The sequence below is a fragment of the Haloactinopolyspora alba genome, from assembly GCF_003014555.1.
GTDB lineage: Bacteria > Actinomycetota > Actinomycetes > Jiangellales > Jiangellaceae > Haloactinopolyspora > Haloactinopolyspora alba.
This window is the reverse complement of sequence record NZ_PYGE01000019.1, coordinates 56,354-98,689: the sequence shown is the minus strand read 5'-3', so window position 1 is coordinate 98,689 and position 42,336 is coordinate 56,354. Positions and strand designations below refer to the sequence as shown.

The window sequence follows — 42,336 nt, the reverse complement described above, 5'->3', positions numbered from 1 at the left end:
TACGTACCTCCGGCGCCCTCGGTGACGTCGGCGGGCATCGACGTCCGCTCGAGCGGATCGTCTCCAGGTCCACGACCGCTGTGCCTGTGCGCTGCACCTACGAACAACGCAAGGGGTGCCTTTGCGGCCGCTGGTGCGGTGACAGCGTTCTCGCCGTCACCGCACCAGCGAGCTGACACATGGTCCGTCTGCAGCCTCGCCAAGCCGCGGAGAGCGCGCTGGGGCTGACTGTCCACAAGTGCCGCCATCTGGTTGGTCCGTCGACCTCTGCCAGGTAGTCGGCCCAGCCTTCCGGGTCGGCCTCCATCGGCTCGCGGATGGTCCTGCGGCAACCACTCCGCACCTGCGTGCGCGCCGGCCGGCACCGTCAGGTCGCGTTCCACACCCCTGTCGCCAGCATCAGCAGCGTGAACGAGCCGATCGCGATGCGCCAGCCGACGAACGGCGCGTACGAGTGGCGCTCCAGCCAGCGGAACAGCCACGAGATGACCCCCAGAGCCACCGCGAACGAGATCACCGTTGCCAGGATGGTGGGCCCGGTGCCGTACACCGAACCCTCCTCCATCGCGCTCGGCCACTCGTAGATCCCCGCGCCGAGCACGGCCGGGATGGCCAGCAGGAACGCGAACCGTGCGGCCGTGGGCCGGTCGAGGCCGAGGAGCAGGCCCATGCTGATGGACGCACCGGACCGGGACACGCCCGGAATCAGTGCCAGCGCCTGCGCCGCGCCGATGGCGATCGCGTCGCGATAACGCAGATCGGCGCCGGTCCGTTCCCGGCGCCCCACCCGGTCGGCGATGCCGAGCACGATCCCCAGCGTCACCAGCGTGGTCCCGATGATCCACAGCGAGCGGAAGTCGTTCTCGATGACGTCCTCGAACGACAGCCCGGCGACCACGATCGGCACCGTGCCGATGATCACGAACCAGCCCATCCGCGCGTCCTGCGGATCGTAGCCGCGCCGCCGGCGCCCGCGACGCAGCTCGGCGCCGTCGCGGGAACGGCGCACGAACAGCGACCGGAACCAGGCGTCGATGATCCGCCCGATGTCGCGGGCGAAGTACAGGATGACGGCCGTCTCGGTACCGATCTGGCTGACCGCGGTGAACGCGGCGCCGGGGTCCTCCCACCCGAACATCTCCGGGACGATGCGCAGGTGCGCGCTGGACGAGATCGGCAGGAACTCGGTCAGTCCTTGCAGCACACCGAGGACGGCCGCTTCGAGCCATTCCATGCTCAGGACGCCAGCCCGGCGCCGTCCAGCGCCTCACTCAGCGCCCGCAGCCCGGCCACCCGCTCGTCCAGCTCGCCGCTGAACAGCCCGACGGCGAGGGTGCCGACTCCGGCGTCGGCGTAGGCGTGCAGCCGCTCGCGCACCCGCCCGATCGGGCCGATCAGCGCGGTCCGGTCGATGAACTCGGTGGGCACGGCCGCGGCCGCGGCGCGGTAGCGGCGCTCGAGGAACTCGTCCTGCACGCGCGCGGCCGCGTCGCCGTAGCCCATCCGGACGGCGAGGCGGTTGTAGAAGTTCTGTTCCCTGCTGCCCATCCCGCCGAGGTACAGCGCCGTGTAGCCGCGAACCGCGTCGGCACACGCCTCCACGTCGTCACCGATGACCACCGGCACCGTCGGGACGACGTCGAAGCCGTCCATGTCGAGTCCGGCACGTTCCCGGCCGGCACGCACCCGGTCGAGCGTGTCGGAGGAGTGCTCGGGCGCGAAGAAGACACTCAGCAGCCCGTCGGCGATCTCGCCGGTCAGTTCGAGGTTCTTCGGCCCGATGGCGGCCAGGTAGACCGGGATCCGCTCGCGTGCCGGCTGGACGGTCAGCTGCAGCGCCTTGCCCGGCCCGTCCGGTAGCGGCAGCGTCCAGTGGGCGCCGTCGTAGCGCAGCTTCTGCCGGCTCAGGGCGGTCCGGACGACGTCGACGTACTCGCGGGTGCGCGCCAGCGGCCGGTCGAACCGGACGCCGTGCCACCCTTCGGAGACCTGCGGGCCGGACACGCCGAGGCCGAGCCGGAACCGGCCGCCCGACAGGCCGTCCAGGGTGGCGGCGGTCATGGCCGTGGTCGCCGGCGTGCGGGCCGGGATCTGCATCACCGCGCTGCCGACGTCGATGCGCTCGGTCCGCGCGGCCACCCACGACAGCACGGTGGGTGCGTCGGAACCGTACGCCTCGGCGGCCCACACCGACGAGTAGCCGAGCCGGTCCGCCTCCTGCGCCAGCGCGACGTTGTCCCCGTCGCTCGTCCCGCCCCAGTAGCCGAGGTTGAGCCCCAGCCGCATCCGTCGCACCTCATCTCGCCTCGCACGCACACCAGCCCTGGCGGACTCTACCGGCTGCGCGTCGCGGCGCTGCACGCCGTCCGCACCAGGTACTGTCGCGCCCGTGGAACAGCGACGACTCGGCGACAGCGGCCTGTGGGTGTCGTGCCTGGCACTGGGCACGATGACGTGGGGCCGCGACACCGACCAGCACGAGGCCCGCGACCAGTTGCTCGCGTACGCCGAGGCCGGTGGCACACTGATCGACACCGCGGCGTCGTACGGCGACGGCGACAGCGAACGCCTGGTCGGCGCGCTGCTCGACAACTCCGTGGCCCGTGCCGATGTCGCGATCGCCACCAAGGCCGGTATCGCCGTCCGCCGCGGCGAACGGCGCGTCGACGTGTCCCGGAAGGCGCTGCTCGACCAGCTGGACGACTCGCTCGACCGGATGGACCTCGACTACGTCGATCTGTGGCAGGTCCAGGCATGGAGCGACGACGCCCCGATGGACGAGACGTTCAGTGCACTGGACCACGCGGTCACCTCCGGGCGCGCCCGCTACGTCGGGGTGTCCAACTACTCCGGCTGGCAGACGGCCGCGGCGGCGGTGCACCAGCGCTCCGGCGCCGCCCGTGTCCCGCTGACCGCCACCCAGGTGGAGTACTCGCTGCTGCAGCGGGGAGCCGAACGCGAGGCCCTGCCGGCCGCGGGGCGGCTCGGGCTGGGTGTGCTGGCGTGGTCGCCACTCGGCCGCGGTGTGCTCACCGGGAAGTACCGCGGTGGCACCCCCGCCGACTCGCGCGGCGCCACGAGTCACCTCGCGCCGTTCGTCGACCCGTACCTCGACGACAGGTCGCGCCACGTCGTCGACGCGGTGTGCACCGCCGCCGAGGGCCTGGGGGCGCTGCCGCTGGAGGTCGCGCTGGCGTGGACCCGTGACCGACCCGCGGTGGGCGCCGCCGTCGTCGGCGCCCGCACGGCGGCGCAGCTGCGCGACGTGCTGGGCTCCGACGATCTCGTGCTGCCGGACGAGATCCGCGCCGCGCTGGACGAGGTCTCCGCGGTCCCGCTCGGCTATCCCGAACGGATGCCGTAGACCGGCGTCGCGGCTGGTGTCAGCCGGGCTCCTCGGTGTGGATGATCTCGTCCACCCGGTAAACGAGCAGGTTCTCGTCCGCGACACCGAAGGGGTCGTCGGTCAGGCTCTCGCTGTCGCTCTCGGGCAGCGCCTGCACCCACACCGTTCCGCCGCGCGGGCTCAGCCCCGCGTCCTCGGCGCGCTCGTCGAAGCCGTCGACGCCGTAGGCGTGCAGCATCTGGTAGAGCGCCCGGCCGGGGTGTGACACGTCGGCGACGGCGGACTCCATCGGGTCGTCCGGATAGAGCTCGCCGTAGGCCTCGCGGCCGGCGCCGAGCAGCGCGTCGCCGTCGCCGATGGTGTAGTCGCGCCGGACCAGCACACCGACCGTTCCCGGCACCGCGCCGTCATCCTCGTACTCGAGGCCGGTCGGCGGGCCTTCCGGGAACTCCCACGGCGTCACCTCGTCGCGCAGGTCGAACAGCAGGTCGTCGTATCGCTCGGCGGCCTGGCGCAGCGCGGTGTAGGCGGATTGGACGGCGGTGTCGGCTTCACCGCTCCGTCCGAGGACCGCCTGCAGATGCGCTTCGAGTGCGTCGGTCAGATCGTCGAGTGCCGCTTGGAGTCGTTCGTTGTCGTTCGCAGACGTCGTCACATCCGAAGACCGTACCGTTTCCGGCCGTGGCACGATATGCAGATGACGTGGTCGGTGCCGAAGAGTCCAGCATCCAGGGCCGCCCAAGCCGCCGAGTACGAGTTCTGCCAGATCAACCTGCCGCGCACCACCTCACGCGGTGCCGCGCGGCGGCTGCTCACCGATCAGGCCGAGTACGGCCACTGGGAGCTCGACCGGGTCCGGCTCGATCCCGACGGCTCGCGCCGGGTGGTCCTGCGCCGCAAGATCCTGCGGGTCCGCCCGACGCTGTAGGGCCTGTCCTGCGAACCCGGTCCAAACTTCCTCCTCACATGCTCAAGTGAGCCCGCGAGTCTGAGTCTGTGCACCAGTCGCGCGGCTTTCCTCCCGACGATCCCGTCGAGACGTCAGGCGAGCCGTCCTGCTGTCCGATCAGGCGGATCGCCTCCACCGGGTAGGGCGTTGCCCGGCTCTCCCGTTGGAATCGGCGATAGAAGTCCCCCACCACTGCGGCGACCGGCGCGTCACGGACCAGAACTGCCGCGACCGCCGCTGGAACTCCCTCCGGGGACACCCCCTGGGCGCAGGAGCGCACAAACGCCTTGCGTTCGTCCGGTCCGTACCCGTACAGAGCGACGGCCAGCCAGTTCACCAGGTGCGTGGCGGCGTAGCACCGGTCGTAGCTGCGGTGTTCGTCGAAAAAGTCGGCCTTGCCCTGTGTGAGCTCGAAGCGGGAGGAGATCGCGAGGCCGTAGTCGGCGAAGAAGAGCCGCCTGCCGTCAGTCAGGATGTTCTCGAAGTGGGCGTCGAAGTGCAGCAGCCCGCAGGCGTTCATGAACGAGATGCCAGCTTTCAGCTCGCTGTCCACCATGGCGCAGGCCCGCTCTGCGACCTCGTCACCGGCGCCGATCTGGACACCCAGCCAGTCGTGCAGGTTCTGCGGGATGTACTCCAGGAACAGCATGAGGCTCGCCGAGGACTGCTGCAGAGCCTCGATCCGGCGGCGTACTCCCGATCCGCCTCCCCAGTAGGCGACAGCTCGTTCCACATCGGCCAGTTCCTCGGGAAGTGGCTGGCCACGGTCTGGTAGCACCCGCCAGTGGTACATCAAGGGGAAACCCTCGTGCTCTCCCGCGATCACCCAGTTCGTCGTCATGATGTGCACGTCCAACTCCCGCCAGGCTCCGAACCCTGGGCCGCCGATGCTGCCGACGCCGAAGTGGCAGAAGGCCGGCAGTCCGAACAGATTCGCCGTGGAGCGAACGTTCTCCGGCCGTCGCTCAAGATCGGTAAGACGCACCTGCTTGACGAAGACCGAGGTTCCTTCGATCTCCAGCAGGACGGTCTTCCCACCGATGCCGGAACCGATCGGCGGGGCAGCGTCCACGAGCTCGCCCAGTCTGCGATCGCTGCATAGCGACAGCGATGTGGAAACGGCTCCGTGGGCGGCCAGACGAGGACCGCGGGACATGTCAGGGCTCTTCAACTCTGCCTCCAGCCGGGCACCCGCCCCTCGCGCCACCGCATCAGCAGACACCGCGGCAGGAACTGTCACCAGCCTCTCACGTGGGGTGATGGTGATGATCCCGTCCTACATCACACGGAACTGCTACCCGATCGACCTGGTGGACGGGCCTGCTGCGAGCCGACGTCGCTATGTGCCGACGACCTGCCGGTTTCGGTTCGTAGGCGATCGGTCGCTGCGCGGCACACAGGGGCGAAAGGGGCCTGTCTGCCGCACTGAGCGCCACCGGAGCGGACGCGGGATGTCTTGCGGGCTCAGCTGGAGTGCTGGACGACGCACAGCGGCCCCGCCCCGGTGAACTCACCAGGACGGGGCCGCTGTGTCTGCTCGATGTGTCTATTCGCCGTGCTCAGCCGATCAGGACCGGCGTGCGCGCAGCGCCACCGCGGCGCCGCCGACCAGCAGCAGTCCCGCAGCCGCCAGCAACGCCGACGTGCTGGACGAACCGGTGTCGGGCAGGTCGTCCTCACCGGACTCGGTGCCGGCAGCGCCGGTGTCGTCGGTCGGCTCGGACGTCGGCTCCGCCGTGGGCTCGGCCGTCGGCTCCTCGGTCGGCTCGGACGTCGGCTCCGCCGTGGGCTCGGCCGTGGGCTCCGTGGTCGGCTCGGACGTCGGCTCCTGGGTCGGCTCCTCGGTGCCGGCGACGGTGAGGACGGTCTCGGCGCTGTCGGAGCCGCCGTTGTCGCCCTCGGCCAGCGTCGTCGCCACGCCCAGCTCACCAGCGGTGGCGTCGTCGGCGATCTTCACCTCGAACGTCGCCTTGCTGCTGTCGCCGGCCGCGAGCGTCGCCTCGGTGTGGCACTCGACCCGCTGCGGGGTCACCAGCGCGCAGCCCTCGGCCGGACGCTCGGTGCCCTCGACGAACTCCTGCCCCACGATGCCCACGACCTCGGCACCGGCCGGCACCTCGAAGTCGACGATGCCGCCGACGAGGTCCTCGGTGCCGACGTGCTCGGCCACGGTGTTCACCTCGACGACGTCGCCCGGGGCACCCTCGACCTGCTCGTCGGCGGTGACGTCCAGCGCGACACCCTCCTCGGCCACCGTGATGACCGTCTCGGCGCTGTCGGAGCCACCGTTGTTCCCCTCGGCCAGCGTCGTCGCGACACCCAGCTCACCGGTCGCCGCGTCGTCGGCGATCTTCACCTCGTACGTCGCCTCGTTCACCTGGCCCGGCGACACCGTGCCCTGGGTACCGCACACGAGCTTCCTCGGAGTCTCGAGCGCGCAGCCCTCGGCCGGACGCTCGGTGCCCTCCTGGATCTCCTGACCCACCACACCGACGATCTCGGCACCCTCGGGCACCTCGAAGTCGACGATGCCACCTTCGATTGCCTCAGTGCCGGTGTTCGCGGCCGCGTTCGAGATCTCGACCACGTCGCCCGCGGCGGCGCGCACCTGCTCGTCGGCGGTGACGTCCAGCGCGACGCCCTCCTGGGCGACGGTGATGACCGTCTCGGCGGTGCCGGAGCCGCCGTTGTTCCCCTCGGCCAGCGTCGTCGCGACACCCAGCTCACCGGCAGCGGCGTCGTCGGCGATCTTCACCTCGAAGGTCGCCTCGGTGCTGTCGCCGGCAGCCAGCGTCGCCTCGGTTCCGCAGACCAGACGCTGCGGAGTCTCGAGCGCGCAGCCCTCGGCCGGACGCTCGGTGCCCTCCTGGATCTCCTGACCCACGACACCGACGATCTCGGCACCGGCCGGCACCTCGAAGTCGACGATGCCGCCGACCATGTCCTCGGTCCCGGAGTTCACGGCGGAACCGGAGACCTCGACCACGTCGCCCGGCGCGCCGACGACCTGTTCGTCAGCGGTCACGTCCAGCACGACACCGGTCTCTTGTGCGACCGCCGGCGCGGCCGCGAGTCCGGCGAGCAGCACGCCGGCTCCGACCGCACCGAGCCCGGGCAGCATGCGCCGCCCCCGTCCATTCGATTTCATTGAAGATGCTCCATGAGGAATTCATGTCAGCGTGCCCGCGCGCACACCGTACACGACGGGTCGGCGCGCGGAAGCGAGACTCACGCGAGATCGATGAACCGATCGAGAACCCGCGCTCCGAAGCGCAGGCTGTCGACCGGGACGCGCTCGTCGACCCCGTGGAACATGCCCGCGAAGTCCAGGTCCGGCGGCAGCCGCAGCGGCACGAACCCGAAGTTGCGGATGCCGAGCGTGCTGAACGACTTGGCGTCGGTCCCGCCGGACAGGCAGTACGGCACGGTCCGCGCACCGGGGTCCTCCGCCAGCAGCGCCGTGCTCATCGCGTCGACGAGCGACCCTCCGAACTCCGTCTGCACGGCGATGTCGTGGACCAGCGACTCGCGTTTCACGTTCGGTCCGAGGATCTCGTCGAGCGTCGCCGCGAACTCGTGCTCGTGGCCCGGCAGGTAGCGCCCGTCGACGTAGGCCTCGGCGCGCCCCGGGATGACGTTGTGCTTGTAGCCGGCCTTGAGCATGGTCGGATTGGTGGTGTTGCGCATGGTGGCCCCGACGATGCGCCCGACGTTGCCGAGCGTCTTGAGCATCTGCTCCGGGTCCTCCGGGTCGAGCGTGACCCCGAACTCCTCACCCACCGCGTCCAGGAACGCCTGCACGGTCGGGGTCAGCCGCACCGGCCATTCGTGCCGGCCCAGACGCGCCACCGCCTCGGCGAGCTCGGTGACCGCGTTCTCGGAGCTGACCATGGAGCCGTGCCCGGCCCGGCCGTCGACGGTCAGGCGCATCCAGTCGATGCCCTTCTGGGCGGTCTCGATCAGGTACAGGCGCCGGTCGTCACGGACGGTCAGGCTGAACCCGCCCACCTCGCTGACGGCCTCGGTGGCACCGGCGAACAGGTCCGGATGGTGGTCGACGCCCCAGTGCGCGCCGAGCAGGCCGCCGGCCTCCTCGTCGGCCAGGAACGCCAGGATCAGCGGCCGCGCGGGCAGCCGCCCGGTACGGATCCGGTCGCGCACAACCGAGAGGATCATCGCGTCCATGTCCTTCATGTCCACCGCGCCGCGACCCCACAGGCAGCCGTCGGCCAGCTCGCCGGAGAACGGATCGTGTGTCCAGTCGGCGGCATCGGCCGGCACGACGTCCAGGTGCCCGTGCATCAGCAGCGCGTCCGTGCGGGTGGGGTCGGTGCCCTCGATCCGGGTGACGACGCTGGTCCGGCCCGGCTCGGACTCGAAGACGGTGGTCTCGAGACCGACCTCGGCGAGCTGCTCGGCCACGTACTCCGCCGCCTGCCGCTCGCCGGGACCGCTGCCGTCGCCGAAGTTCGACGTGTCGATGCGCAGCAGGTCCCGGCAGAGATCGACGACCTCGGCGTCGGGCGCGGGAGACGAGGACGGCGTGGAGGTCGGCTCACTCATGGGGCCATCCTGACACGCCGCCGCGGCCGCCCCGGTCTCCTACGTCAGCTCGGTCCGCACCACCCGGGCCACGCCGACGAGCAGCGGCAGGAGGCACCACACGCCCATCGACGCCGCCAGCTGCGCCCACGCCTCGCCGTCCAGGCTGCCGTCGATGATCGGCGTCGTGGTGGCCTCCAGATCCAGCCACGCCGCGACGTCCTGCAGGGACGACACGACACCGCCCACGATCGACCACACCGTCGGCAGCGCGAAGAACGCCACGATCGCCAGCGGCGTGTTCAACAGCGCCAGCCCGAACGCCGCTCCGACGAGATATCCGGTGAGCTGGTACAGCACGGCCCGGGCGGGTTCGTCGGCGCCGAGTGTCCACTCCCCCGCCGCGTCGGTGACGGCCGGCGCCGCCAGGTTCGCCACGGCGGCAAGCGCCAGGGTCGCCGCGACCGTCACGACGACGAGCGCCACCCCCGCCGCCAGTTTCGCCGCGACGACGTGCCCGCGCCGGGGTTCGAGCGTGAACGTCGCCAGCGCGGTGCGCTGCGACCACTCTCCGGTGATCGCCAGGATGCCCACGATCGGCAACAGCAGTCCGGCGCCCATCTGCGCGATGCCGAAGAACTCCGACAGGTTCCGGTCGGCGGCGTCGCCGGAGAACATCTGGACGAGAATCATGCCGACGCCGGCGAGCAGCACGATGCCGAGCAGCCAGCGGCTGGCTCGCGTGTCGGTCATCTTGCGCAGCTCGACCCCGGTGAGCCGGGCGAGCGACGGCGACGGGACCGCGGTGCCGGTGCCGCCGGTGGCCGTGATGGTCGCGGCGCTCATGCCGCCACCTCCTGTTCGGTCGGCGCGGACGTGAGCCGCAGGAACATCTCCTCGAGTCCGCCGGAGTCGGCCGGACGGAGTTCCAGCAGCACGATCCCCGCACCGGCCGCGACCCGGCCGACCGTCTCGGCCTCCGCGTCGGCGGTGCACGTGCCGTCGGGCGCGAACCGCGCGTCGATTCCCGCGCCGACCAGCGCCTTCTCCAGCAGGTCCGGCTCGAGCGCGCGCACCACGAGCCCGGCGCTGCGCAGCAGCTCGTCCTTCGGGCCGTCGGCGACGATGCGCCCGCTGCCGATAACCACCAGGTGGTCGGCCACCGCCTCGACCTCACGCAGCAGGTGCGACGAGAGCATGACGGTGCCGCCGCGGTCGGCGAAGTCGCGCAGCACGCCGCGCATCCAGTGGATGCCCTCGGGATCGAGTCCGTTCGCGGGCTCGTCGAGGATCAGCACGGTCGGATCTCCGAGCAGGGCGTGGGCGATGCCGAGGCGCTGGCGCATCCCGAGCGAGTAGTTCTTGACGCGCCGCTTCGCAGGTGCGCCGGCGAGGCCGACCCGCTCCAGGGTCTCGTCGACGCGTCGCGAGCCGATCCCCATGAGCTGGGCGGCCACGGACAGGACCTCCCGCCCGGTCCGGCCGGCGTGCTGCGCCGACGCGTCCAGCAGCACACCGACCTGACGGCCCGGGTTCGGCAGGTCGCCGTACGCGACGCCGTGGACGGTGGCCGATCCGGACGACACGGGCGACAACCCGCAGATCATCCGCATCGTCGTCGACTTGCCCGCGCCGTTGGGGCCGAGGAAGCCGGTGACAGTGCCGGGCTCACAGCGGAAGGACACGTCGTCCACCGCCGTGACCGCACCGTATCGCTTGGTGAGGTGCTCGACTGTGATCATGCCGACCACGGTGCCCGCCGCCGCGCCCGCCGCGCGTCGGCCGGACGGTCAGACAGCTGCGACGGAAGTCGCATCCGCCGTCGACTTCGGTTCGATGCCGCCGCGACCTCCGGACTCGTAACGTATGGACCGTGACACCTTCCGCAGCGCCTTCGACCGGCGGCTCGAGCGGCGGCTCGGCCGACCCCGAGTTCCCGGCGTTGCTTCCCGGGCTGCTGCGCAGCGATCCGGGCGACGTGGATCTCGGCCGTCCGGCCCGCCGCTCACCACGGGACTGGGCCGTCGACACGGTGGCCTTCCTGCTGGCCGTCGGCATCGGTCTGATCGGCTACGACACCGCACTGGTGAACAACGACCCCCCGGAGGTCGTGCAGCTGCTCGACCTCGTCGGTGGTGGACTCGCCTGCATCGCGCTGTGGTGGCGGCGCAGCCGTCCGATCGAGCTGTCCGTGGTGTGCGCGCTGCTGTCGGCCGGGCTCACCTCGGTGGCCGGTGCCGCGGCCGTCGCGTTGTTCACCGTCGCCGTGCACCGGCGCTTCGTCGTCGCCGCGGGGGTGGCCACGCTCAACGCGGTGTCCGGCGCCTCCTTCTACGCCCTCTACCCGGAGGAGACCACCTCCTGGCCCGAGTCGGTGGCTCTGACCGTGCTGTTCGTGGCGGTCGTCACCGTCTGGGGGATGTTCGTCCGCGCCCGACGGCAGCTGGTCCTGTCGCTGCGTGCCCGCGCGCACCAGGCCGAGGCCGAGTCGGCGCTGCGGGTCGAGCGGGCCCGCCATCTCGAACGTGAGCGCATCGCCCGCGAGATGCACGACGTCCTCGCGCACCGCATCTCGCTGCTCAGCGTGCACGCCGGCGCGCTGGAGTACCGGCCGGACGCGCCCCGCGAGGACGTCGCCCGCGCCGCCGGGGTGATCCGCGCCAGCGCGCACCAGGCGCTGCAGGATCTCCGCGAGGTCATCGGCGTGCTGCGCACCCAACCGGGCGACGACGCCCACGGAAGTGATCCCGAGCGTCCGCAGCCGACGCTCGCCGACGTCCGGACCCTCGTCGACGAGTCGCGGCAGGCGGGCATGCGGGTGACCCTGGCCGACGGCCGCGCCGACGACACCGAACCGCCGCAAGCCGTCGGTCGCTGTGCCTACCGCGTCGTGCAGGAAGGACTGACCAACGCGCGCAAGCACGCGGACGGCGCGTCGGTGCGGGTCCGCCTCGACGGCGCCGAAGGGTCGGGCCTCGACATCGAGATCAGCAACAAGCCACCGGTGGGCTCGGCCGCACCCGACCGGATCCCCGGGGCGGGCAGCGGACTGGTCGGTCTGGCCGAACGGGTGGAGCTCACCGGAGGGCGGCTGCAGCACGGCCACACGCCCGGTGGCGACTTCCGGCTGCACGCCTGGCTACCGTGGCCGGCATGAGCACCGGGGACCGCGCCGACACCCGCACCAGCACACCGGTCAGTGTGCTGATCGTCGACGACGACGCGCTGGTCCGCGCCGGCCTGTCGATGATGCTGGGCGGTGCGCCGGACGTTCACGTCGCCGGCGAGGCGACCGACGGCGCCGACGTGCCGGCCCTGGTCGAGTCCACCGGCCCGGACGTCGTCCTGATGGACATCCGGATGCCCCGGGTGGACGGGCTCGCCGCGACCGAGACGCTGCGCCGTCGCGGCGACCCGCCGGAGATCGTCATCCTGACCACGTTCGACACCGACGAGCACGTCCTGCGCGCGCTGCGGGCCGGCGCCACGGGCTTCCTGCTCAAGGACACGCCGCCGGCGGAGATCGTGACGGCGGTACGGCGGGCGGCCACCGGAGAGCCGATCCTCTCCCCGTCGGTGACGCGCCAGCTCATCGCGCACGTGTCCGACGGAGACGACGGCCGTCGCGCGCGGGCGGACGCCGTCGAGCGGCTCGCGGCGCTGTCGGATCGCGAGCACGCCGTCGCGGTCGCGATCGGGCACGGCAAGTCCAACGCCGAGATCGGTGCCGAGCTGTACATGAGCGTGGCCACCGTCAAGGCGCACGTGTCGCGCATGCTCACGAAGCTGGACCTGAACAACCGCGTGCAGCTCGCACTGCTCGCGCACGACGCCGGCCTGGTCTGAGCCGGCCTGGTCTGATCAGCCGGCTTTCCACTCCTCGGCGAGCATGGCGAAGTCGGCTTCGCCGGTCCAGACACCCTTGACGAACTCGTTCTCGACGAAGTTGCTTTCGCGGCGCATCCCGAGCCGCTCCATCAGCCGCGCCGACGCCGTGTTGGCGTCGTCACAACGGCCGATGATGCGCCGCAGGCCGAAGGTCTCGAAGCCGAGCCGGAGCATCTCGGTCGCGGCTTCGGCGGCATATCCGCGGCCCTGCGCGTCCGGGTGGAACGAGAAGCCGATCTCGCCGCGGCTGTGCTCGGCGCTGACCCACTGCAGGTGGACGTCGCCGATCAGGACGCCGGTGTCGCGGCGGACGACGGCAGCGCGGACGCTGTCGCCCTCGCGAGCGAGCGTCGTGCTCTGCATCCGCCGCCCCAGCGCCTCGACAGCGCGCCCTCGGCCCCACGGCTCCCAGTACATGTAGCGCGCGACCTCCGGACGGGCGTGCAGGTCGTGCAGCGCGTCCAGGTCGTTCTCGTCGAAAGCGCGCAGCGTCAGCCGCTCGGTCTCGACCGGTAGCGACGACGAAGGCGCCCCGTCCGCGTCCGGCGCCGATTCCAGCGCCCGCACGTCGACCCGGTGTGACCGGGCCTCGGGCAGTCGCGCCGCGGCAACCACCGCGTCCTGCCTGGTGTCCCGGTCGACGACGTAATAGCCGGTCACGTGTCCGTCCTCGGCGTCGGTCCGCTCGGCGCCGGAGGTCGTGACGACCTCGCCGTCGCGCACCCGCACCGTGACCGCCTCGCCCGGCTCGGTGACCGGGGCGCTGTCGCTGTATGGCTGGATCAGGAACTTCACGGCCGGTCAGGCTCCTCACGGTCGCGCGGTCGGTTCCGAGAACCCTATCGACTCCTGTCATCGACCGTCGTGGCGGTTTTCCGCCGGAACACGACGGTGATGCCGCCAAGACTGGACGGCATGACGCACTACCGATTCCGTCCCGTTCCCTCCGCCACACTGGCCGAACTGCGTGCTCGCGACGACGCGGGCGAGGCCCGCACGGGATACGTCGACGACGAGGGTGGCGCACCATTGCGGTGCTGCTTGCGCCGCAGCCGGCCCGGCGAGTCGATCATGCTGGTGTCGTACGCGCCGCTGCGCCGGTGGGCGCGTGCCACCGGCGCCGACCCGGGTCCGTACGAGGAGGTGGGCCCGGTGTTCATCCACGCCGAGCCGTGCGCCGGTGCCGTCGGCGACTTCCCGGTCGAGCTGCTCTCGGCCCGCCGCGTGTTGCGGGCCTACGACGCGCGGGGGCACATCCTCGGCGGCTCGACCGTCGCCCCGGCTCCCGGTCACGCAGACACGGCCGTCGGTGCTGCGCTCGACGCTTCGTTCGCGGACCCGGCCGTCGCGCTCGTACACGTGCGTGCGGTGGAGTTCGGCTGTTTCTTCACCGAGGTCCGGCGCCCTGGTTAGCCCGCCCCGGAGGCGGGTACGCGTTCGGCATGACCGAGAACATCAGCGACGGGCCCGGGCCGCTGCGGCACGTCCACGAGGGGATGCCGGTGCTCGACGCGGACGGTGACGACCTCGGCACCGTCACCGAGCTGAAGATGGGCGACGCCGAGGCCGCCACCACCGCCGGGCAGGAGCTTCCGGAGTCCGAGGGCCTGGTCCGGCCGTTCGGCCACGCGGCGCGGCTCGAGCCGGAGCTGCCGGAGCAGGCCGCCGCGCGGCTGCTGCGCGTCGGATACTTCCGGGTGGACCGGCCGATGGCCCGCGACGTCTACGTCGCCGCCGACCAGGTCGACCGGGTCGAGGACGGGACGGTGCACCTGGCGGTCCCGCTGGACATGCTGCTGCAGCGGCAGTGATCCGTCAGCGTCGCCGGAAGACGCCGTACTCGGCGACGACACCCAACGCGACGCCCGCCAGCAACGCGACCAGCTCGTCGAGGCCGAGGCCGCTGTCGCGTTCGGTCGCAGTCGCGAGCACCACGTTGGCGACGACGACGCCGGCGATGATCAGCAGCCCGAGCCGCAGCGGGCCGGCGGTGCGGTTCTCGTCGCTCATCGCGTGGCTCCGGCGCGGGCGTCCTCGGCCGCCACGTCGGCGCGTTCCAGCGGGATCGCCGGGAGGATCCGCGCCAGCGGTGACGGCAGCCACCAGGCACGCTCGCCGAGCAGGCCCATCACCGCGGGCACGACCAGGCACCGGATGACGACCGCGTCCAGGAACACCGCGACCGCGAGCCCCAGGCCGAACTGCTGCAGCATCCGGTCCGGGCTGAGCACGAACGCGCCGAAGACCACGACCATGATGGCCGCCGCGGCGGTGATCACGCCGCCGGTGGCCGCCAGCCCTTCGCGCACGGCGCGGGCGGCGTCGCCGGTCCGGCGCCATTCCTCGTGCATCCGCGAGACGAGGAAGACCTCGTAGTCCATGGACAGCCCGAACACGATCGCGAAGATCATCACCGGGACGAACGCCTCGACCGGGCCCGCCTGCGCGCCGAGCAGACCCTCGCCGAACACCAGCGTGACCACGCCGAGCGAGGCGCCGATGCTGAGCAGGTTCAGCACGGCGGCCTTCAGCGGAATCCACAGCGACCGGAAGACGGCCATGAGCAGCAGCGCCGACAGCCCGACGACGACCGCGACGAACAGCGGCAACCGGTCACTGACCGCGTCGGCGAAGTCCTCGGCGGCGGCGGTGGACCCGCCGACCAGGTACGTCGCTCCCGTCCGCTCGGACAGCGACGGCAGCACGTCGTCGCGCAGGTTGTTGACGAGGTCGCTGGTCCGTTCGGCCTGCGGCGCCGTCTCGGGATGGGCCATCACGATCGCCAGCTCGGCGTCCGGGATCGGCTGCGGCGGCGACGTGCCCGCCACCCCCGGCGTGTCCGACAGGGTCTCCCGCAGTGCGCCGCCGTCACTGCCCTGTGCCAGGACGATCAACGGCCCGTTGATGCCCGGGCCGAACCCTTCGGCGAGCAGATCGTAGGCCTGCCGGCTGGTGGACGACTCCGGGTCGTTGCCCGCGTCGGCGAACCCCAGCCGCATGTCGAGCACCGGCGCGCTCAGGGCAACCAACAGGGCAACCGCGGCCGCCAACGGCGCCAGCGGGCGGCGCCCCACCACCTCGGCCAGACGGCGCCAGCGCCCGCCGGCCTCACGCCGCGAACGCTCGGCGTGCCGGAGCACGCGCCGCTCGATCCGCCGGCCGAACACGGTGAGCAGCGAGGGCAGCAGGGTGAGCGAGGCGAGCATGGTCATCAGCACCGTCAGCGCCACCGCCAGCGCGACGCCCTGCAACGACCCCAGGCCGAGGGCGAACAGGCCGAGCAGGGCGACGATCACGGTGATCCCCGCGAAGATCACCGACCGCCCCGCGGTGTCGAGCGCCTTGCGCGCCGCGTCCTGCCGATCGGCTCCGGCCAGCAGCTCGCCGCGGTACCGCGCGAAGATCAACAGCGCGTAGTCGATTCCGACCCCGATGCCGACCAGCATCATCAGCGGCGGCGTGTACGTCGCGATGGTCACGGCGTGCGACACCAGCACGATCATGCCGAGCGTGCTGCCCACCGCGAACACCGCGGTGATCAGCGGCAGGCTCGCCGCGAGCAGTGAGCCGAACATCAGCACCAGGATCACCAGCGCCGCGAGCATGCCGGCGCCCTCCGCCGCGCCGCCGCCGGATTCCGAGACGGCGCGGACCGGGTCGCCGCCCAGCTCGACCCGCAGGCCGTCGCCGGCGGCGTCCTGCGCGGTCTCGATGATGGCGCGGACGTCGGCGGACGGAACGTCGGTGCTGGCGACGTCGAGCGCGACCGTCGCGTAACCGATCGTGCCGTCCGGCGAGACCGCCGCATCGGATTCGAACGGCCCGGTCACGGAACTGACGTGCGAGAGCGTGGCGACCTCGGCCAGCATCGTCTCGATCCGTTGCCGGGAGTCCGTGCCGCCGAGCCCGGAACCGTCCTGGAACACGATCCGGACGGTGGCGCCGGACCGATCGGGCGCGTGCCGCTCGAGCGTCTCGGTCAGCTCCTGGGACTGGGTGCCCGGCAGCGAGTGGTCGTCGTGGTACTCGTCCCCGACGGTCTGCGACACCGCGGTGATGGCCACCAGCAGAACCACCCACAGGCCCAGCGCCGTCCAGTGGTGCCGCTGCGACCAGCCGGCCAGCCGTTCCAGCCGGGTGGTGCGCGAACGGGTCGACGGGGCAGTGGCCACGGTGCTGTCCTCCTGGAGTGACGACGGTCGTTTGTCGGACTCAGCATCCGCCCGCGACGTGTCCGGCCGCGTCCCCCGAGGGTGGGCACCTGGGCTACACCCGCAGTTGCGACCCCGACGCGGCCCCTGACATCCCGGGTTGGTGCGCCGGTTGTTTCGGCACCCTGCCGGCGCGGGAAGTCTCACCAGGTGGGGAAGGCTGGTAGGTGTGATGCTGATGCCGCACGCCGAAGCTACGGCGACCATTGCAACCGACGCGGACACGCTGTGGAGGGTGGCCGGCGACTTCGGTAGCGTCGGCGCTTGGCACCCGTGGCTCACCTCGACCAGCACCGACGGCGCCGAGCCTGGAGCGCGGCGGACTGCGATAGCCGCAGATGGGAGCCAGCAGATCGAGCAACTGGTTCACATCGATCCGGCAAACCGGTACTACCGCTACACGATGGAGTCGACGCCGCTGCCCGTCGCCGACTACGTCGCGGAGTTCCGCATCGACCCCATCGACGGAAGCTCGTGTGTCATTCGGTGGACCGCTGACTTTCGGGCCACGTCCGGGCAGGAGGCCGATGCGGTCGACACGGTGCAGAGCTTCCTCGCCGCTGGAGTGGAGGAGCTGCGGCAACGCCATGCGTAGCCGGCGCCCACACAGGCACGTCCACCGGCGCAGTCAAGCGTTGATGCCCGCCACGGTCACGCCAGCCAGCCTGGAGTGACCAGGCCGGCCTCGTAGGCCAGCACCACGAGCTGGGCGCGATCACGCACGTCCAGCTTGGTCATGATCCGGCTGACGTGGGTCTTGGAGGTGGCGGGGCTCAGCACCAGGCGTTCGGCGATGTCGTCGTTCGACAGGCCGCCGGCGACCATCGTCAGCACCTCGCGCTCGCGTTCGGTCAGCGTGTCCAGCCGCGGACTCCGGACCGGCTCCTTCAACCGGCCGGCCAGCTCGGAGATCAGCCGCCGGGTGGTCGACGGCGAGATCAGCGCGTCGCCGCGGGCCACCACCCGGACCGCGTGGATCAGCTCCATCGGCTCGGTGTCCTTCACCAGGAAGCCGCTGGCGCCCGCGCGCAGCGCGCCGTAGACGTACTCGTCCAGGTCGAACGTCGTCAGGATCACCACGCGGACGTGCTCGAGCCGCCGGTCGTCGACCAGCCGGCGGGTCGCCTCCAGCCCGTCGAGCCGGGGCATCCGCACGTCCATCAGCACCACGTCCGGGAGCAGCTCGCGCACCTGCTCGACCGTCTCGACGCCGTCCGCGGCCTCGGCCACCACGTCGATGTCGTCCTCGCCGTCCAGGATGGACCGGAAGCCGGCACGGACGAGCCGCTGGTCGTCGGCGAGCACGACGCGGATCACGACGACGCTCCGACCGGCAGCCGGGCGCTCACCCGGAAACCGCCACTCGGTGCGGCGCCGGCGTCCAGCGAACCGCCGACCGCCCGCGCCCGTTCGGCCATCCCCCGGATGCCGTGGCCGGTCCCGTCCACCGGCCCGCCGCGACCGTCGTCGGCCACCTGCACCGTCATGTCCTCTCCCCCGTATCCGATCCGGATCGTCACCGACCCGGCCTGCGCGTGCCTGGTCACGTTCGTCAGCGCCTCCTGCACGATCCGGAACGCCGCGGCGTCGACCGCCGGCGAGAGCTCGGCCGGCTGCCCGGACGTTTCGACCCGGACCGTGAGCCCGGCCGCCTCGATCGGCTCGGTCAGCTCGCGAAGCCGGTCCAGACTGGGCGGTGGCGCCGTCGGCGCGGACTCGTCGACCTGCCGGAGCATCCCGAGCGTGCCACGCATCTCCCCCAGCGCCGTCCGGCTGGACTCCTTGATCGCCGTCAGCGCCTCGGCGGCCTGCGCCGGGTCGCGCTCCATCCGGTGCAGCGCCGCGCCCGCCTGCACGTTGATCAGCGAGATGGTGTGGCCGAGCACGTCGTGCAGCTCGCGCGCGATGCGCAGCCGCTCCGACTCCCGCGCCCGCTTCTGCGCCTCGTCCAGGTACGCACGCCGGTTACGGGCGACGGCTCCGAGCGCCACGGCCGCCACGAGCCAGCTGACCACCAGGAAGACTCCGACCTCGCCCAGCGGCGACGCGCCGAACCCGAACTCGCCGTATCCCGTCCCGATGATGGCCAGCAGGCTGACCGCGCCGGCGGCCACCGGGTACCCCTCGGAGGCCACCGTGTACAGCGCGATGATCACGGTCACGAGCAGCGCGCCGTCGGTCTCGATCAGCGGGTAGTAGAGGCTGGACACCGCCACCGTGACCACCGCGACCGGCACCGGGTGCCGCCTGCGGAACGCGAGCGCACCTGATCCGGCGACGATCAGCGCCCAGCCCGCCGGCGGTACGCCGTGCAGCTGCACCGACCCGCTCCACGAGACCACGGTCGTCAGCACGACCGCCACGCCGACCAGGACGGCGAGCGCCACGTCGCCTCTGCGGACGGGCGCGCGCCGAGCACCGGATCCGGTGACGTCGACCATGTGCGCAGCATAGGCGTCGCGGTCCGGCACTGTCCCACGGGTGACGACCGGCACCTGCCGGCAGCGTCCGGACGGATCCGAAATCCCGTTACCCCTTGAGGAATTCGCGGCGGCGTGGCAACAATGTGCGTCGAAACGCTTCGACGAAGCGCTTCGACGAATGCCGCAGCAATGCCGGCAACATGCCGGCAACAATGCCCAGCGACGATGCCGGCGCACGAGAACAGGAGGGGCGCGGTGGCCACCATGAACGACGTCGCCCGCCTCGCCGGCGTCTCCGCCAGCACCGTCTCGTACGCCCTGACCGGGGTACGACCGGTGTCGGAGGCCACGCGTGAGCGGGTCCGGGTGGCCATGGACCAGCTCGGGTACCGGCCGAACGCCCTCGCCCGAGGGCTCGCCAGCAACCGGACCCGCATCCTGGCGCTGCTGTTCCCCGCCATCGAACGCGGGCTCGGCGGAACCGCCCTGGAGTTCGTCACAGCGGCGGCCGAGACCGCACGGGAACATGGCTGCCACCTCGTCCTGTGGCCCACCGGCGACGACGAGGTCGGCGAGACCCACGAACTGGTGCACCAGGGGCTCGTCGACGGCCTCGTGGTCATGGAGGTCAAGCTCGACGACCCGAGGGTCGACCTGCTGCGCTCCACGGCGACGCCGTTCACGCTGATCGGGCGAACCGCCCGGCCGGACGGCCTGCCGTACTGCGACATCGACTTCGAGCTGACGGTCCGCGGTGCGCTCGACCACCTCAGCGGACTCGGGCACGAGCACATCGCACTGCTGAGCCACTCCGAGGCCAGCCTGGCCGCCGGCTACGGACCGACGGTCCGGGTGCAGAAGGCCTTCGAGCAGCAGACGAGCGAACGTGGCCTGCCCGCCCTGGTCCGGCACTGCGACGAGTCCGCGGACGCGGGCCGTGCCGTCGCCGCCGACCTGTTCAGGACCCACCCGGAGGTCACCGCACTGGTGACGATGAACGACGACGCCACCTTCGGCGCGGTCGCCGAGATCGTCGAGGGCGGACGCGACGTGCCCGGCGAGGTGTCGGTGCTGTCCGTGGTCTCGTCGCCGCGGGTCGGCGCACTCAGCCATCCGCGGCTCACCACCATGGCCGCGCCGGGCGCCGAACTCGGGCGTCTCGGCGTCGAGTCTGTGATCACACGCGTCGAGCAGGGGGACTCCCCCGTCGTCCGCGAACTCATCCCGTGCCGGCTCGACGCCCAGGCCACCACCGGCCCGGCCCCCGGCACACACGCCCACACGCCCCCGGGCACACCGTGAAGGAGCGCAGATCCATGCCGATCACGAGAACGTTCACCAGGCCCAGGAAGACGGTCGCCGGCGCCGCGATGCTCGCCTGCACCGCACTCGCCCTCGCCTCCTGCGGCGGCGACGACGGCGACTCCGCGGGCGGCTCGTCCGACACGCTGCGGCTGTGGCACTACGAGGGCCAGAACAGCGCCATGGGCATCGCCTGGGACGAGGCCATCCGGATCTTCGAGGAGGAGACCGGCGCGACGGTCGAGTTCGAGGAGAAAGGGTTCGAGCAGATCCGCCAGACGGCGAACATGGTGCTCAACTCGGACCAGGCGCCGGACCTGATGGAGTACAACAAGGGCAACGCCTCGGCCGGGCTGCTCGCCTCGCAGGGTCTGCTCACCGACATCAGCGACGCCGCCGCGGAGTACGGCTGGGACGGGATGCTCTCGGAGAGCCTGCAGACCACCGCCCGCTACGACGAGAACGGCGTCATGGGCTCGGGCCCCTGGTACGGCGTCCCGAACTACGGCGAGTTCGTGATGTTCTATTACAACAAGGACATGTTCGCCGAGTACGGCATCGAGGTGCCCAAGACGTTCGACGACCTGGTCGCCGCGATGGACGCGTTCGTGGCCGAGGGCGTCACCCCGCTGGCGATGTCCGGCGCCGAGTATCCGGCCGGTCAGCTGTTCTACGAGCTCGCGCTGAGCCAGGCGGACCGGCAGTTCGTCGACGACTACCAGGTCTACGAGAACCCGGTCGACTTCGGCGGACCGGAGCTCAGCTACGCCGCGAAGACGTTCGACGAGTGGGTCAAGGCCGGCTACGTCAGCGGAGACTCCGCCAGCCTGAAGGCCGAGGACATGGGCACCGGCTTCATCGGCGGCGAGTTCCCGATGGTCTACTCCGGCTCCTGGTGGTACGGACGCTTCACCGACGAGATCTCCGATTTCGAATGGAGCACCTTCGCCTTCCCCGGCTCCGACCTGCACCCCGGATCCAGCGGGAACCTCTGGGTCGTGCCCACCGCCTCGGACAACAAGGAGCTGGCCTACGAGTTCATCGACATCACGATGCGCCCGGAGATCCAGGCCCTGCTCGGCAACAACGGCGGCGTGCCGGTCGCGGCCGACCCGGCCGACATCAAGGACGAGAAGAGCAAGGAACTCATCTCGCTGTTCAACGAGATCAACGAGGCCGACGGGCTGGCGTTCTACCCGGACTGGCCGGTCGCCGGGTACTACGACACGATCGTGGGCGCGCTGCAGCAGCTCATCAACCAGTCCGCGTCGCCGGACGAGGTCCTGCAGCAGCTGCAGGGACCGTACGAAGACGGCGTCGCCGAGATCACCGGCTGAGCCGGCACGGCCATGGCCACCACCTCGACACCCGCCCGCGTCGACGCCCGGCGGCGGGGGTACTGGATCTACCTGCTGCCGGGCGGGGTGCTGTTCCTCGCGGTCATCGTCATCCCGTTCGTGATGAACGTGGCGCTGAGCTTCACCGAGTGGCCCGGCGTCGGCGAGATCAGCTGGATCGGCCTGGAGAACTACACCGAGCTGTTCGCCGACGACGCGTTCTGGGCGTCGTTCCGCAACTCCGTTGCCATGATCGTCGCGATGGTCGTGGCGCCGACGCTGATCGGGCTGCTGCTCGCGTCCGCGTTGTTCGACGTCATCGGCAAGCGGTTCGGCGGCAAGAGCGCCAGCACCCTGCGGGCGCTGTTCTACCTGCCGCAGATCGTCCCGGTCGCCGTCGCCGGGATCGTGTGGGGCTGGATCCTGCGGCCCGAGAACGGCGCTCTCAACACGCTGCTCGAAGCCGTGGGACTGGGCGAGTTCGCCCAGAACTGGCTCGGCGACCCCGGCACCGCACTGCCGAGCGTCATGGCGATCATGGTGTGGGTCCAGATCGGCTATCCGGTCGTGATCTTCATGGCGGCGCTGCAGCGGGTGGACCCGCAGCTGCACGAGGCCGCCGAGATCGACGGCGCCGGCTGGTTCCGGCGGTTCCGCGCCATCACCATCCCGCAGATCCGTCCCGAGACCTTCGTCGTCGCGCTCACCTGCACCATCGCCGCCATGAAGGTGTTCGGGCCGATCTTCGTGCTGACCAGGGGCGGCCCCGGTGACGCCACCAACGTGCCGTCGTACTTCGCCTACCAGAACTTCTTCGAGCGCGCGGACGTCGGCTACGGCGCCGCCATCGCCACCGTTCTCACCCTGATCATCATCGCGCTGAGCATCGTCTTCATCCGATTCCAGGCGGCGAGCGAACGGAAGGAGCGCCGGTGACCACCGTGACCCGCACCTCGCAGCCGGCTCCGACGACCGACCCGCCCACTACCCGGCGCAACCGCGACCGGCACCACCGCGGTGCCGCGCGATGGATCGTGCTGGCGGCTCTCATCGCCGGCGCCGTGGTGATGCTGTTCCCGTTCGGCGTCATCGTGCTCAACGCGTTCAAGTCGCCCGCGGACTACAGCGCCGGCGGCCCGCTGGCGCTGCCCACCGAGATCTTCACCAGCGGGATGATCGACTTCTGGAACCGGGTGAACTTCGGCCGGAAGCTCTGGAACTCGTTCATGATCGCCGGTTCGGTCGCCGTGCTCGGCGTGCTCGTGTCCCTGTTCAACGCCTACGCGCTGGGGATCGGGCGGGTGAAGGGCCGGCTGGCGATCGTCGTGCTGTTCCTGATGGCGAACATGCTGCCGCAGGAAGTGCTGATCTACCCGCTGTACTACATCGCCCGCGAGGTGGGGCTCTACGACACCCAGCTCGCCGTGATCATCATCTTCACGGTGATCCAGAGCGCGTTCGGCACGTACCTGCTGTCGTCGGTGTTCGGCACGTTCCCGAAGGAGATCCTCGAAGCCTCGGCCCTGGACGGCGCGAGCAAGTGGCAGACGCTGTGGCGGATCATCTTCCCGATCAGCCGGCCGACGCTGTCGGTGTTGATGATCTTCTTCTTCATCTGGACGTGGAACGAGTTCTTCATCCCGCTGGTGTTCCTGATCTCCAACGACAACCAGACGGTTCCGGTCGCCCTGGGTGTGCTGCAGGGACAGCGGATGATGGACGCGACGACGACCAGCGCGGCCGCTCTGCTCGGCATCGTCCCGGCCATCGCCTTCTTCCTGATCTTCCAGCGCACACTCGCCCGCGGCATCACGGCCGGCGCCGTCAAATAAGGACACGTCAAAATGAAAGGACGTCGAGCGTGAAGTTCACCGATGGCTACTGGGGCATGCGTCCCGGAGTCGAGGCGCTGCACCCGGCCCAGGCCTACGACGTCGAGTCGGACCCGTCGTCGTTGACGGTCTACGCACCGACACGGCGTATCGAGCACCGCGGCGACACACTGAACCGGCCGCTGGCGACCATCCGGTTCACCTCCCCCATGGACGGCGTCGTGGGTGTGCGGATCACGCACCACTCCGGCGGAGTCGAGCGTCCGCCCCGGTTCGAGCTGCCCGGCGCCGGCTCACCGCCGGTCACGACGCACGTGGCCGACGACGTCGCCGAGCTCACCTCCGGGCCGCTGACCGCCCGGATCGTCCGCGGCGACGACTGGCGGGTCGACTTCGTCGCCGACGGCCGGGCGCTGACGTCGTCGGGCACCAAGGGCATGGGGTTCATGACCACGTCCGACAGCGCGCACCACGTCGTCCAGCGCCTCGACCTGGGACCCGGTGACGTCGTCTACGGCCTCGGCGAGCGCTTCGGGCCGCTGGTGAAGAACGGCCAGGTCGTCGACATCTGGAACAACGACGGCGGCACCGCCAGCGAGCAGGCGTACAAGAACGTCCCCTTCTACCTCACGAACGCCGGCTACGGGGTGTTCGTCAACCACCCCGGCCGGGTGTCGTTCGAGGTCGCCTCGGAGATGGTCTCGCGCACCCAGTTCAGCGTCGAGGACCAGGAACTGGAGTACTTCGTCATCCACGGCCCGACGCCGAAGGACATACTGGACCGCTACACCGCGCTCACCGGACGTCCGGCGCGGGTGCCCGCGTGGTCGTACGGGCTGTGGCTGTCCACGTCGTTCACGACCGACTACGACGAGGCGACGGTGACCTCGTTCGTCGAGGGCATGGCCGAGCACCGGATCCCGCTGAGCGTGTTCCACTTCGATTGCTTCTGGATGCGCGAGTTCAACTGGTGCGACTTCGAGTGGGACCCGCGCACCTTCCCCGACCCCGAGGGCATGCTCGCGAGGCTGCACGCGCGCGGCCTGCGCACCTGCGTGTGGATCAACCCGTACATCGCGCAACGCTCCGCGCTGTTCGACCAGGCCGCGTCGAAGGGGTACCTGCTGCGGCGCAGGGACGGCTCGGTGTGGCAGTGGGACCGCTGGCAGGCCGGTATGGGCGTGGTCGACTTCACCAACCCCGAGGCGCGCGAGTGGTACGCGTCGCACCTGCGGCGGCTGATCGACATGGGCGTCGACTCGTTCAAGACCGACTTCGGCGAGCGCATCCCCACCGACGTGGTCTGGGACGACGGCGCCGACCCGGAGCGGATGCACAACTACTACGCACAGCTGTACAACAGCACCGTCGCCGAAGTGCTGCGCGAGAAGCGCGGCGGCGCCGACGCGGTGGTGTTCGCCCGTTCGGCCACCGCCGGCGGCCAGCAGTTCCCCGTGCACTGGGGCGGCGACTGCGACTCCACCTTCGCGTCCATGGCGGAGAGCCTGCGCGGCGGGCTGTCGCTGGCGATGTCCGGGTTCGGCTACTGGAGCCACGACATCGGCGGGTTCGAGAACACGCCGGACCCGGCGGTGTTCAAGCGGTGGGTCCCGTTCGGGCTGCTGTCCTCGCACAGCCGGCTGCACGGCGCGGGCTCGTACCGGGTGCCGTGGGAGTTCGACGACGAGGCCGTCGACGTGCTGCGCCGGTTCACCACCCTGAAGCTGCGGCTGATGCCGTACCTGTCCGCCGTCGCCCGGGAGGCTCACGAACAGGGAACGCCGATGATGCGCCCGATGGCGCTGGAGTTCCCGGACGACCCGGCCACCACCTACCTCGACCGGCAGTACATGCTCGGCGACCGGATCCTGGTCGCGCCGGTGATGTCCGCGGAAGGCGACGTCAGCTACTACGTCCCGGACGGCACCTGGACGTCGCTGCTGGACGGGTCGAAGGTGACCGGGCCGCGGTGGGTCCGCGAGACGCACGGTTTCGGCAGCGCGCCGGTACTCGTCCGGCCGGACACGGTGCTGCCGCTCGGCGCGACCGACGACGACCCGCAGTACGACTACGCCGACGGCGTCACACTGCTGGTACACGAGCCGGCCGACGGGCACGACTCCACGCTGGTCGTCCCGGCCGCCGAGGGCACTGGGGGGACGACCGTCCGGGTCACCCGCTCCGGCGCGACGGTCCGGGCCACCACCGACCGCGACGACGTCCCGTGGCGGCTGCGACTCGGCGGTACCGATACTCTCGTGGAAGCCGAACCCGGCACGACCAGCCTGACGCTGTCGCTGTGATGGAGGATTCACCCAACATGAGCACTCATGACGGACGTACGTTCCCCGACGGCTTCGTGTGGGGGTCGGCGACCGCCTCTTACCAGATCGAGGGTGCGGCCAAGGAAGGCGGCCGCGGCCCGTCCATCTGGGACACGTTCTCGCACACGCCCGGCAGGACGTTGAACGGCGACACCGGCGACGTGGCCGACGACCATTACCACCGGTGGCAGGAGGATCTGGGGCACATCGCCGACCTGGGGCTGTCGGCCTACCGCTTCTCCATCGCCTGGCCGCGCGTGCAGCCCGGCGGCCGCGGGCCGCTGAACCGCGAGGGCGTCGAGTTCTACTCGCGCCTGGTCGACGGGCTGCTCGACCGCGGCGTTCAGCCGGTGGTCACGCTGTACCACTGGGACCTGCCGCAGGACCTCGAGGACGCCGGCGGCTGGCCGGTGCGCGACACCGCCTACCGCTTCGCCGAGTACGCCGAACTGATGGCCCGTGAGCTGGGCGACCGGGTGCACACCTGGACCACGCTGAACGAGCCCTGGTGCTCGGCCTACCTCGGCTACGCGTCCGGCGTCCACGCGCCGGGACGCACCGAGCCGGACTCCGCGCTGGCGGCGGTGCACCACCTGAACCTCGCGCACGGTCTCGGCGGCCGGGCGGTGCGCTCGGTGCTGCCCGAGGCACGGGTGTCCATCACGCTCAACCTGCATGTCACTCGCCCGGTCGACCCGGACAGCGACGCCGACCGCGACGCCGTGCGCAAGGTCGACGCGCTGTCCAACCGTGCGTTCCTCGGACCGGTGCTCGACGGCGCCTACCCGGACGACCTGCTCGCCGACACCGCGCACGTCACGGACTGGTCGTTCGTGCACGACGGCGACACCGCGACGGCGAGGATCCCGATGGAGGTCCTGGGCGTCAACTACTACTCGACGGCGCTGGTCCGGCGCTGGGACGGCACCGGTGAGCGGCTCGAGGCCGACAACCACGGCGACTCGTCCGGCTCTCCGTGGGTGGGCGCCGACGACGTCGAGTTCGTCCGCCCCGAGGGCCCATACACCGCCATGGGCTGGAACATCGATCCCAGCGGCATGACCGAACTGCTGGTCGGGCTGAGCCGGACCTACCCGGAGCAGCCGTTGATGGTCACCGAGAACGGCGCCGCCTTCGAGGACGTCGTGGCCCCCGACGGCTCCGTACACGACGGGCGGCGGGTGGCCTACCTGCGCGACCACGTCGACGCCGTCGGCGCGGCCATCGAGGCCGGCGCGGACGTCCGCGGCTACTTCGCGTGGTCGCTGCTGGACAACTTCGAGTGGGCGTACGGCTACGACCGCCGGTTCGGCATCATCCGCGTCGACTACGACACGTTGCAGCGCACCTGGAAGGACTCGGCGTACTGGTACCGCGACCTGGCGGCGGCGAACGCGCTGCCGGGATAGTCGGCGGCGACCGTCCCGCGTGGGCCCGGACGGCTCAGTCCGGCGCTTCGGCCAGCGACAGGCTGTTTCCGTCCGGGTCCACCACGACGACGTGCCGCACGCCGTTCTCGTACGTCTCCACGGGTTCGTGGCTCACGCCGTTGTCCGCCAGACGCCCGAGGATGTCGTCCAGCCCCTCCACGCCGAGGGTGATCAGCGCACCACCGGCCCGCTCGGGATGCTCGTCGACGAAGACCCATGCGGTCTCGCCGACCTGCCAGAGCGCCTCGGTGCCGACGACCTCGTCCGCCGGGCGGCCGAAGAACGTCGCGAACCATTCGAGTCCGGCCGCCCGGTCCGTCACCGGCACGCCGCAGAACACCTGTGTCACCGTTCCCATGCCGGAACCATAGTGGGCGGCCCGGACAGAGTGGATCATGCCTGCCGCGGCGGCGCGAGTACGGCCGCACGTGAGGTGCACCCTACTGCGATAGGCCGATCCCGATTGAGATTCGAACCTGTGTTCGATACGATCGGTCCATGTTGGGGTCCGAGGACGAAGAGTTCGCCGCGCCGGACGACGGTTCCGGTGTGGCGGACAGCACGGCCGACGTTCCGCGGCATCTCGCCGCCCGGGACGCGGCCTGGGCGCCGTCGGCGGACGAGCGTGACGGCGCGCTCGCCGTGCCGGCCGACCTCGGAGATGACGACGCGCGCCGCGCCCTCGCCGCGGCAGACTCCGGCGAGAGTCCGCTGCTGGTGGTTCCCGACGACGCCGAACCCTACGCCGTGGTGCGCGGCGACGGCGGCGGGTGGGTGCGCACGGTGCGCGGGCTCGCCCCCGGCGCCGCGCTGGCCGATGCTCTCGGCCTGCTCGACCCGGACGGCCCCGCCGTCGGCTCCGTGGACTCCGGTGCGCTCGCTCGCCTGCGCACGGCCGACGACTTCGAGCTGGGTGAGGTGGCAGGGGCCTGCCAGCGGTTGATGTCCTGGGCACGTGGCCTGCAGGCCGCGGCCGTCACCGAGTTGTCGCACCGGCCGGCCGTGACGCCCGAGGCGCCCGAACAGGCGGGCTCGCCGGCCTCGCCGCGGGCGGCCACGGCGCTGGAGCTGGTCGAGCCGCTGCACGTCACCGCCGGGCAGGCCGAGGCGTTGGTCGCCGAGTCCAGCCGGCTGACCGAGGATTTCGCCGCCACCCACGCCGCTCTGCTCGCCGGGAAGATCGACGAGCGCCGCGCCAAGGTCGTGCTGTCCGAGCTCGGCCGCCTCGACCCCGATACCGCCCGCACCGTCGAGGCCGCCGCGCTGGACCGAGCCGCCCGGATGAACCCCCGGCAGCTGCGCCGCGCCGTCAAAGCCCTGGTGTGTCGGCTCGCGCCGGAAGCGGCGGAGACACGGCGCCGTCGGGCCGCCGAGCGCCGCCACATCCACCTCACCCCGGCCGAGGACGGCATGACGTGGCTGGACGGGCTCCTGCCCGCCGAGGACGCGCTGGCGCTGCAAACCGTCCTCGACGCCGGGCAGAAGTCACTCAAGAGCCAGGATGCCGCCGGCGGCGACGCCCGCGCCCGCACCGCCGACCAGCGCCGCGCCGACACGCTCGCCGGCCTCGCCTGGACCGCGCTGAACACCGGCCGCGCCGGCGCGGTGCGGATGAGCAGCACGCACGGCCGCCCGGTCACCGTCGACGTCACGGTTCCGCTGGCCACGTTGATCGGCCTCGACGAGCACCCGGGCCATCTCGAGGGCTACGGACCGGTCCCCGCCGACGTGGCCCGGCACCTCTCGGCCTCCGGTGTCTGGCGGTGGGTCGGCACCCATCCCGTCACCGGCGCGGTCCTCAGCCACGGGCGCACTCGATACACGCCCACCCAGGACCTGATCGACCACGTCGTGCTGCGCGACCGCACCTGCAAGGCTCCCGGGTGCGACGCACCCGCGCAGGTCAGCGAGCTCGACCACACCCTGCGCTACCCGCTGGGCCCCACGGCCGCGCACAATCTCGGCCTGACCTGCACACGTCACCACCGGCACAAGCACCGCTCGAACTGCCGGGTCGATCAGCCGAGCCCCGGAGTGTTCCGATGGCGCAGCCCCACCGGCAGAACCATCCGGATCCACGAGACTCAGGTCGGCCCGGTCGACGACGTCCCTCCGTTCTGAGGTCCGGAGCCCAGGACGATCGATCGAGCCAGCTCGGTCCGGACGTACACCACGCGTCTGCCGGTGCGGCGGCGTGTCACCAGCCCGGTCCGGTGCAGGATGCCGAGGTGGTACGAGACCGTGGCCGCGCTCAGCGCGCAGGCACGGCCCAGCTCGGTCGTGGTGCGCGGCTCCGCGAGTGCGGCGAGCAGGCCCGCACGGGTGTGCCCGAGCAGTTCCCCGAGATCGTCCGTGGCCTTGGGCGACGGGATCGGCTCCGCCAGGTGCTGGGTCCCCCGCGCGGGATACATCACCGACGGCGTCGTCGGGCGCTCCGCGTTGAACCAGGCGCGCCTGCCGGTCGCGACGCTGGGAATCAGCAGCAGGCCGTCGCCGGCCCAGTCCACCTCGACGTCGAACGGCCGTTTCACCACGACGGCCGCGCCGTCCCAGCTCAGGTCCGGATGCAGGTCGTCCAGCAGGGCCAGCGCCCCGTGCTGGGCCATCCGGTCGGCGCGATGCGCGATGTCGGCGGAGAGCACGTCGACCACGCGGCCCCAGTCCGGGGCGAGCACGTGGTGGAAGTACGTGCCGATCGCCGCCGCCACCCGCGCGGCGAACGGCTCGTACCCGTCGCGCAGCGCCGTCGTCACCACGTCCGGCATCTCCCGCCGGTGTAACTCCAGTTGCTCGGCTCCGCCGAAGCTCGCCGCCACCTCAGCAGCGGCGTCCTGCCCGCGGAAGGCGATGCCGAGCTGGTAGCGCACCTGGTCCGGGTCGGTGGCGGCGACCGACGCCGTCTCGTCCTCGATCGCCATCACGGTCGCGGTGGGCGGCGGGACCATCAGATCGGGCGCGTATCCGTCGGTGGGGACCAGCGCGAGCAACAGGCCGAGATCCGAGGACGGCACCGCCGTCGCGGCGCGCTCGCGCCAACGCGCCACGTGCGACGGCACCGGGCCGTGCCGATTCGTCGCTCGCAGGCACCCCATCACCTCGACGCACGGCGAGATCCCGAACCTGGAACGTCCGAGAACATCCGCCGTCATCGGTATCCGCACCACCATCGGCTCATCGTGCCGCATCACGCTTCGAACGTGCTCGAATGGTTGGCACGACTCGTCGGCCTCCTGTGCACTCGGGTCGCTCATCACGAACCCGACCCCAGGAGGCATGGAGATGACATCCGATTCGCTCGCACTGAGCCGCCGGCGGCTGGTCATGGCCGGCGCCGGCGGACTGGCCGGTGCTGCGGGCCTGCCGGCGATCGCCGCCGCGGCGGCACCGACCGGCACCGATCCCGCCGACCGGGACGTGCTGCTGGTCGGGGCCAACCCCGGTCTGCGGTTGTTCGACGGCGACGACGTCAGCGTGTTCGCCTCGGTGTGGCAGGTGGACTGGTCGACCCACGGCACCGGTAACGCCGTGGTCCTGTGGCACGACGGCTCGGTCCGCGTCCTGAGCCGGCACCGCGAGCTCGCCGAGTGGCTCGAAAGCGCGTTCGTCCGCTACTTTCCCGAGGTCGAAGGGTTGCCGTGGCCGCGTCCACGGGTGGAGTACAGCCCCGTCCGGGTGGACATCGACCTGCGGCGGGGCATGCACGCCCGGGCCGGCGACGTGGACGTCCGGATGCGTGGTGTCCTGCACCGGCGGACGTTCGAGACCGACGAGTTCGACCTCGGCGGCCGGGTGCACAGTCTGAGCAACCTCTTCGCCCCGTGTGCGGACGCGGCCGTGCACGTCCGTGGGCGCCGGCTCCCTGGGTCGGTGGTGCGCGGCGGAACGCCACAGCGTCCGTCGTCCAGTGCCTTCCTCGCGACCGCGGAGATCTGGAAGGCGTAGACACGGGTGCCGCCGGGACCGGTGCAACGACCTCCCCCGACGGAACGCGAGGCGGTACGATTCGGCCGATGTACCCGAGTCCCCTCGGAGGTCCATCGGCGTGTCAACCGTGAACGGCGGCGACGACTTCGCCAGTCTCCTACGGCGGCACCGGGCATCGGCCGGGCTGTCCCAGGAGGAGCTGGCCGGACGCGCCAGTCTCAGCGCCGACGCCGTCGCCGCGCTCGAGCGGGGGCGGCGACGTGCACCTCGCCCGTTGACGGTGCGGTTACTCGCCAGCGCGCTGAACCTGGACGACGGCCAGTGGACCGAGTTCGTCGAGTCGTTGCACGGCCCGGCGGCCGGGCACGCCCACGAGGTCCACGGTCCTCCGATGCAGGCCGACCCTCTCATCGGCCGGGTCGCCGAGCTGGCCGAGCTGCGCGGGCTGCTCGGTGACGAACAGGTACGGCTGCTGACCCTCACCGGGGTCGGCGGGGTCGGCAAGACCCGGCTCGCGGTAGCCGTCGCCGACGCCGTCCAGCCCGGTCTGGACGACAGCGTCTGCTGGGTGAGCCTGGCCGACCGGCCGGACGGCGCCGAGGTGACCGACGCGGTCGCGGCTGCGCTGGGCGTGCGGCCGGGCTCCGACGGCGACGAGCTCGACACGATCGCCGAACAGATCGGCGCCCGGCGCGTCCTGCTCGTGCTGGACAACTCCGAGCACGTCGTCGGCACCTGCGCCCAGGTGGCCACCGCTCTGCTGCGCCGCTGCCCCCGGCTGCTGATCGTGGTCACCAGCCGGGAGCTGCTGCGCGTCCCCGGCGAGGTGGTCCGCGAGGTCCGGCCGCTGCCGGTACCGCCGTCCCGAGCGGAACCGGACGAGATCCACGACACCGACTCCGTCCGGCTGTTCCTGGCCCGGGCCGGGGCCCACGGCATCCAGCTGCCGGAGGACCGCCTCGTGCACGTCAGCCGGGTGTGCCGGCAGGTCGAGGGCATCCCGCTGGCCATCGAGCTCGCCGCGGCGCGGGTGAACGTGCTGACGGTCGAGCAGATCGCCGCCGAGCTCACCGCGTCGTCGGGCATCCTCAGCGGCGGCAGCCGCACGGCACACCGGCGGCAGCAGACCATCGAGGCCGCCCTGGACTGGAGCTACGCCCTCCTCGACCCGGCGGAGCGGGAGTTCTTCGAGAACGTCGCGACCTTCGCGGGTGGCTGGACGCTCGCCGCCGCGCAGGACGTGTGCTGCGCCGAGACCGACCACACCTGCCGCGCCCGCGTCCTCGACCTGACCGGCCGGCTGATCGACAAGTCGCTGATCGTCGTGGACCGCGAGGGCGCCGAGGCGCGGTACGGCATGTACATGGTCATCCGCCAGTACGCCGAGAACCGCCTCGACGACAGCGGCCGCCGGCCCGAGGTCGAGTTGCGTCATCAGCGCCACCTCGTGCATCTGGCCGAACGTGCCGAGGCCGTGCTCGAAAGCGGCGACCAGGACGGTGCGCTGCGCCGGCTGGACACCGAGCTGGACAACCTGCGTGTCGCCCTCGGCCGCGCGGTCAGCCACGGGCACGGCGACGACGCCGTCCGGCTCGCCGGTGCGTTGTGGCGCTACTTCTACCTGCGCGGGACCTACGCCGAGGGACAGGACTGGCTGCAGACGGCGCTGCAGGTCGCCGGAGAGGTGACGGACCCGCGGCAGCTGCCCGGCAGGGCCAAGGCGATGCGTGGGCTTGGCTATCTCGCCTTCCTGCAGTGCGACTACGACGAGGCGTTGCGCCGGCTCGACGACGCGTTGAGCCTGTACCAGCGCGCCGGCGACGAGCTCGGCGCCGCCCTGGTGCTCCGGCACCTCGGCAGCGTCGCCCGCGAGCACGGCGACTACGACCGCGCGATGGCGCTGCACCAGCACAGCCGCGAGATCTACGCCCGGCGGTCCGATGCCACCGGCACGGCGTGGTCACGCCACCATCTCGGGTTCGTCTCCTGGCTGCGCGAGGACTTCGAGGCCGCGCACGAGCACGCCACCGCCGCACTCGAGCACTTCCAGCGGGTCGGCGAGGGCGAAGGCGTCTCGTGGGCGCACATCGACCTCGGTGTGATCGCGCTCTACCGCGGCCACCTCGATGCCGCAGAGCAGTTCCTGCACCACGCGCTCGAGCGCGCCCAGCGGCTCGGCTACCGCGAGGGGGTGGCATGGTCGCTGAACCAGCTCGGCGCCGTGGCGCTGCGCCAGCAGCGACCGGAACGCGCGATCCAGCTGCTCGACGAGAGCCTGGCCGAGCACCTCGAGTTCGGCGACCGGTGGCGGGCGGCGAGCGTCCTGGACGCGCTCGCCGCCGCGGCCACGCAGCGCGGCGACCACACGTACGCCGGGTTCCTGCTCGCGGCGGCGGCCGCGGCGCGCGACGCCATCGGCGTGCCGGTGCCCGCGTGCGAACGGGCCGCCATCAAGCACACGCTGCGCATGGTCCGCGACAACCTGTCCGCCGAGACGTTGGAGCGGGTGTGGGCGGCCGGGCACGCCACGCCGTTGCACGCGGTGGCCGACGGCTACCTGCCCGGGTGACGCACCCGACCCGGCCGGCTGCGGATCCTGCCCCCCTCGAGACCGGCAGCCGACCGGATGTCCAACGATGGCGCGACCGGCGGATCCGGAACAGCCACACCGCCCTGACAACGGCCTGACATCTACCGCGGCACCCGCAGGTCGGCCCAGACCAGGCGGTGATCGCTGGTGGGGAACGGGTACTCGCCGGTCAGTTCGGACAGCGGGTCCGACCGCTCGGGCCAGAACACCCCCGCGCCGGCCGGACGCAGCTGCCGCGACGGCAGCACGTAGTCGACGCGCAGGTTGCCCGGCGCCGGGTCGTCGGCGAAGTCCGCCGTGTCGTAGCGCGGATCGCCGCGATGCTCGTCGTTCGCGCCACCTTGCAGGCGCGCCGCCTCGGCCGCGCCGTCCGACATCGGCAGCGGGTCGTACATCCGCGGGTGGTCCAGCAGCTGGCCGATGGCGCCGTCGACGGAGTCGCCGTCGAGCGGGTCGCTGTTCTGGTCGCCCATCACCACGAACGACGCGCCCGGCCGCAACCCGCCACGTACGCCGTCGTCGTCGTAGATGTAGGACGAGCGGCCGGGCCGGACGTAGTCGGCCCAGAACCGGATCTCGTCGTGGTTGCGCAGCCCGTTGCGGTCCTCGGGACCGTCGAACGTCGGCGGCGTGGGATGCGAGGCGAGCACGTGCACCGTCCTGCTCCCGACCCGTACCGGGACGTCCCAGTGCGACTTGCTGGACAGTCGCACGACGTCGAGTTCGGCCGGCGAGTACCAGTCAGCGGGACGCGGGGTGGACGGGTCGTCCGGCAGCAGCGCCCCGGGCATGTCCCGCCACCGGAAGTTCCGGAACGTGCGCACGTCGCCGGTCTCGATCGGATACCGCGACAGCACGACCATCCCGTACTGACCGGGGAACGCGCCGAAGCCGAGCGCGTCGTCGCCACCACCCACCGTGCCGTCGTTGTTCAGGTCGAACCCGCTGGGCACTCCGGTGTTGGACGGCGCGGTGTAGGCGTAGGGATAGTCGATGGGCTCCGCGTCGCGCTGCGGCTCCTCGAGGTAGTTCTCGCGGAACAGGTCGACGGCACGCTGCCGCGGAACGTGGTCGAACTCGTTGAGCAGCAGCACGTCCGGCCGGGTGTGCTGGATGACCTCGGCCACGGCCCGCGCCTGCGGGTCGTCTCCGGTCGACAGGTCGCGGACCAGCTCGCCCTCGGACGCGCGGTTCAGGCTCGCGTTGTAGGTGGCGACGCGTACCTCCGGCGGTTCACCGGGCGGGCTCGTCCCGGCGGGTCCTCCGGCGGGGGTGGCGTGGGTTGCGGCGCCACCCGCGGCGGTCAGCATCGCCAGCGACGCCAGCAGCGGCGTGATGCGCATGTGTTTCCTCCCGAGGGTCGGCGGACGGCTGCCGAGCGTAGACGTACCGGACGAACACCACCTGACCGGGACATGACCACCCGGCTACGGTGCGTCCGCGGCGCCCACCATGTCCAGCACCCTCGTCGCGAGCGCGGTGTCGACGACGAGCGTGGTGACGAATCCGGCACGCACCGCCGCCAGGCAGGCCTCGGCCCGCTGCGCACCGTAGGCGGTGACCATCACCTCCGGAGTCGCGCGCAGCTGGTCCAGCGTCACCCCGACGACACGGTCGTCGAAACCGCCGGTGACGTCGTTTCCCTCGGCGTCGAACAGCCGGCCGCTGCACTCGCCCACAGCGCCGTGTTCCAGCCCGTCCGTGCGCTCGGCATCGGAGACCGCGTCCCACACCGTCGACAGCCCGGTCCCCCAGCCGCCCACGGAGACGACGGCCATGTCGAGCGCGCCGGCACGCTCCAGCGCCCGCGCGATCTCCGGCTGGCGCCGCAGCGCCGCGGCGGTGGCGGCGTCCTCGACCACGAGGGGAGCGTAGATCGGCAGCGCTTCACCGCCGGCCGCCGCCGCGACCGAGCGCACCACCTCGACCGTGCCCGACGAGGAGCCCGGCACCGCGAGTGAGCCGGCCAGCTGCACGACCGTGCACGGCACCAGGCGCTCGAGCCGGCGCGCCGTCGCCTCGATGGTCCGGCTCCAGGTCATGCCGACGACCTGGCCGGGCCTGACCTGCTCGTCCAGCAGGCCGGCCACCACGCCGGCGACCTCCTCCCGGGTCGCCGAGTCCGGCTGGCTCGGCGCCTCGACAACCACCGCGCTGCCCAGGCCGAGCGTGTCGCGCAGTCGCAGCGACAGTTCGTCGTCGATGTGCCCGGGCAGCGTGATCTCGACCCGAACCCATCCCCTGGCCCGAGCATCGGCGATGATGCGCGCCACCTGGAACCGGGAGATGCCGAACTCGTCGGCGATCTCGACCTTCGAACGCCCGTCGAGGTAGTGCCGCCGCGCGACCGCGCCGGCGAGGACGAGCTCCGACGGACCGTGCGTGTGACGGCCGTCGCCGGGCGGTCTCCCCCGTCTCGCCATCATCCTCGCGATCCTCGCATATCTCTGACCGGCGAACTCTTGACCACCACCGGGAGACACGATACAAGTAGTGAACACATCTGAGCGTAAAAATAGCTCATCTGTGCAGCACGTGCTACGAGAGGAGGCTCCATGAAAGCTGCGGTCATCGACCGGCCGGGCACCGTGGACGTCCGGGACGTTCCCGCGCCACGGCCCGAGCGCGGCGAGGTCGTGGTGCGGGTCGGCGCCGCTGGGATCTGCGGAACCGACCTGCACATCGCCGCCGGCGAGTTCCCACCGAGCCCCTACCCGATCGTTCCCGGGCACGAGTTCGCCGGCACCGTCACCGAGCTGGGCGACGACGTCACCACCGGCATCGCCGTCGGCGACCGGGTCGCGGTCGACCCGTCCCTGTTCTGCGGCTACTGCCGGCAGTGCCGGCGCGGGCGCGGCAACCTCTGCGAGAACTGGGGCGCCACCGGCGACACGGTCGACGGCGCGTTCGCCGAGTACGTCACGGTGCCGGCCGCCAACTGCTACCGGCTGCCCGACCAGCTGAGCTTCGCCCAGGGCGCGCTCGTCGAGCCGGTCTCGTGCGCCGTGCACGGTGTCCACCGGCTCGGTGTCGACGCCGGCGAGCGCATCCTCGTCGTGGGCGCGGGCACCATGGGCCTGATCCTGACCCAGCTGCTCGCCGCCGGCGGCGCGCGCGTCAGCGTGGTCGACCTGGCCGAGGCGAAGCTGCCGCTGGCCGAGAAGCTCGGCGCGGCCGAGGTCGCCACCGGCGTCGACGAGCTACCGGCGCGGGCGTTCGACGCAGCGGTCGACGTCACCGGCGCACCGCCGGCCATCGAGGACGCGTTCCGTTCGCTCGACCGCGGCGGCCGGCTGCAGATCTTCGGCGTGGCCGCCGAGGACGCGCGGGTCACCCTCTCCCCGTTCCGCATCTACAACGACGAGATCACCGTCGTCGGCTCGATGGCCGTGCTGCACAGCTACGGCGACGCCCTCGACCTCGTCGCCGCGGGCGTGGTGCGCACCGAGCCGCTCGTGTCGCACACCTTCGCCCTGGACGAGTTCACCGACGCCCTCGAGATGATGCGCTCCGGCCGGACCATCAAGGCTCAGGTCGTCCGGACGGACGGCCCGGCATGAGAGCCCGGCGCATCCGGATAGCCGCCGGCCTCGGGGCCGTCGCCCTCACCACCGCTTGCGCCGGAGCCGGCAGCCTCACCTCCGGCTCGTCCGACGCCACGACGATCGTGGTCGCCATCGTCTCCAACCCGCAGATGACCGACGCCATCTCGCTGTCCGACCAGTTCACCGAGGAACACCCGAACATCAACGTCGACTTCGTCTCGCTTCCCGAGAACGAGTCGCGGGCGAAGATCACCGCGTCCGTGGCCACCGGCGGCGGCGAGTTCGACGTCGTGATGGTCAGCAACTACGAGACGAGCATGTGGGCGGAGAACGGCTGGCTGGTGAACCTGCAGCCGTACGCCGACGCCACCGAGAACTACGACACCGAAGACTTCCTCGAACCGGTCCGCGAGTCACTGTCGTACGAGGGCGACATGTACTCGGTGCCGTTCTACGGCGAATCGTCGTTCCTGGTCTATCGCAAGGACATCTTCGACGAAGCCGGCCTCACCATGCCGGAGCAGCCGACCTGGCAGGAGGTCCGTGACCGCGCCGCCGCGGTCGAGCAGGCACGGCCGGACATGGACGGCATCTGCCTGCGCGGACTCGCCGGCTGGGGCGAGAACCTCGCACCCCTCAACACCGTCATCAACACGTTCGGCGGCCGCTGGTTCGACCAGGACTGGAACGCCCAGCTCGACTCGCCGGAGGTCCGCGAGGCGGTCGAGTTCTACGTCGACCTCGTCCAGGAGCACGGGCAGGAAGGGGCGGCCACCACCGGCTTCGCCGAATGCGCCACTCGGTACGGCCAGGGCCGCACCGCCATGTGGTACGACGCGACGTCCATGGTCAACGTCGTCGAGAGCCCCGACGACTCGGTCACCGCCGGCCTCAACGGCTACGCCCAGGCCCCGGTCGTCGAGACGGAGGCCAGCGGCTGGCTGTACACGTGGTCGCTGGCCATTCCGTCCACGACCGAGCACGCCGACGAGGCGTGGGAGTTCATCTCCTGGATGACGGACAAGGAGTACGCGCACACGGTCGCCGAGGCGTACGGCTGGGAACGCGTACCCCCCGGAGCGCGGCAGTCGACGTACGAGATCCCCGAATACGCCGAGGTCGCCGAGGCCTACGCGGAGCCCACGCTGCAGGCCATCCGCAATGCCAACCAGGACACGACGATGACGCGACCGGTTCCCTACGAAGGCATCCAGTTCCTGGCCATCCCGGAGTTCCAGGATCTCGGCACCCGGGTGGGCCAGCAGATCTCCGCCGCCATCGCCGGCCAGATCAGCGTGGAGGAGGCGCTCGAGCAGTCGCAGAACTACGCGGAGACCGTCGGCGAGTCCTATCAGCAGGAGGAGGGCGAATGAGCGCGGACACCGCGACGGCCGGCCCACCACCAGCACCGGCCGTGCCGAAGAAACCACCCGCGGCCATGTCGGCGCGCCGCCAAGGGTGGCGCCGCCGGGCGCCGCTGATGCCGGCGCTGATCTTCACGATCATCGCCACGCAGATCCCGTTCCTGGTCACCGTCTGGTACTCGCTGAACTCGTGGAACCTGGTCAACCCGGGCTCGGAGCACTTCGTCGGGCTGTCCAACTACGTGGACGTGTTCACCGACCGGGTGTTCCGGCAGGCCGCGCTCAACACCGTCGTCATCACCGGCGGCTGTGTCCTGATCGCGATGGCGCTCGGGATCGGGATGGCACTGCTGCTCGACCGGAAGTTCCTGGGCCAGTCCGTGGTGCGGACGCTCATGATCACGCCGTTCCTGGTCATGCCGGTGGCGGGTGCGCTGATCTGGCAGACGTCGATGCTCGACCCTGCGTTCGGCATCGTGAACTACGTCATCGGGCTGGTCGGCATCGACCCGGTCAACTGGACCAGCTCGTATCCGCTCGTCTCGGTGATCGGCGCCCTGGTGTGGCAGTGGACCCCGTTCATGACGTTGCTGGTGCTGGCGGGCCTGCAGAGCCAGGGGCGCGACGTGCTCGAAGCGGCCCAGGTCGACGGCGCCGGCCCCACCCGCATGTTCCGCGCCATCACGCTGCCGCACCTGCGGCGCTACATCGAACTCGGCGTGCTGCTGGGCGCCATCTACGTGGTGAACACGTTCGACCAGATCTACATCCTCACCCAGGGTGGCCCGGGCACGGCCAGCACCAACCTTCCCTTCTACATCTACCAGCGCGCGTTCCTCGGCTTCGACATCGGCCAGGCCGCCGCCATGGGAGTGGTCGTGGTCATCGGCACCATCGTCGTCGCCACGTTCGCGCTCCGGATGCTGTTCCGCACGTTCTCCGAGGAGACATGATGGCTGCCCTCGACACGGCCGTGCAGACCCGTCGGCGCGGCGGCGGAGCACTCACCGTCCTGACCTGGTTCATCGGCCTGCTGTTCTTCTTTCCCGTGTTCTGGATGGTCCTGACGGCGTTCAAGCGTGAGACCGACGCGGCCACCGACCCTCCGAAACTGTTCTTCGAGCCGACGCTGGAGCAGTTCGGCAACCTGTTCGACGCCGGCGCCGGGACGTACTTCCTGAACTCGCTGTTCGCCACCACCGTGTCCACACTGCTGGTGCTTCTGCTCGCGGTGCCGGCGGCCTACGCGCTGGCCATCCGGCCGGTGAAGCGGACCAAGGACGTGCTGTTCTTCTTCATCTCGACGAAGATGCTGCCGGTCGTCGCGGTGATCGTGCCGATCTACGTCATCGCGGGGCAGATCGGTGCGCTGGACAACGTCTGGATGCTGATCGTGCTGTACACGGCGATGAACCTGCCCATCGCGGTGTGGATGATGCGCTCGTTCCTCCAGGAGGTTCCCACCGAGGTACTGGAGGCCGCACAGATGGACGGGGCCACGCTGCGCCAGAACATCACGCAGGTGATGCTGCCGATGGTGGCGCCCGGCCTCGCGGCCACCGCGCTGATCTGCGTGATCTTCGCCTGGAACGAGTTCTTCTTCGCCGTCAACCTCACCGCGTCCCAGGCCGCGACCGTGCCGTTGTTCCTCGTGGGCTTCATGACCAGCGAGGGCCTGTACTGGGCCCAGCTGTCGGCCGCCGCGACCCTGGCGTCGCTGCCGGTGGTGCTGGCCGGCTGGGCGGCGCAGAAGCAGCTCGTCCGTGGCCTGTCGATGGGCGCGATCAAGTGAGCTCGCCTTACAGTCGGTGCCATGAGCTCTGCTGTCGATCCGGAACGCGACGTCTACGCCAACCGGACGCTGAACCTGCGGTCGGTGCGGGCCATCGGGTACGACATGGACTACACCCTCATCCACTACCGCACCGACGAGTGGGAGCACGCGGCCTTCCGGCACGCGTGCCGGGTGCTCGCCTCCGGCGGGTTCCCGGTCGACGACCTCGTCTTCGATCCCGACCTGTACCTGCAGGGCCTCGTCATCGACCTCGAACTCGGCAACCTCGTCAAGGCGACCCGGTTCGGCTACGTCATCCAGGCCCAGCACGGCACCCGGCAGCTGTCGTTCGACGAGCTGCGCACGACCTACGCCGGCGTCACGGTAGACCTGGCCGAGCCCCGGTTCCGCTTCATGAACACGCTGTTCTCCATCTCCGAGGCTGCGCTGTACGCCCAGCAGGTCGACCGCCTGGACGCGGGGGTGATCACCGGTCCGCTCGGCTACGACGAGCTGTACCGCATCGTCTCCGGCGCCCTCGACGAGTCGCACACGACGGGGGCGCTGAAGGCGGAGATCGTCGCGGACCCGGACCGGTTCTGCGACCTCGACCCCGACACCGCCCAGACGCTGATCGACCAGCGTCTGGCCGGCAAGCGGCTGCTGCTGATCACGAACAGCGAATGGTCCTACACCAGCTCGATGATGAGCTACGCCTTCGACCGGCACGTCCCGTCCGGCAACTGGCGTGACCTGTTCGACATTGTCGTGGTGTCCGCGGCGAAGCCGAGGTTCTTCTCCGAGAACGAACCGGCCTTCCAGGTGGTCGACACCGAGCGCGGTCTGTTGACCCCGCACCGTGGCCCGTTCCGCACCGGCGAGATCTACCACGGTGGTGGCGCGCACCACGTCGAGCAGAGCCTCGGGCTCACCGGCGACGAGATCCTCTACGTCGGCGACCATCTGTTCGGTGACGTGCACGTGACGAAGTCGGCGCTGCGCTGGCGGACCGCGCTCATCATGCCCGAGCTCGAGGCCGAGGTCGCCGCCGCGGCCCGCTTCGCCGCGGACGAGAGCGAGCTGCGGCGGCTGATGGCGGAGAAGGTCGAGCTCGAGGACCGTCTCGCGCAAGCGCGGCTTTCCCGGCTGCGCACGCCCGGCGACGGCAGTGAGCCGGCCGGGCGCGAGACGCTCGACGCGCTGCGGGAAGCGCTGCGCCAGCTGGACGACCGGATCGCCCCGCTGGCCCGCGCCGCCGGCGAGCTGGGCAGCGCCACCTGGGGCCCGCTCATGCGCGCCGGCAACGACAAGAGCCTGTTCGCGCGGCAGGTCGAGAAGTACGCCGACGTCTACACCTCGCGGGTGGCGAACCTGGGTCGCCGGACGCCGTACGCGTTCCTGCGTGCGGCGCGGACGAGCCTGCCGCACGACGTCGTCCCCATCGAACGGGCGCCGGAACACGCCCCGGAACACCCGGTGGAATACCCCGCATGACACAAAGAATCGCCGCCCGTACGCACCGGGCGGAAATGCCGGGTGCGTACGGGCGGCGCGG

38 protein-coding genes and 1 pseudogene are annotated in these 42,336 nt (G+C 71.2%); 22 read left to right on the top strand and 17 right to left on the bottom strand.

Features of this window, described 5'->3' with window-relative positions:
* Positions 1-367 precede the first annotated feature (367 nt).
* Both CLV30_RS20970 and CLV30_RS20965 read right to left on the bottom strand, forming a co-directional pair.
* Positions 368-1,234: an undecaprenyl-diphosphate phosphatase gene (locus tag CLV30_RS20970; RefSeq protein ID WP_106539184.1), complete on the bottom strand. Its 867-nt coding sequence runs from the start codon at positions 1,232-1,234 to the stop codon at positions 368-370.
* Between the two features lie 2 nt (positions 1,235-1,236).
* Positions 1,237-2,286 (bottom strand): LLM class F420-dependent oxidoreductase, encoded by a 1,050-nt coding sequence (locus CLV30_RS20965; RefSeq protein ID WP_106539183.1) that lies wholly within the window; start codon positions 2,284-2,286, stop codon positions 1,237-1,239.
* A gap of 103 nt (positions 2,287-2,389) precedes the next feature.
* Between CLV30_RS20965 and CLV30_RS20960 the strand changes: the two genes are divergently transcribed.
* Positions 2,390-3,364 (top strand): aldo/keto reductase, encoded by a 975-nt coding sequence (locus tag CLV30_RS20960; RefSeq protein WP_106539182.1) that lies wholly within the window; start codon positions 2,390-2,392, stop codon positions 3,362-3,364.
* Positions 3,365-3,383: 19 nt separating this feature from the next.
* Here the strand turns inward: CLV30_RS20960 and CLV30_RS20955 are convergent, their stop codons facing one another.
* A complete protein-coding gene (locus tag CLV30_RS20955) occupies positions 3,384-4,001 on the bottom strand; it encodes a hypothetical protein (RefSeq protein WP_106539181.1) in 618 nt (205 codons plus the stop codon).
* 42 nt (positions 4,002-4,043) lie between these two features.
* Between CLV30_RS20955 and CLV30_RS20950 the strand changes: the two genes are divergently transcribed.
* On the top strand, positions 4,044-4,274 hold the full coding sequence (locus tag CLV30_RS20950; RefSeq protein ID WP_106539199.1) for a DUF5703 family protein: 231 nt from the start codon (positions 4,044-4,046) through the stop codon (positions 4,272-4,274).
* Between the two features lie 34 nt (positions 4,275-4,308).
* On the opposite strand, the gene CLV30_RS20945 is transcribed toward CLV30_RS20950, so the two are convergent.
* Both CLV30_RS20945 and CLV30_RS27960 read right to left on the bottom strand, forming a co-directional pair.
* Positions 4,309-5,451: a protein kinase family protein gene (locus CLV30_RS20945; protein ID WP_420842014.1), complete on the bottom strand. Its 1,143-nt coding sequence runs from the start codon at positions 5,449-5,451 to the stop codon at positions 4,309-4,311.
* 411 nt (positions 5,452-5,862) lie between these two features.
* Positions 5,863-5,970 (bottom strand): annotated as a pseudogene (locus tag CLV30_RS27960) (LPXTG cell wall anchor domain-containing protein); the annotation flags it as partial.
* Between CLV30_RS27960 and CLV30_RS27955 the strand changes: the two are divergent.
* Positions 5,939-6,775, top strand: coding sequence for a glycine zipper domain-containing protein (locus CLV30_RS27955; RefSeq protein ID WP_420842013.1), 837 nt, complete (start codon positions 5,939-5,941; stop codon positions 6,773-6,775). The pseudogene CLV30_RS27960 and the gene CLV30_RS27955 sit on opposite strands and share 32 nt — an antisense overlap.
* A gap of 748 nt (positions 6,776-7,523) precedes the next feature.
* Here the strand turns inward: CLV30_RS27955 and CLV30_RS20935 are convergent.
* From CLV30_RS20935 to CLV30_RS20925, 3 genes are read right to left on the bottom strand one after another with little or no spacing between them, the layout of a single operon-like run.
* Positions 7,524-8,858 carry a M20/M25/M40 family metallo-hydrolase gene (locus CLV30_RS20935; protein ID WP_106539179.1) on the bottom strand — a complete coding sequence of 445 codons (1,335 nt, stop codon included), beginning with the start codon at positions 8,856-8,858 and terminating at the stop codon, positions 7,524-7,526.
* Between the two features lie 39 nt (positions 8,859-8,897).
* Positions 8,898-9,683, bottom strand: a complete 786-nt coding sequence (locus CLV30_RS20930) for an ABC transporter permease (protein ID WP_106539178.1) — start codon at positions 9,681-9,683, stop codon at positions 8,898-8,900.
* Positions 9,680-10,579 (bottom strand): ABC transporter ATP-binding protein, encoded by a 900-nt coding sequence (locus tag CLV30_RS20925; protein ID WP_106539198.1) that lies wholly within the window; start codon positions 10,577-10,579, stop codon positions 9,680-9,682. Before CLV30_RS20925 ends, CLV30_RS20930 begins: the two co-directional genes overlap by 4 nt.
* Positions 10,580-10,710: 131 nt before the next feature.
* On the opposite strand from CLV30_RS20925, the gene CLV30_RS20920 reads away from it, so the two are divergent.
* Entirely contained in the window at positions 10,711-11,994 is a 1,284-nt protein-coding gene (locus CLV30_RS20920) for a sensor histidine kinase (RefSeq protein WP_106539177.1), read from the top strand.
* On the top strand, positions 11,991-12,683 hold the full coding sequence (locus tag CLV30_RS20915) for a response regulator (RefSeq protein ID WP_106539197.1): 693 nt from the start codon (positions 11,991-11,993) through the stop codon (positions 12,681-12,683). Before CLV30_RS20920 ends, CLV30_RS20915 begins: the two co-directional genes overlap by 4 nt.
* Positions 12,684-12,698: 15 nt before the next feature.
* On the opposite strand, the gene CLV30_RS20910 is transcribed toward CLV30_RS20915, so the two are convergent.
* On the bottom strand, positions 12,699-13,283 hold the full coding sequence (locus tag CLV30_RS20910) for a GNAT family N-acetyltransferase (RefSeq protein ID WP_106539196.1): 585 nt from the start codon (positions 13,281-13,283) through the stop codon (positions 12,699-12,701).
* 357 nt (positions 13,284-13,640) lie between these two features.
* On the opposite strand from CLV30_RS20910, the gene CLV30_RS20905 reads away from it, so the two are divergent.
* Together CLV30_RS20905 and CLV30_RS20900 are read left to right on the top strand one after the other, a co-directional pair.
* On the top strand, positions 13,641-14,138 hold the full coding sequence (locus CLV30_RS20905) for a DUF1203 domain-containing protein (RefSeq protein ID WP_106539176.1): 498 nt from the start codon (positions 13,641-13,643) through the stop codon (positions 14,136-14,138).
* 29 nt (positions 14,139-14,167) lie between these two features.
* Complete coding sequence (locus tag CLV30_RS20900; RefSeq protein ID WP_106539175.1) at positions 14,168-14,536, top strand: hypothetical protein; 369 nt, start codon at positions 14,168-14,170, stop codon at positions 14,534-14,536.
* A gap of 4 nt (positions 14,537-14,540) precedes the next feature.
* Here the strand turns inward: CLV30_RS20900 and CLV30_RS20895 are convergent, their stop codons facing one another.
* Together CLV30_RS20895 and CLV30_RS20890 are read right to left on the bottom strand one after the other, a co-directional pair.
* On the bottom strand, positions 14,541-14,735 hold the full coding sequence (locus CLV30_RS20895; protein WP_106539174.1) for a hypothetical protein: 195 nt from the start codon (positions 14,733-14,735) through the stop codon (positions 14,541-14,543).
* Positions 14,732-16,897, bottom strand: coding sequence for an MMPL family transporter (locus tag CLV30_RS20890; protein ID WP_205741026.1), 2,166 nt, complete (start codon positions 16,895-16,897; stop codon positions 14,732-14,734). The genes CLV30_RS20895 and CLV30_RS20890 overlap by 4 nt, the downstream gene beginning before the upstream one ends.
* A 211-nt stretch (positions 16,898-17,108) precedes the next feature.
* On the opposite strand from CLV30_RS20890, the gene CLV30_RS20885 reads away from it, so the two are divergent.
* Positions 17,109-17,531, top strand: coding sequence for an SRPBCC family protein (locus tag CLV30_RS20885; protein WP_106539172.1), 423 nt, complete (start codon positions 17,109-17,111; stop codon positions 17,529-17,531).
* A gap of 56 nt (positions 17,532-17,587) precedes the next feature.
* On the opposite strand, the gene CLV30_RS20880 is transcribed toward CLV30_RS20885, so the two are convergent.
* On the bottom strand, positions 17,588-18,253 hold the full coding sequence (locus CLV30_RS20880) for a response regulator transcription factor (protein WP_106539171.1): 666 nt from the start codon (positions 18,251-18,253) through the stop codon (positions 17,588-17,590).
* Positions 18,250-19,377, bottom strand: coding sequence for a sensor histidine kinase (locus tag CLV30_RS20875; RefSeq protein ID WP_106539195.1), 1,128 nt, complete (start codon positions 19,375-19,377; stop codon positions 18,250-18,252). The genes CLV30_RS20880 and CLV30_RS20875 overlap by 4 nt, the downstream gene beginning before the upstream one ends.
* 246 nt (positions 19,378-19,623) lie before the next feature.
* Here CLV30_RS20875 and CLV30_RS20870 point away from each other — a divergent pair, with 246 nt between their 5' ends.
* Genes CLV30_RS20870 through CLV30_RS20845 form a run of 6 tightly spaced genes read left to right on the top strand, consistent with a single transcriptional unit; the run spans position 19,624 to position 27,563 of the window.
* Positions 19,624-20,661, top strand: coding sequence for a LacI family DNA-binding transcriptional regulator (locus CLV30_RS20870; protein WP_240723363.1), 1,038 nt, complete (start codon positions 19,624-19,626; stop codon positions 20,659-20,661).
* Between the two features lie 14 nt (positions 20,662-20,675).
* On the top strand, positions 20,676-21,998 hold the full coding sequence (locus tag CLV30_RS20865) for an ABC transporter substrate-binding protein (protein WP_106539169.1): 1,323 nt from the start codon (positions 20,676-20,678) through the stop codon (positions 21,996-21,998).
* Between the two features lie 12 nt (positions 21,999-22,010).
* Positions 22,011-22,934 (top strand): carbohydrate ABC transporter permease, encoded by a 924-nt coding sequence (locus tag CLV30_RS20860; protein WP_106539168.1) that lies wholly within the window; start codon positions 22,011-22,013, stop codon positions 22,932-22,934.
* Positions 22,931-23,830, top strand: coding sequence for a carbohydrate ABC transporter permease (locus CLV30_RS20855; RefSeq protein WP_205741025.1), 900 nt, complete (start codon positions 22,931-22,933; stop codon positions 23,828-23,830). Before CLV30_RS20860 ends, CLV30_RS20855 begins: the two co-directional genes overlap by 4 nt.
* 29 nt (positions 23,831-23,859) lie before the next feature.
* A complete protein-coding gene (yicI, locus tag CLV30_RS20850) occupies positions 23,860-26,133 on the top strand; it encodes an alpha-xylosidase (RefSeq protein ID WP_106539167.1) in 2,274 nt (757 codons plus the stop codon).
* Between the two features lie 17 nt (positions 26,134-26,150).
* Entirely contained in the window at positions 26,151-27,563 is a 1,413-nt protein-coding gene (locus CLV30_RS20845) for a GH1 family beta-glucosidase (protein WP_106539166.1), read from the top strand.
* A 34-nt stretch (positions 27,564-27,597) separates the two neighbouring features.
* Here CLV30_RS20845 and CLV30_RS20840 read toward each other — a convergent pair whose 3' ends face one another.
* Positions 27,598-27,942 carry a VOC family protein gene (locus CLV30_RS20840; protein WP_106539165.1) on the bottom strand — a complete coding sequence of 115 codons (345 nt, stop codon included), beginning with the start codon at positions 27,940-27,942 and terminating at the stop codon, positions 27,598-27,600.
* A gap of 140 nt (positions 27,943-28,082) precedes the next feature.
* Between CLV30_RS20840 and CLV30_RS20835 the strand changes: the two genes are divergently transcribed.
* A complete protein-coding gene (locus CLV30_RS20835; RefSeq protein WP_106539164.1) occupies positions 28,083-29,705 on the top strand; it encodes an HNH endonuclease signature motif containing protein in 1,623 nt (540 codons plus the stop codon).
* Here the strand turns inward: CLV30_RS20835 and CLV30_RS20830 are convergent.
* Positions 29,669-30,628, bottom strand: coding sequence for a winged helix-turn-helix domain-containing protein (locus CLV30_RS20830; RefSeq protein WP_165358710.1), 960 nt, complete (start codon positions 30,626-30,628; stop codon positions 29,669-29,671). The genes CLV30_RS20835 and CLV30_RS20830 overlap by 37 nt on opposite strands.
* Positions 30,629-30,863: 235 nt before the next feature.
* On the opposite strand from CLV30_RS20830, the gene CLV30_RS20825 reads away from it, so the two are divergent.
* Together CLV30_RS20825 and CLV30_RS20820 are read left to right on the top strand one after the other, a co-directional pair.
* Complete coding sequence (locus CLV30_RS20825) at positions 30,864-31,526, top strand: hypothetical protein (protein WP_205741024.1); 663 nt, start codon at positions 30,864-30,866, stop codon at positions 31,524-31,526.
* A 100-nt stretch (positions 31,527-31,626) separates the two neighbouring features.
* Positions 31,627-34,077 (top strand): ATP-binding protein, encoded by a 2,451-nt coding sequence (locus tag CLV30_RS20820; RefSeq protein WP_205741023.1) that lies wholly within the window; start codon positions 31,627-31,629, stop codon positions 34,075-34,077.
* A gap of 122 nt (positions 34,078-34,199) precedes the next feature.
* On the opposite strand, the gene CLV30_RS20815 is transcribed toward CLV30_RS20820, so the two are convergent.
* Together CLV30_RS20815 and CLV30_RS20810 are read right to left on the bottom strand one after the other, a co-directional pair.
* Complete coding sequence (locus CLV30_RS20815; RefSeq protein ID WP_205741022.1) at positions 34,200-35,441, bottom strand: endonuclease/exonuclease/phosphatase family protein; 1,242 nt, start codon at positions 35,439-35,441, stop codon at positions 34,200-34,202.
* Positions 35,442-35,525: 84 nt separating this feature from the next.
* Entirely contained in the window at positions 35,526-36,524 is a 999-nt protein-coding gene (locus tag CLV30_RS20810; protein ID WP_211300090.1) for a sugar-binding transcriptional regulator, read from the bottom strand.
* A gap of 129 nt (positions 36,525-36,653) precedes the next feature.
* Between CLV30_RS20810 and CLV30_RS20805 the strand changes: the two genes are divergently transcribed.
* From CLV30_RS20805 to CLV30_RS20785, 5 genes are read left to right on the top strand one after another with little or no spacing between them, the layout of a single operon-like run.
* Entirely contained in the window at positions 36,654-37,658 is a 1,005-nt protein-coding gene (locus tag CLV30_RS20805; RefSeq protein WP_106539162.1) for a zinc-dependent alcohol dehydrogenase family protein, read from the top strand.
* Positions 37,655-39,016, top strand: coding sequence for an ABC transporter substrate-binding protein (locus CLV30_RS20800; protein WP_106539161.1), 1,362 nt, complete (start codon positions 37,655-37,657; stop codon positions 39,014-39,016). Before CLV30_RS20805 ends, CLV30_RS20800 begins: the two co-directional genes overlap by 4 nt.
* Complete coding sequence (locus tag CLV30_RS20795) at positions 39,013-39,960, top strand: carbohydrate ABC transporter permease (RefSeq protein ID WP_106539160.1); 948 nt, start codon at positions 39,013-39,015, stop codon at positions 39,958-39,960. The genes CLV30_RS20800 and CLV30_RS20795 overlap by 4 nt, the downstream gene beginning before the upstream one ends.
* The gene (locus tag CLV30_RS20790) at positions 39,957-40,799 is read left to right on the top strand and encodes a carbohydrate ABC transporter permease (protein WP_106539159.1); all 843 of its coding nucleotides are present in this window, start codon (positions 39,957-39,959) and stop codon (positions 40,797-40,799) included. The genes CLV30_RS20795 and CLV30_RS20790 overlap by 4 nt, the downstream gene beginning before the upstream one ends.
* A 21-nt stretch (positions 40,800-40,820) precedes the next feature.
* Positions 40,821-42,275, top strand: coding sequence for an HAD-IG family 5'-nucleotidase (locus CLV30_RS20785; RefSeq protein WP_106539158.1), 1,455 nt, complete (start codon positions 40,821-40,823; stop codon positions 42,273-42,275).
* Positions 42,276-42,336: the final 61 nt, after the last annotated feature.

Bases quoted from the DNA above. Each gene is read 5' to 3' on its own strand.
- CLV30_RS20810 (WP_211300090.1), bottom strand. From the start codon at position 36,524: ATGATGGCGAGACGGGGGAGACCGCCCGGCGACGGCCGTCACACGCAC.
- CLV30_RS20905 (WP_106539176.1), top strand. From the start codon at position 13,641: ATGACGCACTACCGATTCCGTCCCGTTCCCTCCGCCACACTGGCCGAA.
- CLV30_RS20815 (WP_205741022.1), bottom strand. From the start codon at position 35,441: ATGCGCATCACGCCGCTGCTGGCGTCGCTGGCGATGCTGACCGCCGCG.
- CLV30_RS20875 (WP_106539195.1), bottom strand. From the start codon at position 19,377: ATGGTCGACGTCACCGGATCCGGTGCTCGGCGCGCGCCCGTCCGCAGA.
- CLV30_RS20795 (WP_106539160.1), top strand. From the start codon at position 39,013: ATGAGCGCGGACACCGCGACGGCCGGCCCACCACCAGCACCGGCCGTG.
- CLV30_RS20840 (WP_106539165.1), bottom strand. From the start codon at position 27,942: ATGGGAACGGTGACACAGGTGTTCTGCGGCGTGCCGGTGACGGACCGG.
- CLV30_RS20805 (WP_106539162.1), top strand. From the start codon at position 36,654: ATGAAAGCTGCGGTCATCGACCGGCCGGGCACCGTGGACGTCCGGGAC.
- CLV30_RS20835 (WP_106539164.1), top strand. From the start codon at position 28,083: ATGTTGGGGTCCGAGGACGAAGAGTTCGCCGCGCCGGACGACGGTTCC.
- CLV30_RS20895 (WP_106539174.1), bottom strand. From the start codon at position 14,735: ATGAGCGACGAGAACCGCACCGCCGGCCCGCTGCGGCTCGGGCTGCTG.
- CLV30_RS20790 (WP_106539159.1), top strand. From the start codon at position 39,957: ATGATGGCTGCCCTCGACACGGCCGTGCAGACCCGTCGGCGCGGCGGC.
- CLV30_RS20860 (WP_106539168.1), top strand. From the start codon at position 22,011: ATGGCCACCACCTCGACACCCGCCCGCGTCGACGCCCGGCGGCGGGGG.
- CLV30_RS20825 (WP_205741024.1), top strand. From the start codon at position 30,864: ATGACATCCGATTCGCTCGCACTGAGCCGCCGGCGGCTGGTCATGGCC.
- CLV30_RS20900 (WP_106539175.1), top strand. From the start codon at position 14,168: ATGACCGAGAACATCAGCGACGGGCCCGGGCCGCTGCGGCACGTCCAC.
- CLV30_RS20845 (WP_106539166.1), top strand. From the start codon at position 26,151: ATGAGCACTCATGACGGACGTACGTTCCCCGACGGCTTCGTGTGGGGG.
- CLV30_RS20800 (WP_106539161.1), top strand. From the start codon at position 37,655: ATGAGAGCCCGGCGCATCCGGATAGCCGCCGGCCTCGGGGCCGTCGCC.
- CLV30_RS20965 (WP_106539183.1), bottom strand. From the start codon at position 2,286: ATGCGGCTGGGGCTCAACCTCGGCTACTGGGGCGGGACGAGCGACGGG.
- CLV30_RS20945 (WP_420842014.1), bottom strand. From the start codon at position 5,451: ATGTCCCGCGGTCCTCGTCTGGCCGCCCACGGAGCCGTTTCCACATCG.
- CLV30_RS20930 (WP_106539178.1), bottom strand. From the start codon at position 9,683: ATGAGCGCCGCGACCATCACGGCCACCGGCGGCACCGGCACCGCGGTC.
- CLV30_RS20925 (WP_106539198.1), bottom strand. From the start codon at position 10,579: ATGATCACAGTCGAGCACCTCACCAAGCGATACGGTGCGGTCACGGCG.
- CLV30_RS20785 (WP_106539158.1), top strand. From the start codon at position 40,821: ATGAGCTCTGCTGTCGATCCGGAACGCGACGTCTACGCCAACCGGACG.
- CLV30_RS20970 (WP_106539184.1), bottom strand. From the start codon at position 1,234: ATGGAATGGCTCGAAGCGGCCGTCCTCGGTGTGCTGCAAGGACTGACC.
- CLV30_RS20885 (WP_106539172.1), top strand. From the start codon at position 17,109: ATGCTGATGCCGCACGCCGAAGCTACGGCGACCATTGCAACCGACGCG.
- CLV30_RS20935 (WP_106539179.1), bottom strand. From the start codon at position 8,858: ATGAGTGAGCCGACCTCCACGCCGTCCTCGTCTCCCGCGCCCGACGCC.
- CLV30_RS20870 (WP_240723363.1), top strand. From the start codon at position 19,624: ATGAACGACGTCGCCCGCCTCGCCGGCGTCTCCGCCAGCACCGTCTCG.
- CLV30_RS20865 (WP_106539169.1), top strand. From the start codon at position 20,676: ATGCCGATCACGAGAACGTTCACCAGGCCCAGGAAGACGGTCGCCGGC.
- CLV30_RS20915 (WP_106539197.1), top strand. From the start codon at position 11,991: ATGAGCACCGGGGACCGCGCCGACACCCGCACCAGCACACCGGTCAGT.
- CLV30_RS20950 (WP_106539199.1), top strand. From the start codon at position 4,044: ATGACGTGGTCGGTGCCGAAGAGTCCAGCATCCAGGGCCGCCCAAGCC.